Annotated in this window: 47 protein-coding genes (2 of these 47 cut by a window edge); 19 read left to right on the plus strand and 28 right to left on the minus strand. The window is 73.9% G+C overall.

The annotated features are described in order from the left end of the window. On the plus strand, positions 1–8 hold the final stretch of the coding sequence (locus tag FHX32_RS25445; protein WP_486481313.1) for a tyrosine-protein phosphatase. It extends 730 nt beyond the left edge of the window; only the last 8 of its 738 coding nucleotides appear in the window; its start codon lies off the left edge, out of view; its stop codon occupies positions 6–8. Positions 9–101: 93 nt separating this feature from the next. Here the strand turns inward: FHX32_RS25445 and FHX32_RS25450 are convergent, their stop codons facing one another. After that, entirely contained in the window at positions 102–1,199 is a 1,098-nt protein-coding gene (locus tag FHX32_RS25450; protein ID WP_167188221.1) for a branched-chain amino acid aminotransferase, read from the minus strand. A gap of 170 nt (positions 1,200–1,369) precedes the next feature. Beyond that, entirely contained in the window at positions 1,370–2,401 is a 1,032-nt protein-coding gene (locus FHX32_RS25455; protein ID WP_167188224.1) for a 3-isopropylmalate dehydrogenase, read from the minus strand. Between the two features lie 152 nt (positions 2,402–2,553). Between FHX32_RS25455 and FHX32_RS25460 the strand changes: the two genes are divergently transcribed. Continuing rightward, complete coding sequence (locus tag FHX32_RS25460; protein WP_167188227.1) at positions 2,554–3,399, plus strand: FAD:protein FMN transferase; 846 nt, start codon at positions 2,554–2,556, stop codon at positions 3,397–3,399. Between the two features lie 324 nt (positions 3,400–3,723). Next, positions 3,724–4,077 (plus strand): hypothetical protein, encoded by a 354-nt coding sequence (locus FHX32_RS25465; protein ID WP_486481314.1) that lies wholly within the window; start codon positions 3,724–3,726, stop codon positions 4,075–4,077. An 84-nt stretch (positions 4,078–4,161) separates the two neighbouring features. Here FHX32_RS25465 and serA read toward each other — a convergent pair whose 3' ends face one another. The 5 genes from serA to FHX32_RS25490 form a co-directional block, all read right to left on the minus strand. After that, on the minus strand, positions 4,162–5,760 hold the full coding sequence (serA, locus tag FHX32_RS25470) for a phosphoglycerate dehydrogenase (protein ID WP_167188230.1): 1,599 nt from the start codon (positions 5,758–5,760) through the stop codon (positions 4,162–4,164). Positions 5,761–6,207: 447 nt separating this feature from the next. Next, complete coding sequence (gene ilvC, locus FHX32_RS25475; RefSeq protein ID WP_109900155.1) at positions 6,208–7,221, minus strand: ketol-acid reductoisomerase; 1,014 nt, start codon at positions 7,219–7,221, stop codon at positions 6,208–6,210. 77 nt (positions 7,222–7,298) lie between these two features. Then, positions 7,299–7,814, minus strand: coding sequence for an acetolactate synthase small subunit (ilvN, locus tag FHX32_RS25480; protein WP_088995589.1), 516 nt, complete (start codon positions 7,812–7,814; stop codon positions 7,299–7,301). Further along, entirely contained in the window at positions 7,814–9,700 is a 1,887-nt protein-coding gene (locus FHX32_RS25485) for an acetolactate synthase large subunit (RefSeq protein ID WP_167188233.1), read from the minus strand. The genes ilvN and FHX32_RS25485 overlap by 1 nt, the downstream gene beginning before the upstream one ends. 181 nt (positions 9,701–9,881) lie before the next feature. Then, positions 9,882–12,281: a bifunctional diguanylate cyclase/phosphodiesterase gene (locus FHX32_RS25490; protein ID WP_167189250.1), complete on the minus strand. Its 2,400-nt coding sequence runs from the start codon at positions 12,279–12,281 to the stop codon at positions 9,882–9,884. 128 nt (positions 12,282–12,409) lie between these two features. Here FHX32_RS25490 and ilvD point away from each other — a divergent pair, with 128 nt between their 5' ends. Beyond that, positions 12,410–14,257, plus strand: a complete 1,848-nt coding sequence (gene ilvD, locus FHX32_RS25495) for a dihydroxy-acid dehydratase (protein ID WP_167188236.1) — start codon at positions 12,410–12,412, stop codon at positions 14,255–14,257. A gap of 57 nt (positions 14,258–14,314) precedes the next feature. After that, entirely contained in the window at positions 14,315–15,025 is a 711-nt protein-coding gene (locus FHX32_RS25500) for a hypothetical protein (RefSeq protein ID WP_167188239.1), read from the plus strand. A gap of 81 nt (positions 15,026–15,106) precedes the next feature. On the opposite strand, the gene FHX32_RS25505 is transcribed toward FHX32_RS25500, so the two are convergent. After that, the gene (locus FHX32_RS25505; RefSeq protein WP_208419189.1) at positions 15,107–16,288 is read right to left on the minus strand and encodes an ROK family transcriptional regulator; all 1,182 of its coding nucleotides are present in this window, start codon (positions 16,286–16,288) and stop codon (positions 15,107–15,109) included. 192 nt (positions 16,289–16,480) lie between these two features. On the opposite strand from FHX32_RS25505, the gene FHX32_RS25510 reads away from it, so the two are divergent. Genes FHX32_RS25510 through FHX32_RS25535 form a run of 6 tightly spaced genes read left to right on the plus strand, consistent with a single transcriptional unit; the run spans position 16,481 to position 21,456 of the window. Then, complete coding sequence (locus tag FHX32_RS25510; RefSeq protein ID WP_167188244.1) at positions 16,481–17,209, plus strand: amino acid ABC transporter ATP-binding protein; 729 nt, start codon at positions 16,481–16,483, stop codon at positions 17,207–17,209. A 17-nt stretch (positions 17,210–17,226) separates the two neighbouring features. Further along, positions 17,227–18,180: a glutamate ABC transporter substrate-binding protein gene (locus FHX32_RS25515; protein WP_167188247.1), complete on the plus strand. Its 954-nt coding sequence runs from the start codon at positions 17,227–17,229 to the stop codon at positions 18,178–18,180. Positions 18,181–18,195: 15 nt separating this feature from the next. Next, entirely contained in the window at positions 18,196–18,840 is a 645-nt protein-coding gene (locus FHX32_RS25520) for an amino acid ABC transporter permease (protein WP_167188250.1), read from the plus strand. Continuing rightward, positions 18,837–19,700, plus strand: coding sequence for an amino acid ABC transporter permease (locus tag FHX32_RS25525; RefSeq protein WP_167188253.1), 864 nt, complete (start codon positions 18,837–18,839; stop codon positions 19,698–19,700). Before FHX32_RS25520 ends, FHX32_RS25525 begins: the two co-directional genes overlap by 4 nt. Continuing rightward, positions 19,697–20,713: an asparaginase gene (locus FHX32_RS25530; protein ID WP_167188256.1), complete on the plus strand. Its 1,017-nt coding sequence runs from the start codon at positions 19,697–19,699 to the stop codon at positions 20,711–20,713. Before FHX32_RS25525 ends, FHX32_RS25530 begins: the two co-directional genes overlap by 4 nt. Then, positions 20,713–21,456: a copper homeostasis protein CutC gene (locus FHX32_RS25535; RefSeq protein WP_167188259.1), complete on the plus strand. Its 744-nt coding sequence runs from the start codon at positions 20,713–20,715 to the stop codon at positions 21,454–21,456. Before FHX32_RS25530 ends, FHX32_RS25535 begins: the two co-directional genes overlap by 1 nt. A gap of 161 nt (positions 21,457–21,617) precedes the next feature. On the opposite strand, the gene FHX32_RS25540 is transcribed toward FHX32_RS25535, so the two are convergent. From FHX32_RS25540 to FHX32_RS25565, 6 genes are all read right to left on the minus strand, one after another. Continuing rightward, a complete protein-coding gene (locus tag FHX32_RS25540; RefSeq protein ID WP_167188267.1) occupies positions 21,618–23,321 on the minus strand; it encodes a SulP family inorganic anion transporter in 1,704 nt (567 codons plus the stop codon). After that, the gene (locus FHX32_RS25545; protein WP_167188271.1) at positions 23,318–23,656 is read right to left on the minus strand and encodes a metalloregulator ArsR/SmtB family transcription factor; all 339 of its coding nucleotides are present in this window, start codon (positions 23,654–23,656) and stop codon (positions 23,318–23,320) included. The genes FHX32_RS25540 and FHX32_RS25545 overlap by 4 nt, the downstream gene beginning before the upstream one ends. Before the next feature lie 139 nt (positions 23,657–23,795). Next, complete coding sequence (locus FHX32_RS25550; protein WP_167188274.1) at positions 23,796–26,231, minus strand: glycoside hydrolase family 2 protein; 2,436 nt, start codon at positions 26,229–26,231, stop codon at positions 23,796–23,798. Further along, complete coding sequence (locus FHX32_RS25555; protein WP_167188278.1) at positions 26,228–27,124, minus strand: carbohydrate ABC transporter permease; 897 nt, start codon at positions 27,122–27,124, stop codon at positions 26,228–26,230. The genes FHX32_RS25550 and FHX32_RS25555 overlap by 4 nt, the downstream gene beginning before the upstream one ends. Next, a complete protein-coding gene (locus FHX32_RS25560) occupies positions 27,121–28,134 on the minus strand; it encodes a carbohydrate ABC transporter permease (protein WP_167188281.1) in 1,014 nt (337 codons plus the stop codon). The genes FHX32_RS25555 and FHX32_RS25560 overlap by 4 nt, the downstream gene beginning before the upstream one ends. Positions 28,135–28,282: 148 nt before the next feature. Continuing rightward, a complete protein-coding gene (locus FHX32_RS25565) occupies positions 28,283–29,560 on the minus strand; it encodes an ABC transporter substrate-binding protein (RefSeq protein WP_167188284.1) in 1,278 nt (425 codons plus the stop codon). Positions 29,561–29,983: 423 nt separating this feature from the next. Between FHX32_RS25565 and FHX32_RS25570 the strand changes: the two genes are divergently transcribed. Then, positions 29,984–31,003 (plus strand): LacI family DNA-binding transcriptional regulator, encoded by a 1,020-nt coding sequence (locus tag FHX32_RS25570; protein ID WP_167188287.1) that lies wholly within the window; start codon positions 29,984–29,986, stop codon positions 31,001–31,003. A gap of 18 nt (positions 31,004–31,021) precedes the next feature. On the opposite strand, the gene FHX32_RS25575 is transcribed toward FHX32_RS25570, so the two are convergent. Then, a complete protein-coding gene (locus FHX32_RS25575) occupies positions 31,022–32,674 on the minus strand; it encodes a putative bifunctional diguanylate cyclase/phosphodiesterase (protein WP_486481315.1) in 1,653 nt (550 codons plus the stop codon). 205 nt (positions 32,675–32,879) lie between these two features. On the opposite strand from FHX32_RS25575, the gene FHX32_RS25580 reads away from it, so the two are divergent. Then, positions 32,880–33,257 (plus strand): PH domain-containing protein, encoded by a 378-nt coding sequence (locus FHX32_RS25580; RefSeq protein WP_167188294.1) that lies wholly within the window; start codon positions 32,880–32,882, stop codon positions 33,255–33,257. A 111-nt stretch (positions 33,258–33,368) separates the two neighbouring features. Here FHX32_RS25580 and FHX32_RS25585 read toward each other — a convergent pair whose 3' ends face one another. Further along, on the minus strand, positions 33,369–34,295 hold the full coding sequence (locus tag FHX32_RS25585) for a 2-hydroxyacid dehydrogenase (protein WP_167188296.1): 927 nt from the start codon (positions 34,293–34,295) through the stop codon (positions 33,369–33,371). Positions 34,296–34,705: 410 nt separating this feature from the next. On the opposite strand from FHX32_RS25585, the gene FHX32_RS25590 reads away from it, so the two are divergent. Both FHX32_RS25590 and FHX32_RS25595 read left to right on the plus strand, forming a co-directional pair. Continuing rightward, positions 34,706–35,881 (plus strand): PQQ-dependent sugar dehydrogenase, encoded by a 1,176-nt coding sequence (locus tag FHX32_RS25590; RefSeq protein ID WP_167188299.1) that lies wholly within the window; start codon positions 34,706–34,708, stop codon positions 35,879–35,881. 49 nt (positions 35,882–35,930) lie between these two features. Beyond that, positions 35,931–37,508, plus strand: a complete 1,578-nt coding sequence (locus tag FHX32_RS25595) for a metallophosphoesterase (RefSeq protein ID WP_167188302.1) — start codon at positions 35,931–35,933, stop codon at positions 37,506–37,508. A 24-nt stretch (positions 37,509–37,532) separates the two neighbouring features. Here FHX32_RS25595 and FHX32_RS25600 read toward each other — a convergent pair whose 3' ends face one another. From FHX32_RS25600 to FHX32_RS25615, 4 genes are all read right to left on the minus strand, one after another. Continuing rightward, positions 37,533–39,890 carry a transketolase-like TK C-terminal-containing protein gene (locus FHX32_RS25600; protein ID WP_167188305.1) on the minus strand — a complete coding sequence of 786 codons (2,358 nt, stop codon included), beginning with the start codon at positions 39,888–39,890 and terminating at the stop codon, positions 37,533–37,535. 73 nt (positions 39,891–39,963) lie between these two features. Next, positions 39,964–41,463 carry an Asp-tRNA(Asn)/Glu-tRNA(Gln) amidotransferase subunit GatB gene (gatB, locus tag FHX32_RS25605; protein ID WP_167188308.1) on the minus strand — a complete coding sequence of 500 codons (1,500 nt, stop codon included), beginning with the start codon at positions 41,461–41,463 and terminating at the stop codon, positions 39,964–39,966. A gap of 175 nt (positions 41,464–41,638) precedes the next feature. Next, entirely contained in the window at positions 41,639–42,406 is a 768-nt protein-coding gene (locus FHX32_RS25610) for an ABC transporter permease subunit (RefSeq protein WP_167188311.1), read from the minus strand. Then, on the minus strand, positions 42,403–43,317 hold the full coding sequence (locus FHX32_RS25615; protein WP_167188314.1) for an ATP-binding cassette domain-containing protein: 915 nt from the start codon (positions 43,315–43,317) through the stop codon (positions 42,403–42,405). The genes FHX32_RS25610 and FHX32_RS25615 overlap by 4 nt, the downstream gene beginning before the upstream one ends. 102 nt (positions 43,318–43,419) lie before the next feature. Here FHX32_RS25615 and FHX32_RS25620 point away from each other — a divergent pair, with 102 nt between their 5' ends. Further along, on the plus strand, positions 43,420–44,640 hold the full coding sequence (locus tag FHX32_RS25620; RefSeq protein ID WP_167188317.1) for a histidine kinase: 1,221 nt from the start codon (positions 43,420–43,422) through the stop codon (positions 44,638–44,640). Further along, positions 44,641–45,288, plus strand: coding sequence for a response regulator transcription factor (locus FHX32_RS25625; protein WP_167188320.1), 648 nt, complete (start codon positions 44,641–44,643; stop codon positions 45,286–45,288). Positions 45,289–45,611: 323 nt separating this feature from the next. On the opposite strand, the gene FHX32_RS25630 is transcribed toward FHX32_RS25625, so the two are convergent. Further along, positions 45,612–46,718, minus strand: a complete 1,107-nt coding sequence (locus FHX32_RS25630) for a VPS10 domain-containing protein (protein WP_167188323.1) — start codon at positions 46,716–46,718, stop codon at positions 45,612–45,614. Positions 46,719–46,821: 103 nt separating this feature from the next. On the opposite strand from FHX32_RS25630, the gene FHX32_RS25635 reads away from it, so the two are divergent. Further along, positions 46,822–47,784 carry a helix-turn-helix domain-containing protein gene (locus FHX32_RS25635; protein WP_167188325.1) on the plus strand — a complete coding sequence of 321 codons (963 nt, stop codon included), beginning with the start codon at positions 46,822–46,824 and terminating at the stop codon, positions 47,782–47,784. A gap of 92 nt (positions 47,785–47,876) precedes the next feature. Here FHX32_RS25635 and gatA read toward each other — a convergent pair whose 3' ends face one another. The 4 genes from gatA to ligA form a co-directional block, all read right to left on the minus strand. Beyond that, positions 47,877–49,352: an Asp-tRNA(Asn)/Glu-tRNA(Gln) amidotransferase subunit GatA gene (gatA, locus tag FHX32_RS25640; RefSeq protein ID WP_167188328.1), complete on the minus strand. Its 1,476-nt coding sequence runs from the start codon at positions 49,350–49,352 to the stop codon at positions 47,877–47,879. After that, positions 49,349–49,654 carry an Asp-tRNA(Asn)/Glu-tRNA(Gln) amidotransferase subunit GatC gene (gatC, locus tag FHX32_RS25645; RefSeq protein WP_088995614.1) on the minus strand — a complete coding sequence of 102 codons (306 nt, stop codon included), beginning with the start codon at positions 49,652–49,654 and terminating at the stop codon, positions 49,349–49,351. The genes gatA and gatC overlap by 4 nt, the downstream gene beginning before the upstream one ends. Positions 49,655–49,803: 149 nt before the next feature. Beyond that, positions 49,804–52,500 (minus strand): EAL domain-containing protein, encoded by a 2,697-nt coding sequence (locus FHX32_RS25650; RefSeq protein ID WP_167188332.1) that lies wholly within the window; start codon positions 52,498–52,500, stop codon positions 49,804–49,806. A gap of 184 nt (positions 52,501–52,684) precedes the next feature. Continuing rightward, on the minus strand, positions 52,685–54,820 hold the full coding sequence (gene ligA / locus FHX32_RS25655; protein ID WP_167188335.1) for an NAD-dependent DNA ligase LigA: 2,136 nt from the start codon (positions 54,818–54,820) through the stop codon (positions 52,685–52,687). Between the two features lie 233 nt (positions 54,821–55,053). Between ligA and FHX32_RS25660 the strand changes: the two genes are divergently transcribed. Then, positions 55,054–55,626 carry a type II toxin-antitoxin system PemK/MazF family toxin gene (locus FHX32_RS25660; protein WP_167188338.1) on the plus strand — a complete coding sequence of 191 codons (573 nt, stop codon included), beginning with the start codon at positions 55,054–55,056 and terminating at the stop codon, positions 55,624–55,626. Here the strand turns inward: FHX32_RS25660 and FHX32_RS25665 are convergent. The 3 genes in view from FHX32_RS25665 to FHX32_RS25675 are tightly spaced (at most 51 nt apart) and all read right to left on the minus strand, a layout consistent with a single transcriptional unit that may run on beyond the window. Next, positions 55,623–56,645 (minus strand): ADP-ribosylglycohydrolase family protein, encoded by a 1,023-nt coding sequence (locus tag FHX32_RS25665; RefSeq protein ID WP_167188340.1) that lies wholly within the window; start codon positions 56,643–56,645, stop codon positions 55,623–55,625. The genes FHX32_RS25660 and FHX32_RS25665 overlap by 4 nt on opposite strands. Before the next feature lie 51 nt (positions 56,646–56,696). Next, positions 56,697–57,062 carry a VOC family protein gene (locus FHX32_RS25670; protein ID WP_208419190.1) on the minus strand — a complete coding sequence of 122 codons (366 nt, stop codon included), beginning with the start codon at positions 57,060–57,062 and terminating at the stop codon, positions 56,697–56,699. A gap of 36 nt (positions 57,063–57,098) precedes the next feature. Further along, positions 57,099–57,671, minus strand: the 3' portion of a protein-coding gene (locus FHX32_RS25675; RefSeq protein WP_167188345.1) for a methionine synthase. The gene runs 432 nt beyond the window's last position; only the last 573 of its 1,005 coding nucleotides appear in the window; its start codon lies beyond the right edge, outside the window; the stop codon is at positions 57,099–57,101.

Consider the following 57,671-nt stretch of genomic DNA (forward strand, 5'->3'; position numbering starts at 1 on the left):
TGGAGTGACGGCCCGGCCGCACCCGCAGGCCCGGCCGCACCGCCGGCCGACGCCCGTCGGCCACCGCGGCGACCCGCGAGGGGCCGCCGCGGCGGCACGGGTCAGCGGACGCGGGTGACCCAGCCGTGCGGGTCGGCGACCTTGCCCCGCTGGAGGTCGACCAGTTGCTGGCGCAGGGCCATGGTGAACCGCCCCGGCTCGCCGCCACCGATCAGGAACTCGCCGTCCGGGAATCGCACCTCACCGATCGGGGTGATCACGGCCGCGGTGCCGCAGGCGAAGACCTCGCGCAGCCGGCCGCTGGCCGCGTCCGCCTGCCAGTCGGCGAAGGTGACCGGCCGCTCCTCGACCCGGTGCCCGGCCCCGGCTGCCAGCGTCAGCACCGACTCCCGGGTGATGCCGGGCAGGATGGTGCCGGTCAGCGGCGGGGTGACCAGGGTGTTGTCGTCGTAGACGAAGAAGACGTTCATCCCGCCCAGTTCGTCGACGAACCGGCGCTCCACCGCGTCGAGGAAGACCACCTGGTCGCAGCCGTGCTCGATGGCCTCGGCCTGGGCGACCAGCGACGCGGCGTAGTTGCCGCCGCACTTCGCCGCGCCGGTGCCGCCGGGCGCGGCGCGGGTGTAGTCGGGCGAGACCCAGACCTTCACCGGCTGGACCCCGCCGGAGAAGTACGCCCCGACCGGCGAGGCGATCAGCACGTAGAGGTATTCGTTGGCCGGCCGGACGCCGAGGAACACCTCGTTGGCGAACATGAACGGCCGCAGGTAGAGGCTGCCGTCCTCGCCCTCCGGGATCCACTCCCGGTCGATCTCGATGAGCCGGTGCAGCGATTCGACGAACGCCTCCGGCGGCAGCGTCGGCATCGCCATCCGCTGGGCCGAGGCCACGAACCGGGCCGCGTTGGCCTCCGGACGGAACATGGTGACCCCGCCGTCGGCGGTGCGGTACGCCTTCAACCCCTCGAAGATCTCCTGCGCGTAGTGCAGCACGGCGCTGGCGGGATCCATCGGGATGGGCGCCCGCGCCTCGACCCGGGCGTCGTACCAGCCCTTGCCGTCGGCGTACCGGATGGTCACCATGTGGTCGGTGAACACCCGGCCGAACCCCGGGTTGGCCAGCAGGGCAGCCCGGTCGGCGGCGGATACCGGCGCGGGATTCGGACGGATCTCGAACTCGATCTTGTCACCACCGCTCATCGCGCTGACCTCCCTGCTGGGCAACGGCATGCGGGACCGCACGCCGGGAAACTGTGCCAGAAACTTACCCCGAACGGTCGTTCAGCGGGTAGCGCCGCCCGGGCGTACCGGGACGGCCGAACCGGTCGCGGCCCGCCGGGCAATGCCCGCCGGGCCGGCGACGACCCCGTTCAGGCGACGGCGTAGGCCGCCAGCCGGTCGCCTACCTCGGCGGTGCGCAGCGGTACGCCCGGCGTGCGGGCGGCCAGCTCCTGGCCGACCGCGGCGGTGACCCGGGCCGCGGCCTCGGCGTGGCCGAGCTGGTCGAGCAGGAGCGCGGCGGAGAGCACCGCCGCCACCGGGTCGGCCACGCCGCGCCCGGCGATGTCCGGCGCGGAGCCGTGCACCGGCTCGAACATCGACGGGTACGTCCCGTCGGGGTTGATGCTGCCGCTGGCGGCCAGCCCGATGCCGCCGGTGACCGCGGCGGCGATGTCGGTGAGGATGTCGCCGAAGAGGTTGTCGGTGACCACCACGTCGTAGCGCTGCGGCTGGGTGACCAGGAACATCGCGGCGGCGTCCACGTGCTGGTACTCGGTGGTCACGTCCGGGTGCTCGGCGGCGACCGCCTCGAACGCGCGGGCCCACAGCGAACCGGCGTGGGTGAGCACGTTCGTCTTGTGCACCAGGGTGACCTTGCGCCGCTCGCGGCGCGCGGCGCGGGCGAAGGCGTCGCGGATGACCCGTTCCACGCCGTGCCGGGTGTTCAGGCTCTCCTCGGTGGCGATCTCGGCCGGGGTGCCCCGGTGCAGCGCGCCGCCGGCGCCGGCGTAGAGGCCCTCGGTGCCCTCGCGTACCACCACCAGGTCGACCTCGCCGGGCTTCACGCTGCCGAGCGGGCCGGCCGTCCCCGGCCAGAGCCGCGACGGGCGGAGGTTGACGTACTGGTCGAAGGCGAACCGGAGCTTGAGCAGCAGGCCGCGCTCCAGCACCCCGGGCGGGACGCTCGGGTCGCCGACCGCGCCGAGCAGGATCGCGTCGTGCCCGGCCAGCTCGGTCAGCACCGACTCGGGCAGCACCTCGCCGGTGCGGTGGTAGCGGGCCGCGCCGAGGTCGTACTCGGTCGCGGCGACTCCGGGCAGCACGGCGTCGATGACCTTGCGGGCCTGCGCGACCACCTCGGGTCCGATCCCGTCACCGGCCACCACCGCGATGCGTGCCACGTCCTGTGCTCCCTCGACTCGCCGTCGCCCCGACGGTACGCCGCCATCCCGTCCCCCGGTACGGATCTTCCAGAATATGGGAACCGGGGATGCACAGGAGGCTCCCAGGTGGGATTCATGATGTGGTCAACTCCGCTGACTAGCGTGGCACCATGCGGATCGACGAGCAGCCCCGGACCCGCTGGGTGGACCAGTCGGCCCTCCACAGCCGCCGCCCGGACCTGCGACTCGGCCCGCGCAGCCCGCGGCTCGACCGGCCCGGCACGGTGACCGGCGACCGGATCGCCGTGCGGCACACCGTACGCACCTCCACCGCCGAGTACGCCCTGCTGCTCAACGCGCCCGAGTGGCTCGGCCACCGCGGCGTCGGCGAGGCGCTGCGGGACGCGGTGGCCGAGCTGCGCGCGATCGACCTCACCTACGGCCCCAACCGCCCGGACAGCCTGGTCTCCAGGCTGCGCCGGGGCGAGATCAGCCCCGAGTCGTACCCGCCGCTGGCCGACCTGGTGGACCGGTGCGTCGCGATGCGGGCGGCCACCGACGGCTGGTTCGACGCCTGGGCCGTGCCCGGCGGCTTCGACCCCGGCGGCCTGCTCGGCGGGTGGGCGGTGGAGCGGGCGGCGGCCCGGCTGCGCGCCGCCGGCATCCACGACTACGCCGTGCTCACCGGCGCCGACCTGGTGGTACGCGGGCACGCCCCGCACGGCGGCCCGTGGCGGGTGGCGGTGCACCACCCCACCGAGCGGCGCCGGGCACCGCTGGTGCTGGAGATGACGGCGGGGGCGGTCGGCACCTCCGGGGTGACCGGCCGGCAGGGTCACGTGGTGGACCCGCACACCGGGGAACCGGTCGACCAGATGGTGGCGGCCACCGTCGTCGGCCCCGATCTCGCGGTGGCCGACGCGTACGCCACCGCGCTCTACGCCGCCGGCCCCGTCGGGCTGGCCTGGTTCGGAAACGGTTCGGACTACCGGCCGCTCTTCACCCACCGCCACTGAGCGTCGCGCCGGCACCGGCGGCGCTGACCCGCGATCGGCCTCCACGGCCGCGGCAACGACCGTGGAGGCCGGTCAGCGACGAGTGCGCGTGGCTCGCGCAATCGAGGGGTGCGGGCCGGTCGGGCCGGACGTCGACCTCGCCACCCGAAGACGGGCCGCCGCCGCGAGCTCGGCCAGTAACCGCACAGGTACGCTAGCGAATCGACGCAACTCGACGCAAGAGTCTCCACAGCGGACCGTCCCGACAGGAGGATGGCAGGCCGGCGGCCGACCCGCGGCGGGGCAGTTTCGACATGGTGAACGACTGATGGCACGCTGTCCGCCGTGAGTTTCGATCTGAGCGTGTGGGCCCTCGCGGACGGGGCGACACCCGAGGACGTCCGGGGCGCGGTGCAGCGGTGCCGACAGGGACAGCACCTGGACCGGCACCCGGACCCCCGGGTCGTGGGCTTCTACCGGGCGATCACCGCCACCTACCCCGACCGGCACCCGGGCCCGGACACCCCATGGGCGGTCACCCCGCTGCACGCGGCCCACGACCACGTCGAGCTGAACCTGCACCCGACCTGCGAGGACCAGGTGCTGCTCGACATCGAGCGGCTGGCCGGTGAGCACGGGCTGATGCTCTTCGACGCCCAGGACGGCACCGTCTACCCGCCCCCGGCGCGGCTGCCCTGAGCGCCCCGACCGGCTCGAGGGCCCGGTCGGCGTACGACAGCGGGGCCCGGCGGATCGCCGGGCCCCGCCTCGTCGTGCCCGCGACTACTCGTCGCGCAGGTCGGCGGCGCTGGCCGCGACCGCGCCGATCGACTCGGCGGCCGAGGTGAGCAGGTCGGCGCCGAGCGCCTGGTCGACGGTGAGCGTCATCAGCGTCTCGCCGCCGGCCTCCCGGCGGGCCACCTGCATGGCCGCGATGTTGATGCCGGCCTCACCGAGCAGCGTGCCGACGGTGCCGACCACGCCCGGCCGGTCGGCGTAGCGCAGGAAGAGCAGGATGCCCTCGGCGCCGATCTCCACGTCGAAGCCGTCGACCTCGGTGAGCTTGATGATGTCCCGGGTGCCGGCGGTGGTCACCGTGCCGGAGACGCTGACCGTCCGGCCGTCCGGCAGCGCGCCCCGGACGGTGACCAGGTTCGGGTGGTCGGCCGTCTCGGCCTGGGTGACCAGGCTGACCTCGACCCCGCGCTCAGCGGCCAGGTGCGGCGCGTTGACGTAGGTGACCTGCTCCTCGACCACCGAGCTGAACAGCCCCTTGGTGGCGGCGAGCTTGAGCACCGAGACGTCGTGGTTGACGATCTCGCCGCGCACCTCGACGGTGACGCTGGCGGCGACCCCGCCGGCGACGGCGGTGAAGGCCCGGCCGAGCTTCTCGGCCAGCGGCAGCAGCGGCCGGACGTCCTCGGCGACCACGCCGCCGGCCTGCACGTTCACCGCGTCCGGCACGAACTCGCCCTGCAGCGCCAGCTTGACGCTCTTGGCCACGGCCAGGCCGGCCTTGTCCTGCGCCTCGTGGGTGGAGGCGCCCAGGTGCGGGGTGGCCACCACGTTGTCGAAGGCGAACAGCGGCGAGGAGGTGCAGGGCTCCTTGGCGTAGACGTCGACGCCCGCTCCGGCGACCCGGCCCTCGGCGATCGCGTCGGCCAGCGCCTGCTCGTCGATCAGGCCGCCGCGGGCGGCGTTGACGATCCGCACGCCCGGCTTGACCAGGGCCAGTTCCTTCTCGCCGATCAGCCCGACGGTCTCCGGCGTCTTCGGCAGGTGGATCGAGATGAAGTCGCTCTCCCGCAGCAGCTCCTCCAGGCCCACCAGGCGGACGCCGAGCTGCGCCGCGCGGGCCGGCTGGATGTACGGGTCGTACGCGATCAGCCGGGTGCCGAAGGCGGCGATCCGCTGGGCGAAGAGCACGCCGATGCGGCCGAGGCCGACCACGCCGACGGTCTTGCCCTGGATCTCCACGCCGGTGTACTTGGACCGCTTCCACTCCCCCGCCTTCAGCGCCGCGCTGGCGCTGGCGGTGTTCCGGGCGACCGCGAGCAGCAGCGCGACGGCCTGCTCGGCGGCGGAGACGATGTTGGAGGTGGGCGCGTTGACGACCATGACACCCCGGGCCGTGGCGGCCGGCACCTCGACGTTGTCCAGCCCGACGCCGGCGCGGGCGACGACCTTCAGCCGCGGCGCGGCGGCGATCGCCTCGGCGTCGATCTGGGTGGCGCTGCGCACGATGACGGCGTCGGCCTCGGAGAGCGCCGAGAGCAGGGCCGGGCGGTCGGTGCCGTCGACGTGGCGGACGTCGAAGTCGTGGGCGAGCACCTCGATGGCGGCGGGAGCGAGTTCTTCGGCGATCAGTACGACAGGAGTCATTGGTCCTCGTAGATGTCGTCAGAGCGGTCGGCCGGGCCGCCGGGCGCCGCACTGCGCCCCGCGCTGATCCGTGCCTTTTGCCGTCAGGTGCCGGCTACGCACCTACCCGCGATCGTAGGGGGCGGGCCGGCCGGCATGTCGCGGACCGTGGGGTGAGTGCCCTCACAACCGCCGGTGAGCAGCCGGTGAACGGCGGCCGGCGCGCGTACCCGGCTCGGCGTTCGGCGGCCCGGCCCGGCGGGCGCGGGCTGAGGCGTCGGTCACCCGGTCCCAGTAGGCAGGCAGGTGGCTGTTCTGGCGGTCGCCGTCGTCGACGCTCCGGCCGCACCGAGGCGTGCGGACGGGCAGGACGCCCGACGGCCCCGGCCCGGCGCCGGGGAGAGCGCCGGGTCGGGGCCGTCGGTGCGGCGCCCGGGCGGATGCCGACCGGGCACCGCGGGGAAAGCGTCAGGCGGTCTCGGTGATCGGCCGGTCGACCCAGCTCATCATGCCGCGCAGCTTCCGGCCGGTCTCCTCGATCGGGTGCGCCGCGCCCTCGGCCCGCCACTTGGCGAAGTTCGGCCGGCCGGCGTCGTCCTCGGCGATCCACTCGCGGGCGAACTCGCCGGACTGGATCTCGGAGAGGATCTTGCGCATCTCCTCCTTGACCCGGGCGTCGACGACCCGCGGGCCGCGGGAGAGGTCGCCGTACTCGGCGGTGTCGGAGACGCTGTAGCGCATCCGGGCGATGCCGCCCTCGTACATCAGGTCGACGATGAGCTTCAGCTCGTGCAGGCACTCGAAGTAGGCGATCTCCGGGGCGTAGCCGGCCTCGGTGAGCACCTCGAACCCGGTCTGCACCAGGGCGGCCGCGCCGCCACAGAGCACCGCCTGCTCACCGAAGAGGTCGGTCTCGGTCTCCTCGGTGAAGGTGGTCCGGATCGCGCCGGCCCGGGTGCCGCCGATGCCCTTGGCGTAGGACAGGGCGAGCGCGAAGGCGGAGCCGGAGGCGTCCTGTTCGACGGCGACCAGGCAGGGCACGCCCTTGCCGTCGACGTACTGCCGGCGGACCAGGTGACCCGGGCCCTTCGGGGCCACCATCGCCACGTCCACCTCGGCCGGCGGCTTGATCAGGTCGTACCGGATGTTGAAGCCGTGCCCGAAGAAGAGCGCCTTGCCCGGGGCGAGGTGCGGCGCGATCGACTCCGCGTACAGGGTGCGCTGCACGGTGTCCGGCGCGAGCAGCATGATCACGTCGGCCTCGGCCGCCGCCTCGGCCGGGGTGACCACCCGCAGCCCCTGTTCCTCGGCCTTGACCCGGCTCTTCGAGCCGGTCGGCAGGCCGATCACCACGTCGACCCCGGAGTCGCGCAGCGACAGCGCGTGGGCGTGGCCCTGGCTGCCGTAGCCGATCACCGCGACCTTCTTGGCCTGGATCAGGCCGAGGTCGGCGTCGTCGTCGTAGTACACCTCAACGCTCATGACTTCCCTTTCGCGTACGGCGGCCCGGGCGGCCCGTCGTGGATCGTTGCGTGTTGTGAGCGGGCGGCGGGGCCGCCTCAGGCGGCCCGCAGCGCCGGCCCGGCGGTGATCGACCGCGAGCCGCGCCCGATCGCCACCAGTCCGGACTGGACCATTTCCTTGATTCCGAAGGGTTCGAGGTCGCGCAGCAGCGCGTCGAGCTTGTCCGGGGTACCGGTGGCCTCGATGGTCAGCGTGTCCGGCGCCACGTCGACCACCCGGGCCCGGAACAGGTTCACCGTCTCCAGTACCTGGGCCCGGGCCGTGCGGTCGGCCCGCACCTTGACCAGCAGCAGTTCCCGGGCCACCGAGACCTGCGGGTCCAACTCGACGATCTTGAGCACGTTCACCAGCTTGTTGAGCTGCTTGGTGACCTGCTCCAGCGGCGAGGACTCGGCGTTGACCACGATGGTGATCCGGGAGACGTCCGGGTTCTCCGTCTCGCCGACGGCCAGGCTGTCGATGTTGAAGCCGCGCCGGGAGAACAGCCCGGAGACCCGGGCCAGGACACCCGGCTTGTTCTCCACCAGCACGCTCAGCGTGTGCATCGTCATCAGATGTCATCCTCGTCGAAGACCGGGCGGACGCCGCGGGCGAACATGATCTCGTCGTTGCTGGTGCCGGCGGCGACCATCGGCCACACCATCGCGTCCTTGCCGACCACGAAGTCGATCACCACGGGGGCGTCGTTGATCTCCATGGCGGCGGCGATGGTCCGGTCGACGTCCTCGGCCGTCTCGCAGCGCAGCCCGACGCAGCCGAGCGCCTCGGCGAGCTTCACGAAGTCGGGGATGCGGTGCTTGTGCGTGCCGAGGTCGGTGTTGGAGTAGCGCTCCCCGTAGAACAGGGTCTGCCACTGCCGCACCATGCCGAGGTTGCCGTTGTTGATCAGGGCGATCTTGACCGGGATGCCCTCCAGGGCGCAGGTGGCCAGCTCCTGGTTGGTCATCTGGAAGCAGCCGTCGCCGTCCACCGCCCAGACCACCGTGTCGGGCCGGCCCACCTTGGCGCCCATCGCCGCCGGCACCGCGTAGCCCATCGTGCCGAGGCCGCCGGAGTTCAACCAGGTGTGCGGCTTCTCGTACGAGATGAACTGCGAGGCCCACATCTGGTGCTGGCCGACGCCGGCGACGTAGATGGCGTCCGGACCGGCGATCTCGCCCAGCCGCTTGATCACGTACTGCGGGGAGAGCGTGCCGTCGGCCGGCTCCTCGTAGCCCAGCGGGTAGCGCTTGCGCAGGTCGTCGAGCTGGGCCCACCAGTCGGCCAGGTCGGCGCGCCGGCCGGCCTCCTGCTCGGCCGTCACCGCGCTGATCAGCTCGTCGATCACGTGCCGGGCGTCGCCGACGATCGGCACGTCGGCGTGCCGGTTCTTGCCGATCTCGGCCGGGTCGATGTCGGCGTGCACCACCGTCGCGTCCGGGGCGAACGAGTCCAGCTTGCCGGTGACCCGGTCGTCGAAGCGCGCGCCGAGGGCCACGATCAGGTCGGCCTTCTGCAGCCCGTAGACCGCGGCGACCGTGCCGTGCATGCCCGGCATGCCGAGGTGCTGCTGGTGCGAGTCGGGGAACGCGCCGAGCGCCATCAGGGTGGTGACCACCGGGATGCCGGTCAGCTCGGCCAGCCGGCGCAGCCCCTCGGTGGCGCCGGCCTTGAGCACGCCGCCGCCGACGTAGAGCACCGGCCGCCGGGCGGCGGTCATCAGCCGGGCCGCCTCCCGGATCTGCTTGCCGTGCGGGTGCAGGGTCGGCCGGTAGCCCGGCAGGTCCAGCGTCGGCGGCCAGGCGAACGTGGTGGCCGCCTGGAGGACGTCCTTCGGGATGTCGACCAGCACCGGGCCGGGCCGGCCGGTGGCGGCCAGGTGGAACGCCTCGGCCAGCACCCGCGGGATCTCGTCGGCGTTCTGCACCAGGAAGTTGTGCTTGGTGATCGGCAGGGTGATGCCCTGGATGTCCGCCTCCTGGAAGGCGTCGGTGCCGATCGACGGCCGCGCCACCTGGCCGGTGATCGCGACCACCGGCACCGAGTCCATGTACGCGTCGGCGATCGGCGTGACCAGGTTGGTCGCGCCGGGGCCGGAGGTGGCGATGCAGACACCGACCCTGCCGGTGGCCTGCGCGTAACCGGTCGCCGCGTGCCCGGCGCCCTGCTCGTGCCGGACCAGGATGTGCCGGACGGTGGAGTCGTAGAGCGGGTCGTAGGCGGGCAGGATCGCACCGCCCGGGATGCCGAAGACGACGTCCACGCCGAGCGCCTCGAGCGAGCGCACCAGCGAACCGGCGCCGGAGACCTGGGCCGGGGCGGGTGTGCGTACCCCCGGAACGGCCGGGGTGGCCGCGGCGCGGACGGTCCCGGCGTGGTCGGCGTCGCTCGCCGGCTCGGCGGCCGCGCGCGCCCGCCGGGCGGAGTGGGCGAGTGTTTCTGGCGTGGGTCTGGTCATGGCGGTTCAGGCCTTCGGCTGGAGTGAGTGAGGCTCTTCAAGCAGTGAAACGCGGGCGGGGCCCGCTCCGACGGGTTTCGATGGCAACAAAAAAGCCCTCGTGCAGGATGCACGGGGCCAGCGCACTCTCAGCGAGGGAGAGTGCGCTCAGGTAAGTACTCGCAGCGACCGGGACATGGGGTCAAGCCTGACGCATCTCACGCGATGAGTCAACTGATCCCACATGCTGGTTAACGGATCTCGGCGCGTCGCCGCCCGACGCGCCCGGGGCACCCGGCCCGACCTGCCCGGACGGGGTCTCGGCCGGGCGCTGGGCGGGCGGGCGGACCGGCCCGACCACCGGCGGGGTCGGGAACGGCGCGGACGGCCGGGCCGGGCGGGCGCCCGGCGAGGTGGCCGCCTCCAGCATCGCCTCCAGGTGCTCGGCCGGTACGCCCCAGCCGCAGAGCGCGCCCTGGCCGAACCGGCAGCCGGCGGCGACCACCGCGGCCAGCTCGGTCGGCGTGGTCACCCCCTCGGCGATCACCTCCAGGCCGAGCTGGTGGCCGAGCCGCATCACGATGTCGACCATCGGCGCGAACGCGGGACCGTCCCGCCCCACCGGCCGGACCGGCTCGTGCTCAGCGACCAGGCCATGGTCGATCTTGAGGATGTCGATCGGCAGGCGGCGCAACTGCCCGAGCGACGAGTAGCCGGCGCCGAAGTCGTCCAGCGCGATCCGTACCCCGGTCAGCCGCAGCGCGGCCAGCCGGCGGATCAGCTCGTCGAGGTCGGTGGCCACGGCGTGCTCGGTGACCTCCAGCACCAGCCGCTGCGGCGGCACGTGGTGGGCGCGCAGCGCCTCGGCCACCTGCACCACGTACTCCGGGGCGTGCAGTTCCCGCGGGGAGACGTTCACCGACACCCACACGTCGTGCCCGTCGGCCAGCCAGCGGGAGAGCTGGTGGCACGCCTGGTGCAGCACCCAGGCGCCGAGCTTGGCGATCATCCCACACTCCTCGGCGAGCGGGATGAACTCGTCCGGGCGCACGTTGCCCAGCTGCGGATGGTGCCAGCGCAGCAGCGCCTCCGCGCCGACCGGGCGTACCGAGGGCAGCGAGGCGACCGGCTGGAACACCAGCCGCAGCTCGTCGCGCTCGATCGCGCCGCGCAGCTCGTGCTCCAGCGTGGTGCGCCGGCGCAGCAGCTCGTCGTACGCCGCGTCGTAGCGCTCGATCCGGTTCTTGCCGCGCTGCTTGGCGTGGCGCAGCGCCAGGTCGGCGTGGCGCTGGAGCAGCTCCACGTCGGGCTCCCCGGCCCAGCCGGCCAGCCCGATGCTCACCGAGAGGAAGACCGGCCCCGCAGGCTGGTCGTAGGCGCGCCCGAGCACGCCGAGCAGCCGCTCGGCGACCCGGTCCGCCTCGGCCGGGCGGCCGTGCATCAGCACCGCGAACTCGTCCCCGCCGAGCCGCGCCGCCACGTCACCGGGACGCAGGTTGCCGCGCAGCCGCCGGCCCACCTCGGCCAGCACCGCGTCGCCGACGTCGTGGCCGCGCATGTCGTTGACGTTCTTGAAGCCGTCCAGGTCGAGGCCGAGCAGCACGCAGGGGGTGCCGGCGGCGGCACAGCGGTGCAGCGCGCGGAGCAGCCCGCGCCGGTTGGCCAGCCCGGTGAGCGCGTCGGTGTGCGCCAGCTCGCGGAAGTGCGCCTCCCGCTCGGCCAGCCGGCCGGCGTAGCCGCGCACGTCGTGCAGGGTCAGGAACTGCCGGGTCACCAGGGCGAAGCCCTCAACGCTGCCGGCCGCCACGGCCAGCGCGCCGAACCGGCCGTCCTGCGACAGGTGGTAGACCGCGGAGGCGGTCATCGCGACGATCGGGAGCAGGGCGTACTCGCCGTCGCGGCCGATCAGGTAGCGGTCGGCCCTGGCCGGCGGGTCGACCCGGCGCAGCGCCAGCGCCGCGGTGAGCGCGCCCGCGGCGAGCAGCGCCGCCGAGATCACCGCCACCGCCGGCCCGGCCTGGCAGAGACCGGTCGCCATGCCCACCCCGCCGCAGGTCAGCGCGATGGCGCCGGCGCCGGCGGCGGCGAGTCGGGCGCGCGACCGCGGCGCGCGGAAGACCACGATGAGCGCCACCCCGGCGGTCAGCGCCGCGGCCACCGTGGCGATCAGGATCGCCGGGCAGGCCATCGGGGTGGCGTCGCCGAGCAGCCGGGTCGGCTCGGTGAGGAGCACCCAGCCGACGAACCAGAGCGCGCCCGCCATGATCAGCCCGTCGAGGACCAGCCGGGCGGCCGCCGCGCCGGTCGGGGCGACGCCGGGCAGCCGGAGCAGCCCGGCGCAGAAGAGCAGCCCGCCGGCCGCGGTGCCGACCGAGACCAGCGTGGCCCAGTCGGTGCGCGAGGCCTGCTCGTGCTCCCAGTGCGCGGCCGCGCCGAACGCCTCGGCGACGCCGAGCAGCACGGTCGCCACCGCCACCGCGCCGGCGGCGGCGAAGAGCAGGTGGGCCGGCCGCCGCGGGGCCGCGCGCCGCCGGGCGGTGGCGGCCAGCAGCACCGCGGCCGAGGCGGTCACGAGCCCGCTCAGCACCGCGACCGCGACCATGCCCGGGGGGAGATGCACGTCTCAACTCTGCCGGATGAGCGCTCCCCGTGGGAGACCGGGTGCGCAACTGTTGGGACACGGCCCGCGCGCCCGCCGGCCGGTGCGGTGCCGGTGCCAGACTGGTAGTCATGCCTGAGCTGCGGTCGAAGACCTCCACGCACGGTCGGACGATGGCCGGTGCCCGGGCCCTCTGGCGGGCCACCGGGATGACCGACGACGACTTCGGCAAGCCGATCGTCGCCATCGCCAACAGTTTCACCCAGTTCGTACCCGGTCACGTGCACCTCAAGGACCTCGGCGGCCTGGTCGCCGACGCGGTGGCCGAGGCCGGCGGGGTGGGGCGGGAGTTCAACACCATCGCAGTCGACGACGGCATCGCGATGGGGCACGGCGGCATGCTCTACTCGCTGCCCAGCCGGGAGTTGATCGCCGACGCGGTGGAGTACATGGTCAACGCGCACTGCGCGGACGCCCTGGTCTGCATCTCCAACTGCGACAAGATCACCCCGGGCATGCTGCTCGCCGCGCTGCGGCTCAACATCCCGACCGTCTTCGTCTCCGGCGGCCCGATGGAGGCCGGCAAGACGGTGGCGATCGAGGGGGTCGTGCACAGCAAGATCGACCTGATCGACGCGATGATCGCCTCGTCCAACGAGGCGGTCACCGAGGACCAGCTCGACGCCATCGAGCGCTCCGCCTGCCCCACCTGCGGCTCCTGCTCGGGAATGTTCACCGCCAACTCGATGAACTGCCTCACCGAGGCGATCGGGCTGGCGCTGCCGGGCAACGGCTCGACGCTGGCCACCCACGCCGCGCGCCGCTCCCTCTTCGTCGAGGCCGGGCGCACCGTCGTGGAGATCGCCAAGCGGTGGTACGACGGCGACGACGCCTCGGTGCTGCCGCGCGCGATCGCCTCCCGGGCCGCGTTCGAGAACGCGGTGGCGCTGGACGTGGCGATGGGCGGCTCGACCAACACCGTGCTGCACCTGCTCGCCGCCGCCCGCGAGGCCGAGCTGGACTTCGGCGTGGCCGACATCGACGCCATCTCCCGGCGGGTGCCGTGCCTGGCCAAGGTCGCCCCGAACTCGCCGCAGTACCACATGGAGGACGTGCACCGGGCCGGCGGCATCCCGGCCATCCTCGGCGAGCTGGACCGGGCCGGGCTGCTGCGCCGGGACGTGCACGCGGTGCACTCCCCCTCGCTGTCGCGCTGGCTGGCCGACTGGGACGTGCGGGGCGGCTCGGCGACGCCGGAGGCCGTCGAGCTGTTCCACGCCGCGCCGGGCGGGGTGCGCACCACCGAGCCGTTCTCCACCACCAACCGCTGGTCGTCGCTGGACACCGACGCGGCCGGTGGCTGCGTGCGGGACCGCGAGCACGCGTACTCGGCCGACGGCGGGCTGGCCATCCTGCACGGCAACCTGGCGCCGGACGGCTGTGTGGTGAAGACGGCCGGCGTGCCCGAGGAGTGCCTGACCTTCCGCGGCCCGGCCAAGGTCTACGAGTCCCAGGACGCGGCCGTCGAGGCGATCCTCAACAAGCAGGTCGTCGCCGGTGACGTGGTGGTGATCCGCTACGAGGGGCCGAAGGGCGGTCCCGGCATGCAGGAGATGCTCTACCCCACCTCGTTCCTCAAGGGCCGGGGCCTGGGCCGGGCCTGTGCGCTGCTCACCGACGGCCGGTTCTCCGGCGGCACCTCCGGGCTCTCCATCGGGCACGTCTCGCCCGAGGCGGCCTCCGGCGGGCTGATCGCGCTGGTGCGGGAGGGCGACGAGATCGTGATCGACATCCCGGGCCGCTCGATCGAGCTGAACGTGCCCGAGGACGTGCTCCAGGCCCGCCGGGTCGCCGAGGAGAAGCGGGACCGCCCGTACACCCCGGCCGACCGGCAGCGGCCGGTGTCGGCGGCGCTGCGCGCGTACGCGTCGATGGCCACCTCGGCCAGCGACGGCGCCTACCGCCGCGTCCCGGAGTAACCCGCCCCCACGCCACCCCCCGGCGCCGGTATGGTCCGGCGTCGGGGGTGGACGATCATGAGCTACGCGGGGTTGGTCCGGCCGGTCATCGACCGGGTGTACGTGGGCGCCCGGCAGGCGGCCCGGGACCGGATCACCGCCTACTACGCCGAGCGCGGGCTGCGGCCCGGGTTCGAGGTGAGCTTCAACTTCGGGCTGCTGGCCCGGCCGATGCCGGCCCGGGCGCTGGACGACGTGCTGGTCTACGTCGGCGCGGACATGACGGCAGAGCTGGCGCAGGGCGTGGCCGAGGTGGACGCCGAGGGCGCCTGGCGGCTGACCGGGCTCGGGCGGGAGTTGGCGGCGGCTGTGCAGCGGATGACCGCCGAGGCGGCCGAGGAACGGTGGGCGGCCGCGCCGGCGTACCTGCCCGGCCTGGCCGCGGTGCCCCGGCTCGCCGACCTGGTCGGCCGGCTGCTGGCGCACGGGCTGGCCACCGGCGGGCCCGGGTTCCGGGCGCTGGCCCCGGTCCACGAGCCGCCGGACGCGTCCCCGGCGCTGCGGCTGACCTCGCGGCTGGGTGCGCTGCGGCACCACCGCGGCGACGCCCACCGGGCGGCGTGGCGGGCGGCCGGGCTGACCGTCGAGGAGATCACGGCGCTGCCCGACGGTGCGGTGCGCCGGGCGATCGAGGCCGAGACGAACCGCCTCGACGAGCCGATCTACGCGGCGCTCACCGCCGGGGAACGCCTGGAGCTGCTGGCCGGACTGGGCGCCCTACCCGACTGACCCGGCGGCGCCGGACCGCCACGAGGTCCTGGTGAGAGACGGCCCCGCGAGGGGCCGCTTCGGACCAGGATCCGGAAGCCGTCAGGCGGGGTCGACGACGCGGTCGACGACCAGCTGGGCCGCGCCCATGATGCCGACGTCGGGGCCGGTGACGACCCGCTCGATGAGCAGCGCCTGGGTGGCCAGCGGCAGGCACCGCTCGTAGAGGGTGGCCCGCATGCTGGCCAGCAGCGGCTCGCACTCGGCGAGCCGGCCGCCGATGGCGACGACCTGCGGGTTGAAGAAGTTGACCACGACGGCGAGGATCTCGCCGATCGACCGGCCGGCCTGGCGGGCCAGCGCGGTGGCGTGCCGGTCGCCGTCGTCGATCAGCCGCATCACACCGGTCAGATCCTCGACCGGTACGCCCTGCTCGCGCAACGCCGCGACCAGGGCGGCGCCGCTGGCCACCGCCTCCAGGCAGCCGGTGTTGCCGCAGCTGCACAGCGGTCCGGGGTCGGCCACCACCCGGCAGTGGCTGATGTCACCGGCGGAACCCTGGGCCCCCCGGTGCAGGCGGCCGCCGGAGATGACACCGGCGCCGATCCCGGTGCCGGCCTTGACGTAGACCGCGTGGTCGAGGTCGGCGTGCACCGCGCGGTGTTCGCCGAGCGCCATCAGGTTGGCGTCGTTGTCGACCACCACCGGCACGTCCGTCCGGCGGGCGCAGAACTCGCGGACGTCGAAGCCGTTCCAGCCGGGCATCCGGGAGGGGCTGACGATCCGGCCGGTGTCGTACTGGACCGGGCCGGGGATGCCGATGCCGATGCCGCGCAGGCTGCCGCCGGCGGCACCGCCCCGCTGGCCGGGCACCGGAGCGGCGGGTGCCAGCGCGGCGACCTCGTCGAGCAGCGCGCCGAGCACGGCCTCCGGCCCGTCCTCGATGCGTACCGGCCGGGTGCGGGCCTCGACGACCCGCCCGGTGAGGTCGAGGGTGCCGAGCCGGGCGTGGTGCGCGCCGAGGTCGATCGCCCCGACCAGCGCGCCGCCGGTGGGCACCGCCAGCTGCCGGGGCCGGCGGCCGCCGCGGGACTTCCCGGCGCCGGTCTCCTGGAGCAGCCCTTCGCTGATCAGCGCCTCGACCCGCTGGGACACGGTGGACGGGGAGAGCCCGGAGAGCCGGGCGAGATCCGCACGACTGACCGCCGCTCCGCTGGCCACCAACCGGAGCAGCTCCCGTGGACCGCCGCGCAGGCCGTCACGCGGGGCGTCGTCAATCGTCACGCGAGGTTCATAGCATCCGAGCTTTCTTCCGGCAAGCTGTTGACTTAGTTTGTGCTCTCGCATTAGATGGCCCCGTTGATTCGAGGAGTGCATAACTTTGTTCGGACATCGTAGAAAGTGAGGCGAGCTGTGGCACCGACGGCGGCACCCGACCTCGCGGGCCGGAGCGGGCCCACCCGCCCGGACCGGCCGATGGTGGCCGTCCGCGGCCTGCAGAAGTGGTTCGGCCCGCTGCACGTGCTCAAGGACGTCGACCTGACCGTGGCCGCCGGCGAGGTGGTGGTCGTGATCGGCCCGTCCGGTTCCGGCAAGTCGACGCTCTGCCGCTGCCTCAACCGCCTCGAGGTCGCCGGCGAGGGCAGCATCGAGATCGACGGCGAACCGCTGCCGGCCGAGGGGCGCAAACTCGCCCGGCTGCGTGCCGACGTCGGCATGGTCTTCCAGTCGTTCAACCTGTTCGGCCACCGGACCGTGCTGGACAACGTCACGCTCGGCCCGGTACGCGTCCGCCGGGTGCCCAGGGCCGAGGCGCGCGAGCAGGCGCTGGCCCTGCTCGACCGGGTCGGCATCGCCGACAAGGCCGACCACTACCCGGCGCAGCTCTCCGGCGGGCAGCAACAGCGGGCGGCGATCGCCCGGGCGCTGGCCATGCGGCCTAAGGTGCTGCTCTTCGACGAGCCGACCTCGGCCCTGGACCCGGAGATGGTCAACGAGGTCCTGGACGTGATGGTCTCCCTCGCCGCGGAGGGGATGACCATGATCGTGGTGACCCACGAGATGGGTTTCGCCCGCCGCGCCGCGGACCGGGTCGTCTTCATGGACGACGGCCGGATCGTCGAGTCCGGCACCCCCGACGAGTTCTTCGCCGCCCCCAGCACCGAGCGGGCGCGCGACTTCCTCTCCAAGATCCTCCAGCACTGACCCCCGAGGAGGGTGGCATGTCGTTTCTTCACACGAGCTTCACGCGACGCCGCGCGCTGACCGTGGCCGCGACGGCGGTGACCGTCGCGCTCGCCGCCGCCGGCTGCGGCGACGGCGGCTCCGCCCCGACCCTGCCCGGCAAGTCCGGCGGCGAGAAGGTGGCCCAGTCGGTGTTCGACGCCGCCCCGGTGGCGTCCGACGCCGAGATCCCGGCCGGCTCCACCATGGACATGATCCGCAAGCGCGGCTACCTAAACGTCGGCGGCTCGCTGGACGCCCCGCTGCTGTCCCAGCAGAACCCGGTGACCGGCGAGATCGAGGGCTTCGACGCCGACATGGCCAAGCTGCTGGCCAAGTACATCATCGGCAAGCCCGAGGTGAAGACGGTGACCATCGGCACCCAGACCCGGGAGGCGATGCTCCAGGCGAAGTCGGTCGACGCGGTCTTCCAGACCTACACGATCACACCGCAGCGGGCCACCCAGGTCGCCTTCGCCGGGCCGTACCTGACCTCCGGCCTGGCCGTGGCGGTCCGCAAGGACGAGACCGGCATCAAGGGCGTCCAGGACCTGGCCGGCAAGACCGTCATCGTCGGCGCGAACACCCCGGCGGTCACCGCGCTGCCCACCGCCGCTCCCGGGTCGAAGCAGGTCGCCTTCGCCACCGACCCGCAGGCCGTGCAGGCGCTGCTGCAGAAGCGCGGCGACGCGTACGTGCAGGACTTCACCCTGCTCGCCTCGGGCGCCAAGGCGAACCCGGGGATGAAGGTGGTCGGCGAGCCGTTCACCACCGAGGCGTACGGCATCGGCCTGAACCGGGAGGACGCCCAGTTCAAGGAGTTCGTCAACAACTGGCTCAGGAAGATCCAGGCGGACGGCACCTGGGCCAAGGTCTGGCAGAGCACCCTCGGCTCGGTGGTGGAGGGTGGCACCCCGACCCCGCCGGCGATCGGCTCCGTCGAAGGTTCCTGAGGACCCCCACCCGCCATGGACGCCCTCACCGCCCACCTCGACGAACTCGGCCACGGGTTGGTCACGACGGTCCAGCTGACCGTCGTGACCACCCTCGGCGCGCTGCTGCTCGGCGTCGTCGTGGCGACCCTGCGGGTCTGCCCGGTGCCGCTGCTGCGCACCGTCGGCATGGTCTACGTCGAGGTGTTGCAGAACCTGCCGCTGCTGGCCCTGCTGGTGCTCTTCGTCTTCGCGCTGCCCACGATCGGCATCACGTTCCCGCTGTTCACCTCGGCGGCCATCGTGCTCGCCGCCTACGAGGGGGCGTACCTGGCCGAGGCGATCCGCGCCGGGATCAACACGGTGGGGGTGGGGCAGGCCGAGGCGGCCCGCGCCATCGGGCTCACCTTCAGCCAGTCCCTGCGGTACGTCATCCTGCCGCAGGGACTGCGCGCGGTGATCCAGCCGATGGGCAACATCTGCATCGCGCTGCTGATGAACACCTCGCTGGCCGCCGCGGTCGGGGTGGTCGAGCTGACCCAGGCCGCCAACAACGTCAACCTCGTCGAGGCCCAGCCGATCGCCGTCTTCACCGGCGCCGGCCTGGCCTACATGCTGCTGGCGCTGCTGATCGGTCGGATCACCGGCACGCTGGAACGAAGGTTGGCGATCGTCCGATGAGCCCGAACCAGCAGATCCTCTTCGACGTGCCGGGCCCGCGCGCCCAGCGCCGGATCCGGATCGCCACCGTGCTGGGCGCGCTCGCCGTCCTCGGCGGGCTCGCCTGGGCGGTGCACCGGTTCGCCAGCTACGGCGAACTCGCCGCCGACCGTTGGCAGCCGTTCACCACCTGGCCGATCTGGCGTTACCTGCTCGCCGCGCTCTGGAACACCCTGCTCGCCGCGGCGGCGACCGCCGTGCTCAGCTCCGTGCTCGGGCTGCTGCTCGCGCTCGGCCGGCTGTCGGCGCACCGCCCGGTACGGTGGCTGGCCGGCGGGTACGTGGAGGTCTTCCGGACCGTACCGGCGCTGCTGCTGATCTACGTGACGCTCTTCGCGCTCCCCCGGTACGGCCTGAACTTCCCGCTGTTCTGGAAGCTCGTGGTGCCGCTGGTGGTCTCCAACTCGGCGGCCTTCGCCGAGATCTTCCGGGCCGGCATCAAGGCGCTGGACCGGGGCCAGACCGAGGCCGGCCTGGCCATCGGGTTGCGCCGGGGCCAGGTGATGCGGCTGGTCGTCCTGCCGCAGGCTCTGCTCCAGCTCACCCCCTCCCTGGTCAGCCAGCTGGTCGGGCTGCTCAAGGACACCTCGCTCGGTTTCGTGGTCAGCTACACCGAGCTGCTCTACAGCGGTCAGGTGCTCGCCTCGTACACCAACCTGCTGATCCAGACGTTCCTGGTGGTGGCGCTGATCTACCTGGTGGTCAACGCCTCGCTGTCGAAGTTCGCCCGCGTCCTGCAGGCCCGCAACGGGCGGTTCACCGCCCGCGGCCGGTCGGCCGGACCGGACCCGGCCGTGCTCACCCGAGGGGGTAACCGGTGACCGACCGCCCGTACGCCGAACTGGCCCGGGTGACCCGCAACGGCTTCGTGGAGAGCCGGCACCACGGCAGCGTCGTGGTGCTCGACCCGACCGGCGCCGTCGCGCTGCGCGCCGGCGTACCCGACGAGCCGGTGCTGCCCCGCTCCACCCTCAAGCCGGCGCAGGCGCTGGCCTGCCTGACCGCCACGGCGGCCGCCGATTCCCCGCTGGCCGGGGTGCTGGCCGGGCCGGCGCTGGCCATCGCCGCCGGCAGCCACACCGGCGACGACCGGCACGTGGCAGTGGTACGCGACCTGCTGACCGCCGCCGGGCTGACCGAGGACGCGCTCGGTTGCCCGGTCGACTGGCCGGAGGACGAGGCCACCCGGGAGCGGCTGATCCGTACCGGCGAGCGGCGCAGCCGGATCCGGATGAACTGCTCGGGCAAGCACGCCGCCATGCTGGTCGCCGCCGTCGCCCGGGGCTGGTCGACGCCCGACTACCTCGACCCGGCGCACCCGGTGCAGCGGGAGATCGCCGCCGCCGTGGCGCGGCTGGCCGGCACCCCGGTCAGCACCGTGGCGGTGGACGGCTGCGGCGCGCCGCTGTTCGGCCTGCCGCTGACCGGGCTGGCCCGCACCTTCCAGGCGCTCGCCACGGCTGAGCCGGGCAGCGCCGAGGCGCGGGTGGCCGAGGCGATGCGCCGCCATCCGGAACACGTCGGGGGGTGGCACGGCCACCCGAACACCGACCTCATGCGGGCGCTGCCCGGGGTGCTCGCCAAGGGCGGCGCCGAGGGCGTGCTGGGGGTGGCGACCCCCGACGGGTACGCGGTCGCCGTGAAGGCGATCGACGGCAGCCCCCGGGCCACCACCGTGATCGCGCTCGCCGCGCTGGCCGAGGCCGGCGCGGCGGTCGACGGCGCCCCGGAGCTGCGCCGGGTGCCGGTGCTCGGCGGGGGCGAGCCGGTGGGCGCCGTCACCGCCGCCATCGACTGGACCGCGGGACCGGCCCGCACGGAGAAAGAAGACTGATGACGACATTCGAGATCTGCATCGACAGCGTCGAGGGGGCGATCGCCGCCGAGGCGGCCGGCGCCGACCGGGTGGAGCTCTGCTCCGCGCTGTTCGACGGCGGGCTGACCCCCAGCATCGGCACCATCGAGACCGCGCTGCGCAGCGTGGACCGGATCCGGGTGCACGTCATCGTCCGCCCCCGGGCCGGTGACTTCATCTACTCGCCGGCCGAGGTCGACGCGATGGTGCGCGACGTGCAGGCCGCCGTGGCGGCCGGCGCGCACGGCGTGGTGATCGGGGCGCTGACCCCGGCGGGGGACGTGGACCTTCCCACCACCCGCAAGCTGATCGAGGCGGCCGGCGACGTCAGCATCACCTTCCACCGGGCGTTCGACATGGTCCGGGATCCGTTCCAGGCCCTGGAGCAGCTCGTCGAGCTGGGCGTGGACCGGGTGCTGACCTCGGGCCAGGAGGTGAGCGTGCTGGAGGGTGCGCCGCTCATCGCCGAGCTGGTCCGCCGGGCCGGCGACCGCATCGTGATCATGCCGGGTGGCGGCATCACCCCACGCAACATCGCCCGGATCATCGAGGCCACCGGCGCCCGGGAATACCACTTCGCGGCGCTGGTCAGCTCGGACAGCCCCGCGGTGCACCGCAACCCCCGGCCGCTGATGGGCGGCACCCTGAACCGGCCCGAGTACGAGCGCTCCGGCACCTCCGGCGAGCTGGTCGGCCAGGTGCTGGCCGCGGCCCGCGGCTGACCGCCCGGCCACCGAAGGCCTTACTGGACGATCCGGCGGGGAGGCGCCCCCGCCGGATCGTCGTCTTCCGCCGAGTGGCGCCGGCGCGTTCGACGCCAGCCCCCACCGGGCAGGACGGCCCGACGCGCCGGCGACGAGACCGGACGCAGCCGGCGTCCCGGTCAGCGACCGGTGGCGCCGGCGGGCGCGATCTCGGCCGGCCGGTCACCGGCGAGCGCGATGGACCGGGCGTGCCGGATGGCGCTGGGGGTGTCCGGGAAGACCAACCCGTCGCGACGCAGCTGGTCGGCCACCCCGAGGGCGGCCAGCACCTGGTCGTGGCCGGGCGCGATCCCGGAGAGCAGCACCGTGATGCCGCGCCCCTGCAACCGGACGATGGCGTCGCCGAGGACCTGTGCGCCGGTGGCGTCGATGGTGGAGACCCGGGACATCCGCAGGATGACCACCCGCACGTCGGCGACGTCGGAGAGCTGGAGGAGGAAGTTGTGCGCCGCCGCGAAGAACAGCGGCCCGTCCAGCCGGTAGGCGACGATGTGGTCGGCGAGCAGCGCGTGCTCCTCGGCGCTGTGCTCACCCCGGTCGAGCGGCACCTGCTCCACCCGGGCCGTGCGGGCCACCGCCCGCAGGGCGATCACCACGGCCACGCCCACGCCGACCGCGACGGCGGTGACCAGGTCGAGCGCCACGGTGACGGTGAAGGTGAGCACGAGCACCAGCGCGTCGCCCCGGGTGGCCCGGGCCAGCGCCCGCAACGAACCCGCCTCGACCATCCGCACCGTGGTGGCCAGCAGGACGCCGGCCAGCGCGGCCAGCGGAATGCGGCCGACCAGCGGGGCGGCGGCCAGCACGATGGCGGCGAGCGCGACGGCGTGGGTGAGGGAGGCCAGCTTCGAACTCGCGCCGGCGCGCACGTTCACCGCGGTCCGGGCGATGGCGGCGGTCGCCGGGATCCCGCCGAACACCGGGGCGGCCAGGTTGGCCAGGCCCTGGCCGAACAGCTCCCGGTCGGGGTCGTGGCGTTCGCCGACCGTCATGCCGTCCGCGACGGTGGCGGAGAGCAGGCTCTCCAGCGCGGCCAGCGCCGCCACCGCCAGCGCGGAGGGCAGCAGCACCCCGACGGCGGCCGGGTCGAGGAAGCTCAGCGACGGTGCCGGCAGTCCGCCGGGCAGCGCGCCGATCCGGGCCAGCTCGACCGGGACGGTCTCCGCCAGCACGGTGGCCAGCGCCACCCCGATCAGCGAGAACGGCAGGCCGGGACGCCACCGGGCGCCGAGCAGCATGAGCGCGGCGACACCGAGGGCCACCGCGATCGGCGCCGGAGCGGGGTGCGCCGCGAACCGGACCACCGCGTCGGCGGCGACCGCCCAGACCCGTTCCCCGTGCGCGTCGGCCACCCCGAGCGCGGCCGGCACCTGTTGCAGCGCGATGACCACCGCGATTCCCGCGGTGAACCCCTCGATGACCGGGACCGGCAGGTAGCGGACGTACCGGCCGAGGCGGGCCAGCGCCAGCGCGATCAGCACCAGCCCGGCCATCGCACCGACCATCAGCACGCCGGTGGCGCCGAACCGCTGCACCACCGGCACCAGCACCACGGTCATCGCCCCGGTGGGGCCGGAGACCTGGAGGTTGGAACCGCCGAAGACGGCGGCGACCGCACCGGCGACCACCGCGGTCACCAGGCCGGCCTGCGCGCCCAGGCCGGAGGTGACGCCGAAGGCCAGGGCCAGCGGCAACGCCACCACGGCCACGGTGACCCCGGCCAGCAGGTCCCGCCGGGGCGAGCGACGCACCGCCCGCCAGTCGGCGGGTTGCGGCAGCAGGCCGAGCAGGCGGTCGCGGACCTGGGCGAGCGCGGCGGTCACCGGGCGGACCCGTCGGCCCGCAGTTCGCCGAGCAGCCCGTCGCGGTCGGTGAGGACCGCACCGAGGATCCGCCGCCCGGCGGCGAGCAGGTCGGCCACGTCCGGGGTGCTGAGCCCGTACATGACCAGGGAGCCGTCCCGCCAGCTGCTGACCATGCCGGCGCGGCGCAGCACGGCGAGCTGCTGGGAGAGGTTGGACGCCTCGACGTCGATGGCCGCGAGCAGGTCGCGGACCGGCTTCGGCCCGTCCTGGAGCAGTTCCAACACCCGGATCCGCACCGGATGCCCGAGCGTGCGGAACAGCTCGGCCTTCGCCTGGTACAGCGGCACTGACACGCCGTCGCCTCCCCCTGCCGCCCGGCCATCCGCCGCGCAACCATGAAGACTTTAGCACTTGCAGAATTGTTCAAGTCGATCCCACGGTCCTGCCGGAAGGGCCCGGCGGACCGTTCCCGGCAGGCTCCGCAAGGGGCCGTCAGCGGTCGTTGACGCAGCGCAGCACCGGGCGGGTGGTCAGGGCCACCGGGTCCAGCGGCACCGGTGACCGGACGGTGAACGTCGCCGACTCGCCCGGCAGCAGGGTGACCAACGCCTCGTCCACGGTCGCTGCGGGGTCGAGCCGGTCCGGGAAGAGACTGACGTCACGCAGCACCGTCGCGGCGGTGACCCGGACCCGCTGCCCGCCGTCCGCCGGCTCGACCAGCGCGTCCCACCGCGCCGCCGGCCAGCGGACGTCGCGGTCCTCGGCGAAGAACCAGAGCGCCCGGCCGGCCGACTCGCCCGCCTCGGCGACCAGCAGCTCGGCGCGGGCGTCGTCCGGCCGCGCCAGCTCCGCCGGCAGCGCCAGCGTCACCGAGTCGTACGCCGGCACGGCCAGCTCGAGCGTCGTCTTCGCCCGCGGCTCCCCGGTCAGGGTCAGCCGGGTCACCGACACCGCCGCCCGCCACGGCGACCCGCCGTCGTTGACCGCGACCAGGGTCAGCCCGCCGTCGCGGGGCTGGACGGTCAGCAACCGGTCGGCGTACGCGCGGCGCAGCGCGTACCAGAGCGGCTTGCGCCGGCCGTCGCCGTCCACCGCCGACCAGGAGGTCACCGGCCAGCAGTCGTTGAGCTGCCAGACGATGGTGCCCATGCAGACCGGCCGCAGCGACCGGAAGTGCTCCACCCCGACCGCGATCGCCCGCGCCTGGTTGAGCTGGGTGAGCCAGTGCCAGTCGGCGAAGTCACGCGGCTCGGGCAGGTGCGCCGCCAGCCCGCGGCGGAGCTTCCGGTCGCCGTCGGTCGCCTTCTGGTGGTGCGCCATGCCCGGCGAGTCGGGGGCGAGCGGGTCGTCGGAGAGCGCCCGGCGCAGCGTCGCGTACGCCGGCGGCCCCTGGTAGCCGAACTCGGCGACGAACCGGGGCGTGTACTCCCGGTACCTCAGGTAGTCGTCGGTGTTCCAGACGTCCCAGATGTGCGTGGTGCCGTGCGCCGGGTCGTTCGGGTGGATCTCCTCGCTGCCCGACCACGGGCTGCCCGGCCAGTACGGCCGGGTCGGGTCCAGCTCGGCGACGATCCGGGGCAGCAGGTCGAGGTAGTAGCCACGGCCCCAGGTCCGCCCGGCGAGCGGCTCCCGCCAGTCCCAGTCGTGCCAGCCCCAGAGGTTCTCGTTGTTGCCGGTCCAGAGCACCAGCGACGGATGGCCGGCCAGCCGGGTGACCTGCTCCCGCGCCTCCGCCTCGACCTCGGTCCGGAACGGCTCCTCCTCCGGGTACGCCGCGCAGGCGAAGAGGAAGTCCTGCTGCACCAGCAGCCCCAGCGAGTCGGCCAGGTCGTAGAAGTCCGCCGACTCGTACCGGCCGCCGCCCCAGATCCGCAGCAGGTTGACGTTGGCGTCGGCGGCCTGCCGCAGCCGCTCCGCGAGCCGCTGTCGGGTGATCCGGCTCGGGAACGGGTCGTCCGGGATCCAGTTGACGCCGCGGACGAAGATCGGGATGTCGTTGACCGACAGGGTGAACGGCGAGCCGTCCGCGTCGGGCGCGGTGTCCAGGTGGACCGAGCGGAAGCCGATCCGCCGCGACCAGGTGTCCAGCGTCCGCCCGTCCGGGCCGCGCAGGGTCACCTCCAGCGGGTGGCGGTGCGGCTCGCCGTACCCCCGGGGCCACCAGCGGGCGGGCTCGCGGACGGCGAGGGTCAGCACGGCCGTGCGCTCCCCCGGCGCGATGGTGGCCGTGCCGGCGGCGCCGGCCACGGCGGCGTGCACGGTGACCGGCACCGCGGCGACGCGCTCCACCTCGACGTGCAGCTCCACCCGCCCGTCGGCTCCGTCGACGGTCACCAGCGGCCGGACGGTCGCCAGCCGCGCGGTCGACCAGGCGTGCAGCCCGATCTCCTGCCAGATGCCGGCGGTCACCAGGGTCGGGCCCCAGTCCCAGCCGAAGTTGCAGGCCATCTTCCGGATGAAGTGGAACGGCTCGGGGTAGGCGTTCGGGCGGTCGCCGAGCCGGTCCCGGTACGCCTCGGCGTAGCGGTAGGCGGAGTCGAACCGGACGGTCAGCGTGTTGGCTCCGGGGCGCAGCGCCGTCCGCACGTCGAACCGGTAGCCGCGGTGCATGTTCTCGGTGCGGCCCACCTCGACGCCGTTGAGGCGCACCGTGGCGACCGTGTCCAGGCCGGCGCAGACCAGGTCGACCCGGTCCGCGCCGCCCGGCTCGTGGTCGAAGGTCGTCTCGTACACCCAGTCGGTGCGGCCGATCCAGGTCAACGCGCGCTCGTTGTCGTCGAGGAACGGGTCGGGGATCAACCCGGCGGCGAGCAGGTCGGTGTGCACGCAACCGGGCACGGTGGCCGGCACCGTCCGGCCGGCGATCCCCGCCGGCACCCGCGGTCCGGGCACCGCCCGCAGGGTCCAGCCCTCGTGCAACGGGGTCACGACTTCACCGCGCCTTCCATGATCCCGCGGACGATCTGGCGTCCGCCGACGAACAACATGACCAACAGGGGTACGGTCGCCACGAAGGCGCCGGCGAGCACCCGGCGGTAGATGACGTACGTCCCGCTGGCCAGGTCGGAGACAGCCACCATCGACGTCGGGTAGTCGGTGCCGCTGAGGGTGATCAGCGGCCACTGGAAATCGTTCCAGGTGGCCACGAAGGTGAGCAGGCCGAGCACCGCCAGGGCCGGCCGGATCGCGGGCAGCACCACGGTGCGGTAGATCCGCATGGTGCTGGCGCCGTCCATCCGGGCCGCCTCCACCAGCTCGTCCGGGACGGCGTTGACGATGAACTGCCGCATGTAGAACACGCCGAACGCGGTCACCAGGCCGGGCGCGATGACGGCGAGCAGGGTGCCGTTCCAGCCCAGCTCGCCCATCACGATGTAGAGCGCGACCACCGCGAGCTGGTTGGGCACGGTGAGGGTGAGCACCACGAAGAGCATCAGCCACCGGCTGCCGGCGAACCGCAGCTTGGCGAAGGCGAACCCGGCCAGCGAGCAGAAGAAGAGCACCGACGCGGTCACCACGCTGCTGACGATCACGCTGTTCACCAGCGACGCGGCGAAGTAGACGTCCTGCAGGGAGAAGACCTCCCGCAGGTTCACCGCGAACCGGTCGCCGGGCACCACCGCGGGCGGGATCTTCGCCAGCGCCTCGTCCGTGCTGGTGGCGATGACGAACATCCAGTAGAGCGGGAACGCCGAGAACAGGATGGTCGCCGCCAGCAGCAGGTACGTGCCGACACCGGCCGGGGTGTCCTGCGGCGCGCGGCCGGCCGCGGCCGGCCGGCGGCGCGGGGCCGGGACGCGGGCCGCACTCCGCGCGCTCATCGGTGGCCCCCGGAGAGCCGGCGGGTCAGCAGGGTGTTGATGCCGGCCACCAGCAGGATGATCAGGAAGAGCGCCCAGCTCATCGCCGCCGCGTAGCCCAGGTCGAGGTCCTTCCAGCCGACCTTGTAGATCAGCTGCGCGATGGTCTGCCACTCGCCGTCCGGGCCGCCGGTGGCGGCCTGCGCGTTCAGGTCGAACAGCATCGGCTCGGTGAAGAGCTGGAGCCCGCCGATGGTGGAGAGCACCACGGTGAAGACGACCACCGGCTGGATCATCGGCACGGTTACCCGCCACAGCTGGCGCCACGGGCCGGCGCCGTCGAGCGCCGACGCCTCGTAGACGTCGCGCGGGATGGACTGCATCGCGGCCAGGTAGAGCAGCGCGTTGTAGCCGATCCACTTCCAGTTGACCATCGTGGCGATGGCGATCCAGGCGTGCGGCTTGTCCGCCCGCCAGTCGATCGGGTCGTCCGCGCCGCCGATGCCGAACAGCCCGAGCACCCAGTTGGCGATGCCGAAGTCGCGGGAGAAGAAGACGCTGAACACCATGGTCGAGGCAACGATCGGGGTGACGTACGGCAGCAGCACCCCGACCCGCCACCAGGTCTGCGCCCGCAGCCGGCGGTTGAGCAGCGCGGCGACGACCAGGGCCAGCAGCAGCTGCGGCACCGTGGACAGCAGGAAGATGCCGAAGGTGTTGTAGAGGGCGTTCCAGAAGTCCTCGTCGCCGCCGAGGCGGCGGAAGTTGGCGAGCCCGGCCCAGTGCGGCAGCGTCGGGTCGTCGAGCTGGTAGTTGCGCAGCGCCACGACGCCGTTGAAGACCAGCGGGAAGAGCCCGAAGACTCCGAACAGCAGGAAGAACGGCGCGATCATCAGGTACGGCATGGCGCGCAGGTCGAAGCGGTGCAGCCGGTCACGCCACGCGGGCCGGCGGGCGGCGGTCGCGGGGTCGCCACGCCGGGGCCGGGCGGCGCGGCCCGGCGGCGCGGGCGCGGCACGGTTGCTGGACATCGGGACCCTCCAGGGCCGGAAGAGCGGGGGGTACGGGCGGCTGCCCGGAACGGACGCCCGAGGCGGGACGGCTCCGCGGGGTGGGGCGCCGGTCCGGGTGGGGAGACGCCGGCGGCGGGGCGGGTCGACGGCGACCCGCCCCGGCCGGTCAGGACTTGGCGGCCTTCTCGGCCTCCTTGACCGCCTCCGCCCAGGCGGCGTCGGGGGCCAGCGTCCGGTTCTGCACCCGGTTGATGACGTTCTCCACCGCCACCCGGGTAGGCCCGTTCTTCCGGCCGAGGTACTGCGGGGTGAGCCCCTGCGCCATCGTCGGGAAGATCTGGCCGACCGGTGCGTCGTTGAAGAACGGGTTCGTGAAGTCGGCGATCGCCGGGTCGGCGTAGAGCGCCGGCTGCGAGGGCAGGTTGCCGACCTTCTTGAAGACCTCGATCTGCTGCTCGGGCTGGATCAGCCACTCCAGCAGCCGGTACGCCTCGTCGACGTGCCTGCTCTGCTTGGGGATGGTCAGGAACGAGCCTCCCCAGTTGCCACCACCGCCGGGGACCGCGGCGATGTCCCACTTGCCCGCGGTGCCGGGGGCGGTGTCCCTGATGTGGCCGAGCATCCAGGCGGGGCAGGCGAGCACCGCGAAGGCGCCGCTGGTGAAGCCCTTGTCCCAGTCCGCCTGGAAGCTGGCCAGGTTGGCCGAGAGGCCGGCCTGGATGGCCCGGACCGTGTAGTCGAAGGCGACCTTCGGGCCACCGTCCATCCGGAGCTGGTCGCTGGTGTCGTAGAAGCCGACCGGTTGCTGGCCGAGGATCGGGTTGAACAGGTTGCTGCCCGCGTCGATGAACTTCTTGTTGGTCTTGGCCGTGTACTCCTGCCCGACCTCGATGAACCGGTCCCAGGTGGGCCAGAGGGCGGAGACCCGGTCGCGCTCGGTGGGCAGCCCGGCGGCGGCGAACAGGTCGGTGCGGTAGCACATCGCCAGCCCGCCGACGTCGGTGCCGAGGCCGATCTGGGTGCCGCCGTCCGCGGAGAGCGACTGCTTCCACTTCCACGGCAGGTAGCGGCTCTCGTACTGGCCGGCGCCCTTGTCGAGGAGGTTGACGAACTTGTCGGCCTGGCTGCGGAACTGGACCATGAAGCCCTCGTCGATCGCCGCGATGTCCGCCGCGCCGGACCCGGCGACGAGCTTCTTCTGCAGGTCCTCGTGCTGGGCGTTGTACTCGCCCGAGTTGAGCTGAATCTTGACGTTCGGGTTCGCCGCCTCGTACTTCGCCTTGAGGTCCTGGAGCCCGAAGTCGCCCCAGAAGTTGATCTTCAGGGTCACCGTGCCGCCGTCGGCGGAGTCACTGCCGCCGCGCCCGCTACAGGCCGCGACCATGATCAGGCTGACCGTGCCCACGGCGAGCGCGCGGGCACACCGGTTCCAGGACCGTCTCATCTCACCCTCCGCAAACTGGAAACGCTCCCGCAGATCGAGAGACGTTGACTTAACCGGATAAGTGAAGGACACCGTACGATCAGGTTGCGACAGTGTCAACGATCGATCACAGGGAAGCTGATCCGGCCCCGGCCGAGGGCCTGGGAGCGCGACCATCCGTGCTCTCGGGGATCGGCCGCTCCAGGCCGGCTGCCGCCGGCCGCCCCTATCCGCTGCGGGCAGCACTCACTTAACCGTAAAAGTCAGCACTGCTCCGGACCGGCCGGGTCGGCGTGGCAGCGAGCGTCGGCCGGGTGCAGTACCGTGATCTCCGCCGGCCGCCCGGCGGGTGCCTCCCGTGGCGGACGGACGCCCGGTCCCGCCACCGGGCGGGCAGGGAGCGGGCCGTCCCGCCGCGGGGCGGGAGGGAGGAGGAGCACGCCGGTGAAGCGGCCGACCATCGCCGACGTCGCCCGACGAGCCGGGGTCTCCAAGGGCGCGGTGTCGTACGCGCTGAACGGCCAGCCCGGCGTCTCAGCGGCCACCCGCCAGCGGATCCTCGCCATCGCCGCCGAGATGGGCTTCAGCCCGAGCAGCGCGGCCCGGGCACTCTCCGGAGCCAGCGCCGAGGCGGTCGGGCTGGCGCTGTGCCGCCCGGCCCGGACGCTGGGCATCGAGCCGTTCTTCATGGAGCTGATCAGCGGCGTCGAGGCGGAACTCGCCGCCCGGTCGTACGCCCTCACCCTCCAGGTGGTGGCCGACCCGGCGGCCGAGATCGCGGTCTACCGGCGCTGGTGGGGTGAGCGCCGGGTCGACGGCGTGCTCGTCTGCGACCTGCGCGCCGACGACCGGCGGGTGCCCGTGCTGGAGGAGCTCGGCCTGCCGGCGGTGGTGATCGGCGGCCCGGGCGGCACCGGCCGGCTGGCCAGCGTCTGGTCCGACGACGCGGCCGCGCTGGTGGAGACGGTGGAATACCTGGTCGCGCTCGGGCACCGGCGGATCGCCCGGGTCGGCGGCCTGCCCGACCTGCTGCACACCGAGATCCGCACCGAGGCGTTCGACCGGGCGTGCCGGCGGCTCGGGCTGGCCGACGCGGTCACCGTGCCGTCGGACTACACCGGCGAGGAGGGCGCGCGGGCCACCCGCAGGCTGCTCAGCTCCGCCGCCCGGCCGACCGCGGTGATCTACGACAACGACGTGATGGCGATCGCCGGCCTGTCGGTGGCCCAGGAGATGGGGCTCGTGGTCCCCGCCGACCTGTCCATCGTGGCCTGGGACGACTCGCCTCTCTGTCAGCTGGTGCACCCGCCGCTGACCGCGCTCAGCCGGGACATCCCGGCCTACGGCGCGCACGCCGCCCGGCAGCTGCTGGCGGTGATCGGCGGCGCCGACCCGGCCGGGCTGCAGGACGAGACGGCACACCTCACCCCGCGCGGCAGCACCGCACCGCCGCGGAGCGGCTGAACCGGCACCGGTCGCGCCTCAGCGAAACGCGGACGGGAACTCCTCGAAGTACGCCTCGACCCGCTCCGCGGTGGCCGGCCGGGCCAGCGCGAATCCCTGGCCGTACCGGCAGCCGGCCCGGCCCGCCCTGTCGACGTGGGCGGCCGACTCCAGCTCCTCGGCGACGATCTCCAGCCCCAGCCGGTCACCGACGTTCACCACCACGTCGATCAGGGGGCGCTCCGGGTCCGCCGGGTCGACCAGCTCCGGGCCGACCTTGAGCAGGTCGATCGGCAGCCGGCGCAGCTGGGCGAGCGAGGCGTGCTCGGCCCGGAAGTCGTCCAGGGCGGTCCGGATGCCGAGCGACCGCAACCCGGCCAGCCGGGCCACCACGGTCGGCAGCTCGGTGCCCACCCGCGGCTCGGCCACCTCGACCACCAGCCGGTCCGGCGGCACCCCGTACGCGTCGAGCACCGCCGCGGTGCGCGGCACGAAGTCCGGCGAGACCAGTTCGGGAACGCTGACGTTGATCGCCATCCAGAGGTCCCGGCCGCCGGTGGACCAGGCGGCGAGCTGGCGGCAGGCGCGCTCCAGCACCCAGCAGCCCACCTCGCCGACGAGGCCCAGGTCCTCGGCCACCGGCAGCAGCTCGGCCGGCAGCACCGTGCCGAAGACCGGGCTGCGCCAGCGCAGCAGCGCCTCCGCGCCCACCGGCAGCCGGTCGGCCAGCCCGACCACCGGCTGGTAGACCAGGTCCAGCTCGCCCCGGGCGAGCGCCCCCGGCAGCTCCCGCTCCAGGTCCAGCCGGCGGACCAGCTGCTCCTCCAGGTAGGCGTCGTACCACTCGACCCGGTCCCGGCCGAGCTGGACGGCCCGCCGCCGGGCGAGGTCGGCCTGGCGCAGCACGTCCTCCGGCCCGGATCCGGCGACCTCGGCCAGCCCGATGCTCGCCCGCAGCCGCAGCACCGCCCCGGGCACCCGGTAGGGCTCGGTGAGCGCGGCCAGCAGCCGGCTGCCCAGCGCGTACGCCAGGACCGGTCCCGCGGGGGTGAGCACGGCGAAGCCGGCACCGCTCGGCTCGGCGAGCAGGTCCCGGGGGCCGAGCACCGCGCGGGCCCGGCGGACCGCCTCGGTCAGCACGTCGGCGCGGACCGCGAACCCCGACCCCTCGGCGGCACCGGTCAGCTCGACGACCAGCAGCGCGCCGGCGGGTACGGGCGCGTCCCGCAGCGCGTCGAGGGCACGCACCAGGTCCGCCCTTTCGGCGGGCAGCGACGGGCGGGCCGCGGGCGGGTCGGCCGGGACCCGCCGCGCACCGAGCAGCCCGGGGAGCAGCAGCGGCGGCACCAGCGCGAACGCGAGCAGCACGGCCGTCGGGTCCGCCGCGCCGACGCGGAGCTGGTGCCCGGCGCCCAGCAGGGCCAGCCCGAGCACGCTGGACGCCCCGACCAGTTGGCAGCGCCCCACCCCGCCGTACCGGTGGGCCTCGGTCAGCGTGACGAGCGCCCAGGCGGTCGGCGCGCCGAGGGCCGCCGCCACGGCCAGTCGGGCCGGGCCGGTGAGCGGGTCGGGCAGCAGCAGCCAGGCGGCGAGAACCAGCGCCACCGCCGGGCCGGCCGCCTCCGTGGCGTGGCGCCGGAGGCGACCGGACGCCGCCGGATGGAGGACGTGGGAGGGGTACGGAAAAGGCACGGCGATCGCCTTCGTGAGGGGGCACGGGGCGGTGCGGGGCACTGACGGCGGCGCGGAGCCGAGTCCACCGTCCACCAGGGACGAACGACGGACGACCGGTCGGGTGACGGGCTCCGGACAGTGACCCACCTCACTATCGGGGCAATAGCGGGCCGGGTTCCCGCCCGACGGGAACGGCACCGGGTCGGGGTGGGATCATCGGGGGGTGAGCCGCTCCGACACCGTCCGCTTCCGCTACAACCAGGCGATCCTGGTCGCCGCGGTCATCGCGGCCATCGGCGCCCTGCCGCTGGCCAGCGCCCGCTGGTACCTGCTGCCGGTGCTGCTCGTGCCGCTGGCGGTGGCGCTGTGGGCGTGGCGGGCCGGCACCGACGCCGACACCCGGGAGCTGCGCCTGCGGGCGCTCGCCGGGCAGCGCCGGATCGGCTGGGAGCACGTCGTGGAACTGGCCACCGACCCGCGCGGGCGGGCGGTCGCCCGGCTCGACGACGGGCAGCAGGTGGTGCTGCCGGCGGTACGCGGCGCCGACCTGCCCCGGCTCGTCTCGGCCACCGGGCAGGCCCTCCCGGGCTCGGCCGGCTGAGCAGGAGCAACCTCCCGCCGCGCTCGACGAGCACCCGGCGGCCGCCCGACCGGGTCCGCGACGGTGGCGGGCCGGCCCGCCACGGCGGCCGGTGCCCCGCCGGCCGGTGGATCAGTACCCGTCGACCACGGCGTTGATCAGCGGCTCCCCGGCCGCGAACCGCCGCACCTGATCGCCGACCAGCCGGTACGCGCGCGGCAACAGCCCCCGAACCGAGCCGGCCACGTGCGGGGTGAGCAGCACGTTCGGCATCGCCCAGAGCGGGTGGTCGGCGGGCAGCGGCTCCGGATCGGTGACGTCCAGCGCGGCGGAGATCCGGCCGGTGGACAGCTCGGCGACCAGCGCGTCGGTCCGGGCGACCGGCCCACGGGCGGCGTTGACCAGCAGCGCGCCGTCCCGCATCGCGGCGAGGAACTTCTCGTCGACCAGCCCCCGGGTCTGCTCGGTCAGCGGCACCAGCAGCACCACCACGTCCGCCTCCGGCAGCAGCCGCGGCAGCTCGTCGACGCCGTACACCCCCTGTTCCGGGCGGGCGGTGCGGGCGACCAGGGTGAAGTCGACCTCGAACGGGGCCAGCCGGGCCCGCACCGCCGAGCCGATCGAGCCGGCTCCGACGATCAGGACCCGCTTGCCGGCCAGCTCGTCGGTCGGCGCCTCCGCGTCGTACGCCCATTCCCGGCGGGCCTGCGCCCGGGCGAAGGCGGGGAAGGCGCGCAGCTGGGACAGGATCGCGGCGACCACCCACTCGGCGGTGGACGGGTCGTGCACCCCACGCGCGTCGCAGAGCGTCACCCCGGCCGGGATCCGGCCGACCCAGGCATCCGCCCCGGCGGAGAGCAGCTGCACCACCTCGAGGTCCGGCAGCTCGCGCACCAGGGCCGCGGCGGCCGGACCGGCCAGGAACGGCGGCACCCAGAACCGGACGCCGGCCACCTCCGAGGGGAGCCGGGTCGGGTCCTCGGCCACCTCGACCGTGACGCCCGGCGGCGGCTCGCCGAGCAGCGCCCGCCCGGCCTCGTGCGGGATCCATACCTTCACGCCCGCCGACACTAGGCCCCGGTGCCGGCGGCAGGGCGGTCGGGGCGGGTCCCGGCACCCGGTCGGGTGCCCCGCCGGTTGATCGACGCGACCATCCGGCGCGAGTCGGCGGCGGTTCGCCGGGGTAAAGGGGTGGCCGGAGCGCCAATCGGCCTCCGTCCGCCCGCTCCGCCAGACAGGTGCACGATGACCGACGGCCTTCGTGAACAGCGGGAGGACGACATCGCGCTGCTCGCCGTCCGGGCCCGCTGACCGCGCGCCCGGTGAACGGCGCACGCCCACCGGCTCACCCTGGTCGGCCGGCCGAACCGGACACGCGGGGTCACTCCGGCGGTGGCCACCTCGACCGCGCACCGCCGGTCGGCTCCGTCGGGCCGGTTTCCGGGCGCCAGCGGGCTAACCTTGGGCCGGTGAGCGCCCGTCCCCCGTACCCCCGCACCCGCCGCCTCCGGGCGGCCATCGCGGCGCCGTGCGCGGCGCTGCTGCTGGCGGCGACCGGCTGCAGCTTCGGCGAGCCGGAACCCGACCCGGCCGGCGAGCCACCCAACCTGCCGACCCCCTCGGCGACGGCCAGCCCGGGCGGGGCCGGCCAGCAGGTGGTCACCACCGTGCTGGCCAAGGGGCTGCGGGTGCCCTGGGGCATCGCCTTCCTGCCCGACGGCGGCGCGCTCGTCACCGAGCGGGACACCGCCCGGATCCTCAAGGTCGGCCCCGAGTCGGGGCCGGACGGGCTGAAGGTCACCGCGGTACAGACCATCGCCGACGTGGCCGCCGCCGGCGAGGGCGGCCTGATGGGGATCGCCGTCTCGCCCGACTACGCCCGGGACCGGTCGGTCTTCGTCTACTACACCACCGAGCGGGACAACCGGATCGCCCGGCTGCGGCTCGGCGAGGAACCGACCCCGATCCTGACCGGCATCCCGAAGGCCGGCATCCACAACGGCGGCGGGCTCGCCTTCGGCCCGGACGGCCGGCTCTACGCCAGCACCGGCGACGCCGGTGACCGGCCGCAGTCGCAGGACCCGAAGCGGCTCGGCGGCAAGATCCTCCGGATCACCGCCGACGGCGAGCCGGCGCCCGGCAACCCGTACCCCAACTCCCCCGTCTGGTCGATCGGGCACCGCAACGTGCAGGGCCTGGCCTGGGACGCCGGCAAGCGGATGTACGCCGTCGAGTTCGGCCAGAACACCTGGGACGAGATCAACGAGATCACCAAGGGACGCAACTACGGGTGGCCGCAGGTCGAGGGGCGCGAGGACGACAAGCGCTTCGTCAACCCGGTCGTCCAGTGGCCGACCTCGGACGCGTCCTGCTCGGGAATGGCGGCGGTGGACCGGTTGTTGGTCACCGGGTGCCTGCGTGGCAAGCGGCTCTGGCTGGTCGAGCTGACCGACACCGGCACCGTCCTCGGCCAGCCGCGGGAGTTGCTGACCAACCGGTACGGCCGGCTCCGGGCGGTGGCCGCCGCTCCGGACGGCTCGCTCTGGGTGAGCACGTCCAACCACGACGGGCGGGGCGACCCCGCGCCCGAGGACGACCGGCTGCTGCGGCTGGTCTTCGCTGACGGCGGGGCCGGCCGGAGCTGACGGCACCCGCGGGTTTGTCAAGATCCTTCATTGGGCAGGTCTGGAACACATGGGTGGAGAGCAGAACGAGCGGCACGGCGACGGCGGCGAGGAGACTCCGGTGACGGGCCGCGCCCCCGACGTGCCGTTCGGAGCGCGCCCGCGCTCCCGGCCCGACTGGCGCGGGCCGCTGCGCCGGCTGGGGATGACCCTGGCCGTGCTGGCCGTCACCCTGATCGGAGTGGTGCTCGGGGTGCTGGCCGGCGGGCAGGTGAGCACCGACATCGGGCCGTTCCACGCCGACCTGCGGGTCGCGCCGGCGGTCAGCGGCGGCACCACCGTCGACATCCCGCCGCTGGGCGCGCTGCTGCTGGACAGCCACGACGGGCCGACCCACCTGACCGTGGAGCTGGGCGCACTCGACCAGGGGCGTACCGAGGCGCTGCTCGACGATCCGGCGAGCATCAACCGGGCGAGCCAGTCCGCGGTCGACGACGTCCGCGAGGGCGTGATGCGGCTCGGCCTGCGTACCGTCGCCTCGGCCGTGCTGGTCACCCTGGCGCTGGCGCTGCTGGTGTTCCGGAACACCCGGCGGGCGGCCTGGGCCGGCACGCTCGCGCTGCTGGTCACCGCCGGCAGCCTCGGCACCGCCGCGGCCACCCTGCGCCCGCAGTCGATCGAGGAGCCCCGTTACGAGGGGCTGCTGGTGAACGCCCCGGCGATCGTCGGCGACGCGCGCCGGATCGCCAACGACTACACCCGCTACGCCGAACAGCTCCAGCGGCTCGTCGGCAACGTCAGCCAGCTCTACACCACGGTGTCGGCGCTGCCGGTCTACGAACCCGAGCCGGACACCACCCGGGTGCTGCACGTCTCCGACATGCACCTCAACCCGACCGGCTGGCAGCTGATCCGCACCGTGGTGGAGCAGTTCGGCATCGACGTGGTGATCGACACGGGCGACATCACCGACTGGGGCAGCGAGCCGGAGGCCAACTACGTCGGCTCGATCGGGCTGCTCAAGAAGCCGTACGTCTTCATCCGGGGCAACCACGACTCGGGCCGGACGGCCGCCGCGGTGGCCCGCCAGCCGAACGCGATCGTGCTGAACAACAGCACCACGACGGTCGCCGGGCTCACCATCGCCGGCATCGGCGACCCGCGTTTCACGCCGGACAAGAACACCTCGCCGGCCGGCAGCGGCCTCACCAAGCAGGTCGCCGAGCAGGTGATCGGCGCCGGCGAGCAGCTGGCGGCGACGGTCCGCAGCTCGCCCCGGCCGGTGAACATCGCGCTGGTGCACGACCCGGCCTCGGCAGGCCCGCTCTCCGGCACCTGCCCGCTGGTGCTCGCCGGGCACACCCACGACCGGCGGGTGTCGAAGCTGCCGGAGCTGGCCGGGCAGATGCCGACCCAGTTGATGGTGCAGGGCTCGACCGGTGGCGCCGGGCTGCGCGGTCTGGAGGGCGAGAAGCCGACCCCGCTCACCATGAGCGTGCTCTACTTCGACAAGGACAAGCTGCTCCAGGCGTACGACGACATCACCGTGGGCGGCACCGGCCAGGCCCAGGTGAACCTGGAGCGGCACATCGTGGAGGACCCGAAGGCCGGCGCCCCGGTCCCGGTAACCCCCACCCCGACCCGCTGACCGCGCCGACGGGCGGGTCAGCGGTCAGCGCAGGGCGAGGGCGGCCAGGGCGGCGTTGACGATGCTGCCGGGCAGCAGGTCGTGCAGCTCGTACAGCTCGTGGACGCTGCCGGACTGGCCGAACTCGTCCACCCCGAGCGGCACCGCCGGGGCGCCGAGCGCCGAGCCGAGCCAGGCCATTGCGTGCGACGCGGCGTCGTGCACGGTCACCACCGGCACCCGGTCGGCAAAGGCGGTGCGCAGCGCGCCGGGCACGCTCGGCACGGTCGCGGTGCGGACGCCCTGGCGCAGGGTGCGCTGCCAGGCCCGGTAGAGCCGGTCCAGGCTGGTCACGTCGACCACGTGGGCGGCGATGCCCTCCTCGGCCAGCTCCGCCGCCGCCGCCAGCACCTCGGGCAGCACCGCGCCGGAGGCGGCCAGCTGCACCACCGGCGCGTCCGCCAGGTGCGGGTACGCCTGGTGCGCGTCGACCAGCCGGTACGCCCCGGCGACCGCCTGCCGGCGCAACACCGCGTCACCCAGCCGGGCCCGGGCCGCCTCGAAGGGGGCCTGGTCGATCGGGCGGGTGCTGAGCCGGAAGTAGTACGCCCCGTCCTCGGCCGGGGCGGCGGTGGCCGACGGGCTCGCCCCGCCGGCGATCTGGCCCAGCGCGTCGCAGAGCAGCCAGTCCAGGGTGGCCGCGTACGCGGGCTCGACGAAGGTCACACCGGGCAGCTCCAGCCCCACCGAGGCGGTGATGGTGGACTGGTGGGCGCCGCCCTCCGGGGCGAGGGTGATCCCGGACGGGGTGCCGGCGACCACGAACCGGGAGCCGGAGTACGTGCCGTACAGGAAGGCGTCCAGGCCGCGCAGCACGAACGGGTCGTAGACCGTGCCGACCGGCAGCAGCGGCTGGCCGGACAGGTCCCAGGACAGGCCGAGCTGGCCGAGCAGCAGGAACAGGTTCATCTCCGAGATGCCCAGCTCGATGTGCTGGCCCGCGGGGCTCTCGGTCCAGCGCAGCATCCGGTCCTCGGTCCAGGAGCGCTGCTCGGTCGGGGCGAACACCCCGGTCTTGTTGATGAACCCGGCGAGGTTGGTCGAGGTGGCCACGTCCGGGGCGGTGGTCACCAGGTACTTCCCGACCTCCGGGTCGCGGGCCAGGTCCACCAGCACCCGGCCGAAGACCTCCTGGGTGGAGATCGGCTTGGTGGCGCGTACCCGGGTGGTCTCCGGGACGGTGACGCCCAGCGCCCGCTGCCGCGGCGGGCGGGACAGCGCCTCCCGGCGCTCGCCGGCCCGGATGCCGGCCGGGGACGCCGGGTCGAGGCGGTCCCACTCGGTCGCCGGCGTCAGCCCGTGCGCGGCGCGCAGCGTGCCGACCTGCTCGGTGGTGAGCAGCGCGGAGTGGTTGCGCGGGTTGCCGGCGATCGGCAGCCCCCAGCCCTTCACCGTGTACGCGAAGACCACGCTGGGCCGGTCGGTGACCGCGTCGCACTGGGCGTACGCGTCGAGCAGCGCCGCCATGTCGTGCCCGCCGAGGTCGGTGACCAGCGGTCCCAGCTCCTCGTCGGGGATGTCGGCGATGAACTCCGCGATGCCGGCCGGCGCGCCGTCGAGGAACTGCTTGCGCAACGCCGGGCCGGCCAGCCCGAACAGTGACTGGTACTGCTCGTTGGGCATCGCGTCGATCCACGACCGCAGCGCCGCGCCACCCGGGCGGGCGTACGCCTCGGCGAGCTTGCGGCCGTACTTGACCTCGACCACGTGCCAGCCGGCCGCCTCGAACTGCCCGCGCCACTGGTTGATCCGCACCCCGGGAACGACCCGGTCCAGCGACTGGCGGTTGAAGTCGACCAGCCACATGACGTTGCCGAGCCCGGTGGTGGCCGGGTCGGCGACCGCCTCCCAGATGTTCCCCTCGTCCAGTTCGGCGTCGCCGATCAGCGCGATGAACCGGGACCGCGGGCGCGGCCCGAAGTGCGCGTCCACGTAGCGCCGGGTGGCGGCGGCGAACAGCGGGGCCGCCGCGCCGAGCCCGACCGAGCCGGTGGAGAAGTCCACCCCGTCCGGGTCCTTGGTGCGCGACGGGTACGACTGCAGGCCGCCCCGGGTCCGCAGCTTCGTCAGGTACGACCGGTCCAGGTTGCCGAGCAGGTACTGGATGGCGTGGAACACCGGCGACGCGTGCGGCTTGACCGCCACCCGGTCCGCGGCGTCCAGGTGCGCGAACCACAGCGCGGTCATCGCCGTCACCAGCGACGCGCTGGATGCCTGGTGCCCGCCCACCTTCACGCCGTCGCCGGTGTCGCGGTCGTGGTTGGCCGCGTCGACGATCCGGGTGGCGAGCCAGAGCACCCGCCGCTGGATCTCGTCGAGGACGTCGAGGTCGTGCTGGTTCACGATGGCTCCATCCGGGCGTCGCCGTTGACGCCCTGCCGAGGGGTGTGCTGCCCGGGACCGGGCCGGGGTGGGGTCAGGACTGGCCGAGGCGGGCCAGGATCAGCTCGCGGACGGTCTTGGCGTCGGCCTGGCCCCGGGTGGTCTTCATGACCGCGCCGACCAGGGCACCGGCCGCCGCGACCTTGCCGCTGCGGACCTTCTCGGCGATGTCCGGGTTGGCGGCGATCGCCTCGTCCACGGCGGCGGTGAGCGCGCCGGTGTCGGAGACCACCTCCAGGCCCCGGTTGGTCATGATCTCGGTCGGGCTGCCCTCGCCCGCGACCACGCCCTCCAGCACCGTACGGGCCAGCTTGTCGTTGAGCTTGCCGGCGTCGACCAGGCCCTGCAGCTCGGCGACCTGCGCCGGGGTGGCCCCGACGTCGGCCAGCTCCACGCCGGTCTCGTTGGCCCGCCGGGACAGCTCGCCCAGCCACCACTTGCGGGCGGCGGCCGGGCTGGCGCCGGCGGCCACGGTCTGCTCGATCAGCTCGACCGCGCCGGCGTTGAGCACGGACTGCATGTCCGCCTCGGACAGGCCCCACTGCTCCTGGAGCCGGCGCCGGTGCAGCCGGGGAAGCTCCGGCAGGGCGGCCTTCAGCTCGGCGACCCAGGCCGGATCCGGCGCGAGCGGCACCAGGTCCGGCTCCGGGAAGTACCGGTAGTCGGTAGCGGTCTCCTTGGACCGGCCCGGCGTGGTGTCGCCGGTGTCCTCGTGGAAGTGCCGGGTCTCCTGGGTGATCCGACCGCCCGCGTCCAGCACGGCGGCCTGGCGCAGCATCTCCGAGCGGACCGCCCGCTCGACCGAGCGCAATGAGTTGACGTTCTTGGTCTCGGTGCGGGTGCCCCACTCCTGGCCGGGCAGGTTCAGCGACGTGTTGACGTCGCAGCGCAGCGAACCCTCCTCCATCCGCACGTCGGAGACGCCCAGCGAGCGGATCACGTCGCGCAGCTCGGTGACGTACGCCCGGGCCACCTCGGGGGCGAGCGCGCCGGTGCCGGCCACCGGCTTGGTGACGATCTCGACCAGCGGGATGCCGGCCCGGTTGTAGTCGACCAGCGACTCGGTCGCGCCGTGAATCCGGCCGGTGGCACCGCCGACGTGCAGCGTCTTGCCGGTGTCCTCCTCCAGGTGCACCCGCTCGATGCCGATCCGGACCAGCTCGCCGTTCACCTCGACGTCCAGGTAGCCGTCGACGCAGAGCGGCTCGTCGTACTGGCTGATCTGAAAGTTCTTCGGCATGTCCGGGTAGAAGTAGTTCTTCCGGGCGAACCGGCACCACTGCGCGATCGAGCAGTTCAGCGCCAGGCCGATCCGGATGGTCGCCTCGATGGCCGCCTTGTTGGCCACCGGCAGCGAGCCGGGCAGGCCCAGGCAGACCGGGCAGACCCGGGTGTTCGGCGCACCGCCGAAGTCGGTCGGGCAGCCGCAGAACATCTTCGTGTTCGTGCCCAGCTCGACGTGGGTCTCCAGGCCGATCACCGGCTCATAACGCTCGACAACCTCGTCGTACGACGGCAGGACGATCGTGCTCATCGGCACTCCAGCTCTCGACACCCGGACAGACCCGACCAAGCCTAGTGGCTGGTCCGGCCCGACCTCGCCCGGGATTGTTCGACGCCCGGAATGTCGCGTATCACCAGCTCGGGCCCGAAGTGCGCCGGCGGTGCGGCGACGATCGCTCGGGGTACGCCCGCCCACCCGGTGGCGCTCACGCGTCGCGCCGATCCAGCACCAGGTAGCCGCCGACGAGAGCAGCGGCGGCCCAGAGCGCGACGATGCCAAGCCCGGTCCAGGGGCCGTACGCGCGGGCCCAGCGCGGATCGTCCGGCGGCCCAGCCAGGTGCATGATCACCCAGGCTGCCTGGTCTGGCAGGAACTGCGTCACGGTCTTCACCCTCGGGATGTTGCCGAGTCCCTGCGAGCCGAGGAACAGCAGCGGGATCAGGATGCCGAGGGACAGCGCAGCACTGCGCAGCATCGCCGCCACCCCCATGGCGAACAGGCTGATCAGCGTCAGGTAGAGCCAGGCGCCGACCATCGCCTGCGGCACCCCGTCCGCACCCAGGGTCGTCCTGCGCGGGCCGAGCGCCGACTGCGCCACGAAGAAGGTCACCACCACGGTGACCAGCGAGGCGCCGGAGACCACCAGCGCCCCGGCGAGCACCTTGCCGCCGTAGAACAGACCACGGCGGGGTACCGCCGCCAGCGACGCGCGGATCGTGCCGGAACTGTACTCGCCGCTGACCACGAGCACCGCGAACGCCACCAGGGCGAGCTGACCGAGGGTGAGGCTGTAGAACGTGGCGAAGAGCGGGTCGAAGGGTCGCTGCTGGTCTGCGCCGTTGCGGAAGCTGAGCCCGATCAGTTCGGCAAGACCGACGCAGATCACGAAGCCTGCCCACAGGGCCCAGCCGGTCGACCGGACGGTCCGGATCTTGGTCAGTTCGGCGGCGAGGACCGCCCTGGCAGTGATCATCGCTGTCCCCCCACGGCCCGGTACTCACTCGCGTCCCCGGTGAGCCGCATGAACGCCTCCTCCAGCGTGGCCGCCTGGGTGCTGACCTCGTGGACGGTCAGGCCGTTGGCCGCGGCCAGCTCGCCGATGCGTGCGGCCTCCGCTCCGGCGCTCTCCAGCGCGCCGTCCGCCGCCTGCCGCACCGGCATGCCGGCCGCCGCCAGCACGTCGCGCATCCGCTCCGGCTCCGGCGTCCGGATCCGGACGTACGAGTGGGCGTAGGCCTCGATGAAGCCACCAACGGTGGTGTCGGCGAGCAGCCGACCACGGCCGATCACGATCAGGCGTTCCGCGGTGAGCGCCATCTCGCTCATCAAGTGGCTGGAGACGAAGACCGTGCGTCCCTCGGCGGCCAGCCCCTTCATCAGGTTCCGGATCCACCGCACGCCCTCCGGGTCCAAGCCGTTGACCGGCTCGTCGAACAGCAGCACCGGCGGGTCGCCAAGCAGCGCCGCGGCGATGCCGAGCCGCTGACCCATGCCGAGCGAGAAGCCCTTGACCCGTTTTCTGGCCACGTCGACCAGACCGACCAGCTCCAGGACCTCCCGGACCCGGGCCTTCGGGATCCGGTTGCTCTGCGCCAGCCACAGCAGGTGGTGGTACGCGCTGCGGCCGGGGTGCACCGCGCCGGCTTCCAGCAGGGCGCCGACCCGGCGGAGTGGTCCGGACAGCAGCCGGTAGCGCGAGCCGTCGATCAGCACCTGACCGCCGGAGGGCCGTTCGAGATCGAGCATCATCCGCATCGTGGTCGACTTCCCGGCGCCGTTCGGTCCGAGGAAGCCCGTCACCTGCCCGGGCCGCACGGTGAAGGTGAGGCCGTCCACGGCGACCGCGCTCCCGTACCGCTTGCTGAGATTGCGCACTTCGATCACCGGAACCAGGCTAGGGACCGGGCGGACCGGCGACAGTCCTCGAAGGTTGTCGGTCTCCGTCACCAAAGTTGACCCGACGTCGCGCGCTATAGCCTGCTAGTCGTGGCCAAACACCTTCTCGCCGCCATCGTGGCCGCGGTGGACACCCTGCTCCTGATGGCCGCCCACTCCGATGGCCTGCCCCCGGTGGCCGTCGCGGGATACGCGCTGGCCGTCGTGCTGGTGATCGCCCTGCGGCACCGGAGCCCCGCGGCCTCGTTCGTGGCCGCGCTGGCCCTGGCCACGCTGACCGGTGGCACGTACGTCCTGCTGCTCTGGGCCGCCTACCAGGCAGGGCGGACGGTCTTCTCCGCGACCGGCACCGCGGTGACCGTGGGCGCGGCGGTCGGCGGTCTCGGTGCGCAGGTCGTGGGCGCCCGGGGCGCGCACGGAATCGCGCCCGTCGTCGCCACGTTCGTCGTGTTCGTCGCGCTGCCGCTGCTGGTCGGCAGGTACCTCGCGCAGCACGAGCGGCTGGTGTCGGCGCTCGACCGGAGCAACCGGCAGCTCCGCCGGGAACAGGAGATCCTCGCCGAGCGGGAACGGCTCGACGAACGGCTGCGGATCGCCCGGGACATGCACGATTCGCTCGGCCGCCGGCTCAGTCTCGTGTCGGTCCAGGCCGCCGCGCTGGAGGTGGCGGAGCTGCCACCGCGGCAACAGCAGGCGGTCCGCCAGTTGGCGACCGCGACGCGCCGGGCGCTGGTCGAGTTGCACGAGCTGGTGGGGGCGCTCCGCGAGCGGGACGAGGCACCCGCCGGGTCGACGGGGGTGCCGGCGATCGGCTGGCTGGTGGCCGAATTCCAGGCGGCCGGGGTGCCGGTGACGCTGCACGAACACGGCGAATCGCTACCGCTGTCGACCGCGGCCGGGCAGGCGGCGTACCGGGTGGTCGAGGAGGGACTGACCAACGCCGTCAAACACGCTCCGGGTCAGCCGGTCACGGTGGACGTCGGCTGGGAGGACGACGCTCTGCTGCTCGCCGTCGTCAATCCGCTGGCCGATCCGCCGGCCCCCCGCAAGGGCGTCGGGTCGGGCCACGGCCTGACCGGGTTGAGCGAGCGGCTTCGCCCGGCCGGCGGGTTCCTGGATCACCGCTTGGCCGAGGGGTCGTTCCGGCTCTACGCGATGCTGCCCTGCCTACCGTCCGGCGGCGCGGAACAGCCCGCCGACGACGACCATCCGCTCACGGTCGGACGTCTCCGTGCGGCTTCTGTCGGGCTCGCCGCCGCGGCGCTGATGTTCGTGTTCCTCCCCGCGAGCATCCTCACGGGGGTGGGCTGAGTGATCAGAGTGCTGGTCGCCGACGACGAACCTCTGATCCGGGCCGGCATCCGCGCCGTGCTGGAGTCGGCGCCGGACATCACGGTCCTCGCCGAGGCGGAGAACGGCCGGACAGCCGTGGCGGAGGCCGTCCGGCACCGCGTGGACGTCGCGCTGATCGATCTCAAGATGCCGGTGCTGGACGGGCTGGGCGCGATCGAGGAACTCCGTCGGCAGGCGCCGGAGCTGCGGGTGGTGGTGCTGACGTCCTTCGGCGCGGAACCGAACGTGCTGCACGCCCTCCAGCACCGCGCGGCGGGATTCGTGCTCAAGAACTGCACCCCCGACGAGCTGGTCCGGGCGGTCCGGGCAGCGTACGTCGGCGACGCCTGGCTCTCCCCCGCCGTGACCCGCCTGGTGCTGGCCATGGTCACGCCGGTGACCGCCCGACGCCGGCAGGATGCCGCGGAACGGCTGCGCACGTTGACGTCCCGCGAGCGAGAAGTCGTCGGGTTGGTGGCCGACGGCCTGCCCAACGCCGAGATCGGCCGGCGGCTGCACATGAGCGAGACCACCATCAAGACCTACGTCAGCCGGATCCTCACCAAGCTGGACTGTGCGAACCGCGTCCAGGCGGCCCTGCTGGTCCGCGACACCGAGGGCCGGTAGGTAGCAGACCAGCCGCGCGGTGTCGGCCAGGACCCGTTCGGGATCCGGGCCGGCACCATGCGAACGACGCCGGCTACAGCGCCGGTGGGGTGAACATGCCGACGGCGCTCTCCAGCGCGGCGGCGACCCGGTACATCCGGTCGTCGGCCATCGTCGGGGCCCATGACCTGCAGGCCCACCGGCAGCCGCCGGACGATCGTCGCGTCGTACGGCGGGCGCCAACCCTTGAGGATCTTCGAGCCCGGCCCGTCCGCGTTCCGGTCCGGCCCGGGGGTGCCCGCCCGGTGCCCGCCCGCGGAGCGGTCCCCGGACGGGCAGCCGGATCAGCGCTCCTCGACGAGCCCGAGGTACATCACGCGCGGGTCGGCCGGGTTGAAGGCGACGCTGGTGATGCCGTCGTGCGGGTTGTGCTGCGAGGTCAGCCGGCCCGTCGAGGCGTCGTAGCGGTAGAGGTCGGTGCCGTAACCGCCGAACGAGGTGCCGTACTCGAAGTAGAGCACGTTCGGGTCGACCGGGCTCGGCCACAGCGGGGTGCTGTTGGTCAGTCTCGCCTGGCTGCCGTCGAGCACCGACCCGAAACTGCGGCCCCCGTCGGTCGAGCGCCAGATGTGCCGGGCGGCGATGTCGTTCTGGCTGAGGTCGTAGCCCTCCAGCCACACCGTCCGGGGATCCGCCGGAGAGAAAGCCACGGCGAAACCGTTCGCGCGCCCGGTGGCGCCGACCCCGGTCGACCGCGTCCAGGTGCGGCCGCCGTCGAACGTCACGAAGCTGCCGTTGCTCATGGTGCCGACCACGACATGGTCGGGGTCACTCGGGTCGATCGCCGCCCGGTAGAGGAACTGATCCTTCCCGACCAGCGTCCCCACCGGGCTCCAGGTGACGCCGCCATCTCCTGAGTCGTACATCTGCCCGACCTTGCTGACCACCCGCAGGACCCGCGCGTCGGCCGGGTCCACCGCCAACGCGACCACGCCGTCGTACGGGACCGGGCCGGCGACCTCGCTGACCTGATCGCCCTGCACCCGGTAGATCTGCTGGTCGTTGATGCCGTACACGTACGCGTTCCCGCCCGGCCCGGCGGCGAGGTCGTATGCCGCCAGGTCCTGCTTGGTGCTGGCGATCTCATGCCAACTGCAGCCGGCGTCGGTGGAGCGCTGGATCGACCGCTTCGCGATGGCGACCAGGGTGTCCGGATCGCTCAGCACGGTGAGTTTCGGGTAGCCGACAGCGGTCGGTGCGGTCGTGGTGGGCGCCAGGAAGGCGCCGTCGGCGCGGGTGAACGTCACCGAGCCGTCGCCCTGCACCACGCCGCACTGCGGGCGCTGCCAGCTGGCGCCAGCCGCGGCGGGGCCAGCGGTGGAGAGGTTGACGGCCCCGGCGGCTGTAACGGCCAGTACCAGGGCACCGCCCTTCAGTCGAGAGAAGATCATGGAGCATGTCTAGCCGTGGACGTGCGGCGATCGCCACAGTTCGGGGTGGCCGAGCCCGGCCATGGCCTGGGTCGGCCACCCATCGACCGAAGGGACGCGCTCGGTGTTCGAGTCGTTGGGTCTGACCCCGGTGGAGGAGTCGGTCTACCTGGCCCTGCTGCGCAGACGGCAGGCGAGCGTGCCCGAGATCGCCCAGCAGGTCGGGGAGAGCCTCCGCGTCGTCCGGGCAGCCGCGGAGCGGCTGGAGGACATCGGTTTCGTCAGCCGCCTGGTCGGCTCCGGCACCCGGCTGGTGGCAACCCGACCGGACGTCGCCGTGAACGCTCTGGTCGTTCGCCGCACCGAGGAGTTCACGCAGGTACGCCGGGCCGCCGAGCGGATGGCGGAGGAATTCCCGCCGGAGCTGCTGACCACACCGGACCAACTGCTCGAGATCGTCACCGGCCGGGCGGCCGTCGAGGCCCAGTTCGTCCAGCTCGTGTACGGCGTGCGGACGGAGCTGCTGGTCCTGGACCGCCCGCCGTACGCCCAGGAGGTCGCGTCCGAGAACGCCTCCGAGGACGAACTGCTCAGCCGAAACGTCAGTGTGCGCGGAATCTACGCACCGGAGGCCTTCGCACTGCCCGGCGCCTTCGAGCAGGCGATGGCGTCCATCGCCAAGGGAGAGCAAGCCCGGGTACACGGCGACGTGCCGCTCAAGCTGGCGATCGGCGACCGGTCGGTGGCGCTGCTGCCGCTGGCCAGCGACCGCGCCGTGGACGCGGCGCTGGTGGTGCGCGCGCCGATGGTGGTGTCGGCGCTGGTGAAGCTGTTCGAACTGCTGTGGGTGCAGGCCACGCCGTTGCCCGCCTGGGACCCGCAGCAACCCCCGGCGGCGGCGGCGGACGACCTGGATCTGCGGCTGCTGCAACTGCTCGCCACCGGGCTGAAGGACGAGGCCATCGCCCGCGAACTGGGGGTGAGCGTACGCACGCTGGGGCGCCGCTCGTCCGCCCTGCTGGCCGCCCTCGGTGCCCGCACCCGCTTCCAGGCCGGACTGCAGGCCGGACGGCGCGGCCTGGCCTGATCGGCCCGCGTGCCTCGGCGGCTGACGTACCGGGTGGCCGGACGCGACCGGCGCCGGCGGAAGCTGCCGGCGCCGGTCAGTCACCTCGTGCGCTACAGCGCCGGTGGGGTGAACGTGCCGACGGCGCTCTCCAGCGCGGCGGCGACCCGGTACATCCGGTCGTCGGCCATCGTCGGGGCCATGACCTGCAGGCCGACCGGCAGCCCGTCGGAGAGCCCGCACGGCACCGAGATGCCCGGGCCGCCGTACAGGTTCGTCGGGATGGTGAACAGGTCGGCCAGATACATCTGGTACGGGTCGGAGGTGCGCGCCCCGATCGGGAACGCCACGAACGGGGTGGTCGGCGAGATCAGCGCGTCCACCTGCTCGAACGCGGCGGTGAAGTCGCGGGTGATCAGGGTGCGCACCTTCTGCGCCTGCCCGTAGTAGGCGTCGTAGTAGCCCGACGAGAGGGCGTACGTGCCGATCATGATGCGGCGCTTGACCTCGGGGCCGAAGCCGGTCTCCCGGGTCAGCGACATGACCTCCTCCAGCGACCGATTGCCGTCGTCGCCGACCCGCAGGCCGAACCGGACGCCGTCGAACCGGGCCAGGTTGGAGGAGCACTCGCTCGGCGCGATCAGGTAGTACGCCGGCAGGGCGTACTTGAAGTTCGGGCAGGACACCTCGACGATCTCGGCACCCAGCTTGGCGAGCGTGTCGACCGACTCGCGGAACGCGGCCATCACGCCCGGCTCGGCGCCCTCGCCGACGAACTCGCTGACGATGCCGAGCTTCACCCCGGTCAGGTCGCCGGTCGCGCCGCGCTTCGCCGCGGCCACCACGTCCGGCACCGGCTGCGGGATGGAGGTGGAGTCGGCCGGGTCGTGCCCGCCGATCACCTCGTGCAGCAGCGCGGCGTCCAGCACCGTACGGGCGCACGGGCCGGGGGTGTCCAGCGAGGAGGAGAACGCCACCAGGCCGTAGCGGGAGGTGCCGCCGTAGGTCGGCTTCGCGCCGACGGTGCCGGTGACCGCGCCGGGCTGGCGGATCGAGCCGCCGGTGTCCGAGCCGATCGCCAGCGGTGCCTCGTACGCGGCCAGCGCCGCGGCGCTGCCGCCGCCGGAGCCGCCCGGGATCCGGCTCAGGTCCCACGGGTTGTGGGTCGGGCCGTACGCGGAGTACTCGGTGGAGGAGCCCATCGCGAACTCGTCCATGTTGGTCTTGCCGAGCATCACCGTGCCGGCCTCGCGCAGCCGCCGCACGATCGTCGAGTCGTACGGCGGGCGCCAACCCTCCAGGATCTTCGAGCCGACGGTGGTCGGCACGCCCTTGGTGGTGAGCACGTCCTTGACCGCGACCGGCACCCCGGCCAGCGGGCCGAGCCGCTCGCCGGCGGCCCGCCGCTCGTCCACCGCGCGGGCCGCGGCCAGCGCGCCCTCGGTGTCCACGTGCAGGAAGGCGTGCACCCGGTCGTCGACCGCCGCGATCCGGTCCAGGTGGGCCTGGGTGACCTCGACGGCGGAGGTCTCGCCCGCGGCCACCAGGCCGGCGATCTCCGACGCGGTCAGCTTGGTCAGGTCGGTCATGACGCCACATCCTCATCCAGGATCCGCGGTACGCGGAACCGCTGCTCCTCGGCGTCGGGCGCGCCCGACAGCGCCTCCTCGGGGGTCAGGCACGGCGTCACCACGTCCTCGCGCAGGACGTTGGTCAGCGGCACGGAGTGCGAGGTCGGCGGGATGTCCGCGGCGGCGACCTCGCCGACCTGGGCGACCGCCTGGAGGATCACGTCGAGCTGGCCGGCGAAGGTGTCCAGCTCCTCCTCCGTGACGGCGAGCCGCGACAGTCGCGCCAGGTGCGCGACCTCCTCGCGGGAGATGGCGGCCATCAGTGCCCCCTTCGTGACTGTGCTGCTTCCTCCGGGCGGTGTGCCGACCACGCGGCGGTGGAGCGTGACGCGCGGTGACCGGAGCGAGTCTATTGTTCCGCCCCGGCGCCGCGCCTCCGACTCCCCCTCCCCGCGCCGGACGGGCCGGCTCAGCGGGTCGGCCGGCGCGGCAGGTCGTTGTCCGGGCCGCCGAGCGGACGGACCGGGCGGTAGCGGGCCAGCCAGCCGACCAGCTCCTCGGCCGGCATCGGGCGGGCGTAGAACCAGCCCTGGGCGGCGTCGCAGCCGGCCGCGTGCAGCATCCGCCAGGTCCGCTCGTCCTCCACCCCCTCGGCGACCACCCGCAGCCCGAGCGCCCCGGCCAGCTCGATCATCGAGCGGACGATCGCCGCGTCGTCGGCGTCCTCGGCCATCCCGAGGACGAACGAGCGGTCGACCTTCACCTCGGACAGCGGCAGCCGGCGCAGGTGTTGCAGTGACGAGTAGCCGGTGCCGAAGTCGTCCAGCGCGATGCCCACCCCGATCCGGTGCAGCCGGGCGATGGTGGCCAGCACCCGGCGCGGGTCGGCCATCAGGGCGCCTTCGGTGATCTCCAGTTGCAGCCGCTGCGGCGGTACGCCGTACCGGGCGAGCCGGTCGGCGATCTGGTCGGCGATCTTCCCGGTGTGCAGGTCCCGGACGCTGACGTTCACCGCCGCCCGCAGCCCGATGCCGGCGGCCGACCACTTCGCGAGCTGCTCCACCACGTCGTCGACCACCCGCCGGGTGAGCAGGCGCATCACCGCGCTCTGTTCGGCGACCCGGATCAGCTCCTCCGGGTCGACCATGCCCCGCCGTGGGTGCCGCCAGCGCAGCAGCGCCTCGACGCCGACCACCTCGCCGGTGGCGATGGCGATCTGCGGCTGGTAGTACATGGTGATCTCGCCCGCCTCGGCGGTCGACGCGGCGGTCGACGCGGCGGCCGGCGCGGCGGCCGGCGCGGCGGGCTGGGCCGCCGGCAGGGCGTCGCCGTCCCGACCGGGCAGCGACGCCGCGCGGTCGGGCCGCGTCCCGCCCACCGGTTCCGGCCGCGGCCCGCGTTCCGCCGCGCGCTGCCGGTCCACCGTGCCGGCGGCGGACGCCTGCCGGCGGATCGGATCGGCGCCGGTGATGATCCGGGCGATCAACTCGTCGTCCTGGTGTGCCGGGTCGGGCCGCTGCCGCCGGCGCCGGGTCCACCACCGGCGATCGGGCCGGCCGTCCGCCGTCCGGCGCGAACGCCGCCCGCCCCCGGTCGTCGACGCACCGCTCGACGCCGCCCCGCCCGGCACGGCGGTCGGGGCACCGCGCCACACCGGCTTTCTGCCCGGCCCGGCCGGTGCCGCGCCGTTCGGCACCGGCTCCCCGGCGGGCAGGGGGGTCGCGCCGTTGCCCGCCGGCTCGGTGGCGGGCAGGGACGGCGCGGGAAGGGTGGCGCCGTCGCCGCCGCGGGTTCCGCCCGGCCCGACATCCAGCGCGCCGGTGCCGGCCGAGCCGCCGGTGGTCGACCCCGTGGCGACCGGGCCGGATTCCAGCACCCGGCGCAGGTCGGCGAGGAGTCCGAGCCGCTCGGCGGAGTTGTGGTCGGACTCGGCGGCGTAGACGGCGACGGTGTCGTTGCGGTGCTTCGCGTCGTACATCGCCACGTCGGCGTGGCGCATCAGGGTGGCGAAGTCCTCGCCGTGCTCGGGAAAGAGGGCGATGCCGATCGACCCGCCGACGTCCAGCGGCAACCCGTCCAGCGACACCGGCTCGGCCAGCACCCGCACCACCCGGTCGGCCAGTTCGCGCGCCTGCCCGACGTCGGTGAGCCCGGTCATCACGATGGCGAACTCGTCACCGCCGAGCCGCGCCACCATGTCCGGCTCGTCGACCACGGTGGTCAGCCGGGCGCTCACCTCGACCAGCAGCCGGTCTCCCACCGCGTGGCCGAGGGCGTCGTTGACGTTCTTGAACCGGTCCAGGTCGATCAGGAGCAGCGCCAGGTGCGCCGCCGGCTCGCCGCGCGCCGCCCGCTCGGCGTGCAGGTGCACCTGCTCGCCGACCTCGGTCAGCAGGGCCTTGCGGTTGGGCAGCCCGGTGAGCGGGTCGAGGGAGGCCACCTGCTGTTGCTCGACGGTGAGCCGGGCCATCCGGTACACGGCGAAGAGCGGCACCAGCACCAGCGGGATCAGTGCCGCGCTGGTCCGCGCCGCCGCCACCAGCACCGGCGCCAGCAGCAGCAACGAGCCGGTCGACAGCAACTCGAACGGCAGGCCCTGCCGGGCCGACGGCCACCAGCGGTCGCCGAACCGCAGCCGCACGGCGGCGCTGACCAGGCCGTAGTTGACCACGAACCAGACCACCGTGGCACCGCCGACGGCCACCACGTCGGCCCAGCGCAGCCGGTGGCCGTCGAAGATGCCGTCCGGGCCGAGCCGGGTGATGCCGTAGGCCGCGGCCAGCGCGCAGGCGTACTGGCCGGCGTTGAACGCGGTACGCCAGGCGGCGTGTCCCATCCGCCACCCGGAGACCACCACCGCCACCGCCTGCACCGCGACCGCCGGACCCAGCCCCCAGCCGAGCAGGATGGCGAAGGTGAAGCAGGTCGACGGGAAGACCGCGGAGGACTGCCGCCGCCCCGGCGGCACGAACGGGCGGGCGTCGCAGCCGATCGCGAGCACCGCCATCGTCCAGAACGCCGCCGGCAGCCGGGACACCTGCTCCGGCAGCGCGACCAACGACGGCGTCGAGACCAGTACGGCGACGGCGAGCACCGCGGCCACGAAGGCGGAGATCGGTCCGATGCGTCCAGGCGGGACGGAGTTGCGCGGATCGGCGGTCTCCATCACACCTCCCGGGACGCCGTGGCGCGTTCACGCGCCGTGCACCAATGAAACGCCCTCGGTGCCGGGTTTCCCGGTATGACAGTCACGAATCGGTCGTAGTCGTAATTAAGTTGGTATACGCGGCCAGGTACCCGCAAGATCCCCCATCCGGCCCGCTCGAACCGGGTGGCGGAACGGGCGGCGGTCAGCCCTCGACGCGGGCGACCTCGCGGGCGGCGTCCGGGCCGGCGTCGAGGAGCACCCGGAAGCCCTCCTCGTCGAGCATCGGCACCTTGAGGCTGGCCGCCTTGTCGGCCTTGGAACCCGGGTTGTCGCCCACCACCACGAAGCCGGTCTTCTTGGAGACCGAGCCGCTCACCTTGCCGCCCCGGGACTGGATCGCCTCGGCGGCCTGGTCGCGGGAGAAGCCGGCCAGGGTGCCGGTCACCACCACGGTGAGCCCCTCCAGCGGGCGCGGCCCCTCGTCCACGGCCTCCTCGGCCATCCGTACCCCGGCCTCGGCCCACTTGCGCACCACCTCGCGGTGCCAGTCGACGGCGAACCACTCGCGGATGCTGGCGGCGATCGTCGGGCCCACCCCGTCGACCGAGGAGAGTTCCTCCTCGCTGGCCTTGTCGATCGCCTCGATGGAGCGGAAGTGCCGGGCCAGCGCCTGCGCGGCGGTCGGGCCGACGTGCCGGATGGAGAGCGCCACCAGCACCCGCCACAGGTCGCGTTCCTTGGCCACGGCCAGGTTGTCCAGCAGCTTGACCGCGTTGCTGCCCAGGCTGCCGTCCTTGTTGACGAAGAACGGCGACCGCGCCAACTGGTCGGCGTCGAGCTGGAAGAGGTCACCCTCGTCCTGGATGATCTCGGCGTCGAGCAGCGCCGCGGCGCTCTTGTAGCCGAGTGCCTCGATGTCGAACACCTTGCGCCCGGCCAGGTGGAAGACCCGCTCCCGCAACTGCCCCGGGCAGGTGCGCGAGTTGGGGCAGCGGATGTCGACGTCGCCCTCCTTCGCCGGGGCGAGCGGCGTGCCACACGCCGGGCAGTCGCTGGGCATCACGAACGGCCGGGCGTCGGCGGGACGCAGGTCGATCACCGGGCCGAGCACCTCGGGAATGACGTCGCCCGCCTTGCGGAGCACCACCGTGTCGCCGATCAGCACGCCCTTGCGCTCGACCTCGCGGGCGTTGTGCAGGGTGGCGTACGCGACGGTGGAGCCGGCCACCTTGACCGGCTGGAGCACAGCCCGCGGCGTGACCCGACCGGTGCGTCCGACCTCGACGTCGATGTCGAGCAGCTTGGTGTTGACCTCCTCCGGCGGGTACTTGAAGGCGATCGCCCAGCGGGGCGCGCGGCTGGTCGAGCCGAGGCGGCCCTGGATCGAGACCGGGTCGACCTTGACCACCACGCCGTCGATCTCGTGCTCGACGTCGTGCCGGTGCTCGGCGTAGTAGGCGATGTACTCGGCCACGCCGGCCAGGTCGGGCACCACTCGCCACCGGTCGCTGGTCGGCAGGCCCCACGCCTTCAGCGCCGCGTACGACTCGGACTGCGCGGTCGGCTGGAAACCGCGACGGGCGCCGATGCCGTGCACCACCAGGCGCAGCGGCCGGGACGCGGTGATCCGCGGGTCCTTCTGCCGGAGGCTCCCGGCGGCCGCGTTACGCGGGTTGGCGAACGGCGGCTTGCCCTGCTCGACCAGCCCCGCGTTGAGGTCGGCGAAGGCGGCCACCGGGAAGTAGATCTCGCCCCGGACCTCCAGGAGCTCCGGGATGTCGGGAAAGTCGGGGGACGGGGTGAGCCGGCCCGGCACGTCCCGGATGCTGCGCACGTTGGCGGTGACGTCCTCACCGGTGCGGCCGTCGCCCCGGGTGGCGGCCCGGACCAGCCGGCCGCGCTCGTAGGTGAGGTTGATGGCCAGGCCGTCGACCTTGAGCTCGCACAGGTAGGGCACCGGGCCGCCGGCGTCGCGCTCGACCCGCTCGGCCCAGGCGGCCAGTTCCTCGTCGGCGAACGCGTTGTCGAGCGACATCATCCGCTCGGCGTGGGTGACCGGGGTGAAGTCGGTGGAGAAGCTGCCGCCCACCCGCTGCGTCGGCGAGTCGGGCGTGCGCAGCGCCGGGTACTGCTCCTCCAGCGCCGCCAGCTCACGCAGCTGCCGGTCGAACTCGGCGTCGGAGATCGTCGGCGCGTCCAGCACGTAGTAGCGGTACTGGTGCTCGGTCAGCTCCTGGCTGAGCGTGGTGTGCCGCTCCCGGGCCTCCGGGGTCGGCTCGCCACCCGCCGCGGCCTCCTGCGCCGGGCTCACCTGCTGCGCGACGACATCCTCGGACACCGCGCCACCCCCGGACCCGTCGTCGTCTCTGGAGACCTTGCCGTCCTTGGACACGTCGTGCGACCTCCCTGATCACGCTACCCCCGCACGGTATCCGGAGAGTGAGACAATCCGCCGCCCACCCGCCGCCGGCCCGGGCTTCCGGCGGGGCCGGCCGCGCCGTGCGAGGATCGCCGGACGGCGGAACCCCTGCGACCGCCGTCCGACGACACCGGCGAGTGACGGGGGTACGGATGCCCGAGTGGCTGCTCTGGGCGGTGGCGATCGTGCTGGCCGTCGCGGCGGGCTGGGCCTGGGGCGAGCTGCGCCGACGCCCGGGCCGCCGCGCCCCGGCCGGCCGCCCCGACAGTCCCGGCCGGCGACCCGGCGCCCGTGGTGAGCCGGGACGGCCCGGTGCCCGGCCCGGTCGGGGTGCCCCGCCGCGGTCCCCGGGTCGGTCCACCACCGCCCCGCGACCGCGCGGCGCGGACCGGGCACCCGCCGGCGCGCCCCGGCCGGGCGAGATCTGGTGGGCCGACGTCCCGTACGCCGACGGCACCGGCGCCAAGGTGCGGCCCTGCCTGGTGCTCCGGGTCGACGGGCGGTCCGCCGAGGTGCTGAAGATCACCAGCCAGGACAAGAGCGGCCGCGACGACCACGTCCGCATCCCCACCCGGGACTGGGACCCGGGCGCCGACCACGACAGCTACCTCGACATCGGCGACCCGATCCGGGTCCCCCTGCCGGCGTTCCAGGACCGGGCCGGTCCCTGCGACCCCACCCTCTGGGGCCACCTCCGCACCCTCCCCCACCTGCCCACCAACTAACCCCCGCTCCGCTCCGGGGCCGCCAGGGCGGTGAGTTGGTCGGCGTACTCGATGCGGGTGGCCCAGTCGGCGGGCCAGGCGGGCATGCCGGCGGCCGCGCCGACGAAGGCACCGGCCAGGGCGGCGATCGAGTCGGAGTCGCCGGCCGTGGTGGCGCCACGGGCCAGCGCGCCGACCGGGTCGTCGGCGTGCCGGATGGCGCAGTACAACGCCGTGGCCAGCGCCTCCTCGGCCACCCAGCCATCGCCGGTGTGCCGGCACGGGTCGCCGCCGTCGTCGGGCCGGGCCAACGCGGCGGTCAGCCGGTCCAGCGCCGAGCGGCACTCGTCCCAGCCCCGCGCGATGAAGTCCGCCGGCACCTGGCCACCCGGCCGCTGCCAGAGGTCACCGAGCCAGTCCGCCCGGTAGGTACGGCGCTGCTCCCGGGCCCGGTCGGTCAGCAGCCCGGGCAGTTCGGCCAGCGCGGCACCCGCGCACAGCAACCGCACCGCGTACGCGGTCAGCTCGCTGGCCGCGAGACCGGTCGGGTGACCGTGGGTCAGGCCGGCCTGGAGCTGGGCCAGCCCGGCCAGGGTGTCCAGGTCGACGTCGAGCAGCCCGACCGGGGTGACCCGCATGTTCGCGCCGCAGCCCTTGGACCCGGCCACGGTCGCCTCCTGCCAGCGCAGCCCCCGGCCCAGGTCGGCGCAGGCCCGCAGGCAGGTCATGCCCGGGGCGCGGTTGTTGTCGGGGCTGACCGCCCAGTCCAGGAAGCGCCGCCGCAGCAGCGGCTCGACCGCCTCCGGCGTCCAGGCCGGGGCGTCGTGCAGCGCCCAGCCGACCGCGAGCGCCATCTGGGTGTCGTCGGTGACCAGCACCGGGTCGCCGGAGAGTTCCCGGGGCCCGGCCGGGCCGTAGCGGTCGACGATCTCGGCGACGGTCAGGAACTCGGTCGGCCGGCCCAGCGCGTCACCGTAGGCGAGGCCGAAGAGCGAGCCGGCGGCCCGCTGGAGCGAGGAGTCGATCACACCCGCGATCATGCCCGCCGGCCGCCACCCAGCCAGGCGCCGGGCGGCCACGGCGGGGCCGGATCAGTCCCAGCAGAGGCAGAACGGGTGGCCGGCCGGGTCGGCGTAGACCCGGAAGCCCTCGCCCTCGCCGGGCAGCCGCCGGGCGCCCAGCGCGAGCGCCGCCTTCTCGGCGGTCTCGATGTCGTCCACCGTGACGTCGAGGTGGAACTGCTGGGGCCGCTCCGGATCAGGCCAGGCCGGCGGGCGCAGGTTGGGCGCCTTCTGGAACGCCAGCCGCGGCTGGTGCCCGGGCCGGCCGCCGAGCACCACCCAGTCGTCGTCGGAGTCTCCCTCGACCAGTGGCAGGCCGAGCAGCTCGGCATAGAAGCCGGCCAGTGCCCGCGGGTCGGGGCAGTCGATCACCGTGGAGCGCAGCTGTCCGATCATGCCGGTCATTCTGCCCACCGGATACGACGGAAAACGTCAGTCCTCGGCGAGCCGGCGGCCGGCGTCCCGGCAGGCGGTCAGCACCGCGCGGGCGTACTGCGGCGACGCGCCGGCGAGCCCGCAGGCCGGGGTGACCACCACCTGCTCGGCGAGCCGGCGGCGCGGGAAGCCGAGGCGGTCCCAGAGCTGGCGTACCCGGTCGGCGACCTCGGCCGAGGTGGGCGCGCGGCCGGTCGACGGCGGCTGGGTGGGCGCGGCGCCCGCCAGCAGGCCGAGTCCGGCGTCGATCGCCTCGCCGAGCGGGTCGAGGTCGGTGACCAGGCTCAGGTCGAGCGCCACCCCGACCGCACCGGCCGAGCGAATCAGTTCCAGCGGCACGTCCGGGGCGCAGCAGTGCACCACGGCCGGCACGCCGGCCGCTTCGAGCACCGTCCGCAGCAGGGCGGCGGCGTCGCCGGATTCCACCGCCCGGTGGGTGGCGAAGCCGCTCTCCGTGGGCACCCGCCCGGCCAGTACGGCCGGCAGCGACGGCTCGTCCAACTGGAGCAGCACCGAGGCGCGGGGCAGCCGGCGGGTGACCGCCACGACGTGCTCGCGGACCCCCTCGGC

The organism is Micromonospora sp. CNZ280, from assembly GCF_011759515.1.

Excerpts from the sequence above, each read along its gene's own strand:
- FHX32_RS25500 (WP_167188239.1), top strand. The coding sequence starts at position 14,315 with ATGAGCTACGCGGGGTTGGTCCGGCCGGTCATCGACCGGGTGTACGTG.
- FHX32_RS25535 (WP_167188259.1), top strand. The coding sequence starts at position 20,713 with ATGACGACATTCGAGATCTGCATCGACAGCGTCGAGGGGGCGATCGCC.
- FHX32_RS25510 (WP_167188244.1), top strand. The coding sequence starts at position 16,481 with ATGGTGGCCGTCCGCGGCCTGCAGAAGTGGTTCGGCCCGCTGCACGTG.
- FHX32_RS25525 (WP_167188253.1), top strand. The coding sequence starts at position 18,837 with ATGAGCCCGAACCAGCAGATCCTCTTCGACGTGCCGGGCCCGCGCGCC.
- FHX32_RS25560 (WP_167188281.1), bottom strand. The coding sequence starts at position 28,134 with ATGTCCAGCAACCGTGCCGCGCCCGCGCCGCCGGGCCGCGCCGCCCGG.
- gatA (WP_167188328.1), bottom strand. The coding sequence starts at position 49,352 with ATGACCGACCTGACCAAGCTGACCGCGTCGGAGATCGCCGGCCTGGTG.
- FHX32_RS25450 (WP_167188221.1), bottom strand. The coding sequence starts at position 1,199 with ATGAGCGGTGGTGACAAGATCGAGTTCGAGATCCGTCCGAATCCCGCG.
- FHX32_RS25660 (WP_167188338.1), top strand. The coding sequence starts at position 55,054 with ATGCCCGAGTGGCTGCTCTGGGCGGTGGCGATCGTGCTGGCCGTCGCG.
- ilvD (WP_167188236.1), top strand. The coding sequence starts at position 12,410 with ATGCCTGAGCTGCGGTCGAAGACCTCCACGCACGGTCGGACGATGGCC.
- ilvN (WP_088995589.1), bottom strand. The coding sequence starts at position 7,814 with ATGACGATGCACACGCTGAGCGTGCTGGTGGAGAACAAGCCGGGTGTC.
- FHX32_RS25670 (WP_208419190.1), bottom strand. The coding sequence starts at position 57,062 with ATGATCGGACAGCTGCGCTCCACGGTGATCGACTGCCCCGACCCGCGG.
- FHX32_RS25665 (WP_167188340.1), bottom strand. The coding sequence starts at position 56,645 with ATGATCGCGGGTGTGATCGACTCCTCGCTCCAGCGGGCCGCCGGCTCG.
- FHX32_RS25595 (WP_167188302.1), top strand. The coding sequence starts at position 35,931 with ATGGGTGGAGAGCAGAACGAGCGGCACGGCGACGGCGGCGAGGAGACT.
- FHX32_RS25520 (WP_167188250.1), top strand. The coding sequence starts at position 18,196 with ATGGACGCCCTCACCGCCCACCTCGACGAACTCGGCCACGGGTTGGTC.
- ilvC (WP_109900155.1), bottom strand. The coding sequence starts at position 7,221 with ATGAGCGTTGAGGTGTACTACGACGACGACGCCGACCTCGGCCTGATC.
- FHX32_RS25610 (WP_167188311.1), bottom strand. The coding sequence starts at position 42,406 with ATGATCACTGCCAGGGCGGTCCTCGCCGCCGAACTGACCAAGATCCGG.
- FHX32_RS25555 (WP_167188278.1), bottom strand. The coding sequence starts at position 27,124 with ATGAGCGCGCGGAGTGCGGCCCGCGTCCCGGCCCCGCGCCGCCGGCCG.
- FHX32_RS25565 (WP_167188284.1), bottom strand. The coding sequence starts at position 29,560 with ATGAGACGGTCCTGGAACCGGTGTGCCCGCGCGCTCGCCGTGGGCACG.
- gatB (WP_167188308.1), bottom strand. The coding sequence starts at position 41,463 with ATGAGCACGATCGTCCTGCCGTCGTACGACGAGGTTGTCGAGCGTTAT.
- gatC (WP_088995614.1), bottom strand. The coding sequence starts at position 49,654 with ATGGCCGCCATCTCCCGCGAGGAGGTCGCGCACCTGGCGCGACTGTCG.
- FHX32_RS25460 (WP_167188227.1), top strand. The coding sequence starts at position 2,554 with ATGCGGATCGACGAGCAGCCCCGGACCCGCTGGGTGGACCAGTCGGCC.
- FHX32_RS25650 (WP_167188332.1), bottom strand. The coding sequence starts at position 52,500 with ATGGAGACCGCCGATCCGCGCAACTCCGTCCCGCCTGGACGCATCGGA.
- FHX32_RS25515 (WP_167188247.1), top strand. The coding sequence starts at position 17,227 with ATGTCGTTTCTTCACACGAGCTTCACGCGACGCCGCGCGCTGACCGTG.
- FHX32_RS25490 (WP_167189250.1), bottom strand. The coding sequence starts at position 12,281 with ATGGTCGCGGTCGCGGTGCTGAGCGGGCTCGTGACCGCCTCGGCCGCG.
- FHX32_RS25485 (WP_167188233.1), bottom strand. The coding sequence starts at position 9,700 with ATGACCAGACCCACGCCAGAAACACTCGCCCACTCCGCCCGGCGGGCG.
- FHX32_RS25630 (WP_167188323.1), bottom strand. The coding sequence starts at position 46,718 with ATGATCTTCTCTCGACTGAAGGGCGGTGCCCTGGTACTGGCCGTTACA.
- serA (WP_167188230.1), bottom strand. The coding sequence starts at position 5,760 with ATGACTCCTGTCGTACTGATCGCCGAAGAACTCGCTCCCGCCGCCATC.